General features: G+C 61.0%; 53 protein-coding genes (2 of these 53 cut by a window edge). 16 read left to right on the plus strand and 37 right to left on the minus strand.

Annotated elements, in window-relative coordinates; all coding sequences use genetic code 11:
- The 4 genes in view from ACXAH0_RS18060 to ACXAH0_RS18075 are tightly spaced (each overlapping or abutting the next) and all read right to left on the minus strand, a layout consistent with a single transcriptional unit that may run on beyond the window.
- Positions 1-470 carry the 5' portion of an ABC transporter ATP-binding protein gene (locus ACXAH0_RS18060; RefSeq protein ID WP_475193771.1) on the minus strand. The gene continues 259 nt to the left of window position 1, outside the view, so 470 of the gene's 729 nt are visible here — the first part of the coding sequence; it begins with the start codon at positions 468-470; its stop codon lies beyond the left edge, outside the window.
- Positions 463-1,236 carry an ABC transporter ATP-binding protein gene (locus tag ACXAH0_RS18065; RefSeq protein ID WP_475193778.1) on the minus strand — a complete coding sequence of 258 codons (774 nt, stop codon included), beginning with the start codon at positions 1,234-1,236 and terminating at the stop codon, positions 463-465. The genes ACXAH0_RS18060 and ACXAH0_RS18065 overlap by 8 nt, the downstream gene beginning before the upstream one ends.
- A complete protein-coding gene (locus ACXAH0_RS18070; protein WP_475193782.1) occupies positions 1,229-2,311 on the minus strand; it encodes an aldo/keto reductase in 1,083 nt (360 codons plus the stop codon). Before ACXAH0_RS18070 ends, ACXAH0_RS18065 begins: the two co-directional genes overlap by 8 nt.
- Entirely contained in the window at positions 2,308-2,718 is a 411-nt protein-coding gene (locus ACXAH0_RS18075) for a TIGR04076 family protein (protein WP_475193786.1), read from the minus strand. Before ACXAH0_RS18075 ends, ACXAH0_RS18070 begins: the two co-directional genes overlap by 4 nt.
- Positions 2,719-2,832: 114 nt before the next feature.
- Here ACXAH0_RS18075 and ACXAH0_RS18080 point away from each other — a divergent pair, with 114 nt between their 5' ends.
- Together ACXAH0_RS18080 and ACXAH0_RS18085 are read left to right on the plus strand one after the other, a co-directional pair.
- Positions 2,833-3,483, plus strand: a complete 651-nt coding sequence (locus tag ACXAH0_RS18080) for a GntR family transcriptional regulator (protein WP_475181364.1) — start codon at positions 2,833-2,835, stop codon at positions 3,481-3,483.
- 11 nt (positions 3,484-3,494) lie between these two features.
- Complete coding sequence (locus ACXAH0_RS18085) at positions 3,495-4,964, plus strand: aldo/keto reductase (protein WP_475193789.1); 1,470 nt, start codon at positions 3,495-3,497, stop codon at positions 4,962-4,964.
- A 29-nt stretch (positions 4,965-4,993) separates the two neighbouring features.
- Here ACXAH0_RS18085 and ACXAH0_RS18090 read toward each other — a convergent pair whose 3' ends face one another.
- The 7 genes from ACXAH0_RS18090 to ACXAH0_RS18120 all read right to left on the minus strand — a co-directional run bounded on the left by ACXAH0_RS18090 (position 4,994) and on the right by ACXAH0_RS18120 (position 11,514).
- Positions 4,994-5,755: an ABC transporter ATP-binding protein gene (locus tag ACXAH0_RS18090; RefSeq protein ID WP_475193794.1), complete on the minus strand. Its 762-nt coding sequence runs from the start codon at positions 5,753-5,755 to the stop codon at positions 4,994-4,996.
- On the minus strand, positions 5,749-6,561 hold the full coding sequence (locus ACXAH0_RS18095; RefSeq protein ID WP_475193798.1) for an ATP-binding cassette domain-containing protein: 813 nt from the start codon (positions 6,559-6,561) through the stop codon (positions 5,749-5,751). The genes ACXAH0_RS18090 and ACXAH0_RS18095 overlap by 7 nt, the downstream gene beginning before the upstream one ends.
- The gene (locus ACXAH0_RS18100) at positions 6,555-7,418 is read right to left on the minus strand and encodes an ABC transporter permease (protein ID WP_475193803.1); all 864 of its coding nucleotides are present in this window, start codon (positions 7,416-7,418) and stop codon (positions 6,555-6,557) included. Before ACXAH0_RS18100 ends, ACXAH0_RS18095 begins: the two co-directional genes overlap by 7 nt.
- Positions 7,408-8,349: an ABC transporter permease gene (locus ACXAH0_RS18105; RefSeq protein WP_475181343.1), complete on the minus strand. Its 942-nt coding sequence runs from the start codon at positions 8,347-8,349 to the stop codon at positions 7,408-7,410. Before ACXAH0_RS18105 ends, ACXAH0_RS18100 begins: the two co-directional genes overlap by 11 nt.
- Before the next feature lie 68 nt (positions 8,350-8,417).
- A complete protein-coding gene (locus ACXAH0_RS18110) occupies positions 8,418-9,956 on the minus strand; it encodes an ABC transporter substrate-binding protein (RefSeq protein ID WP_475193804.1) in 1,539 nt (512 codons plus the stop codon).
- A gap of 143 nt (positions 9,957-10,099) precedes the next feature.
- A complete protein-coding gene (locus ACXAH0_RS18115; RefSeq protein ID WP_475193807.1) occupies positions 10,100-10,453 on the minus strand; it encodes a DUF2946 family protein in 354 nt (117 codons plus the stop codon).
- Positions 10,454-10,593: 140 nt separating this feature from the next.
- Positions 10,594-11,514, minus strand: a complete 921-nt coding sequence (locus tag ACXAH0_RS18120) for a substrate-binding periplasmic protein (RefSeq protein ID WP_475193810.1) — start codon at positions 11,512-11,514, stop codon at positions 10,594-10,596.
- 492 nt (positions 11,515-12,006) lie between these two features.
- On the opposite strand from ACXAH0_RS18120, the gene ACXAH0_RS18125 reads away from it, so the two are divergent.
- Positions 12,007-12,876: a GNAT family N-acetyltransferase gene (locus tag ACXAH0_RS18125; RefSeq protein WP_475193813.1), complete on the plus strand. Its 870-nt coding sequence runs from the start codon at positions 12,007-12,009 to the stop codon at positions 12,874-12,876.
- A gap of 292 nt (positions 12,877-13,168) precedes the next feature.
- Here the strand turns inward: ACXAH0_RS18125 and ACXAH0_RS18130 are convergent, their stop codons facing one another.
- On the minus strand, positions 13,169-14,497 hold the full coding sequence (locus tag ACXAH0_RS18130) for an NAD(P)/FAD-dependent oxidoreductase (RefSeq protein WP_475193817.1): 1,329 nt from the start codon (positions 14,495-14,497) through the stop codon (positions 13,169-13,171).
- 18 nt (positions 14,498-14,515) lie between these two features.
- Positions 14,516-15,835: an NAD(P)/FAD-dependent oxidoreductase gene (locus tag ACXAH0_RS18135; RefSeq protein ID WP_475181327.1), complete on the minus strand. Its 1,320-nt coding sequence runs from the start codon at positions 15,833-15,835 to the stop codon at positions 14,516-14,518.
- A gap of 210 nt (positions 15,836-16,045) precedes the next feature.
- Between ACXAH0_RS18135 and ACXAH0_RS18140 the strand changes: the two genes are divergently transcribed.
- Positions 16,046-16,522, plus strand: coding sequence for an Lrp/AsnC family transcriptional regulator (locus tag ACXAH0_RS18140; protein WP_475181605.1), 477 nt, complete (start codon positions 16,046-16,048; stop codon positions 16,520-16,522).
- Between the two features lie 31 nt (positions 16,523-16,553).
- Here ACXAH0_RS18140 and ACXAH0_RS18145 read toward each other — a convergent pair whose 3' ends face one another.
- The 7 genes from ACXAH0_RS18145 to ACXAH0_RS18175 form a co-directional block, all read right to left on the minus strand.
- Positions 16,554-18,191, minus strand: a complete 1,638-nt coding sequence (locus ACXAH0_RS18145) for an ABC transporter ATP-binding protein (protein ID WP_475193822.1) — start codon at positions 18,189-18,191, stop codon at positions 16,554-16,556.
- Positions 18,191-19,039, minus strand: a complete 849-nt coding sequence (locus ACXAH0_RS18150) for an ABC transporter permease (protein WP_475193826.1) — start codon at positions 19,037-19,039, stop codon at positions 18,191-18,193. Before ACXAH0_RS18150 ends, ACXAH0_RS18145 begins: the two co-directional genes overlap by 1 nt.
- Complete coding sequence (locus tag ACXAH0_RS18155; RefSeq protein ID WP_475193828.1) at positions 19,039-19,992, minus strand: ABC transporter permease; 954 nt, start codon at positions 19,990-19,992, stop codon at positions 19,039-19,041. Before ACXAH0_RS18155 ends, ACXAH0_RS18150 begins: the two co-directional genes overlap by 1 nt.
- Positions 19,993-20,132: 140 nt before the next feature.
- Positions 20,133-21,743 carry an ABC transporter substrate-binding protein gene (locus ACXAH0_RS18160; RefSeq protein WP_475193831.1) on the minus strand — a complete coding sequence of 537 codons (1,611 nt, stop codon included), beginning with the start codon at positions 21,741-21,743 and terminating at the stop codon, positions 20,133-20,135.
- A 407-nt stretch (positions 21,744-22,150) separates the two neighbouring features.
- Positions 22,151-23,065: a 2-hydroxyacid dehydrogenase gene (locus tag ACXAH0_RS18165; RefSeq protein ID WP_475193833.1), complete on the minus strand. Its 915-nt coding sequence runs from the start codon at positions 23,063-23,065 to the stop codon at positions 22,151-22,153.
- Positions 23,066-23,068: 3 nt separating this feature from the next.
- On the minus strand, positions 23,069-24,442 hold the full coding sequence (locus ACXAH0_RS18170) for an aminotransferase class III-fold pyridoxal phosphate-dependent enzyme (protein WP_475193837.1): 1,374 nt from the start codon (positions 24,440-24,442) through the stop codon (positions 23,069-23,071).
- A 17-nt stretch (positions 24,443-24,459) separates the two neighbouring features.
- Positions 24,460-25,332: a GNAT family N-acetyltransferase gene (locus ACXAH0_RS18175; RefSeq protein ID WP_475193840.1), complete on the minus strand. Its 873-nt coding sequence runs from the start codon at positions 25,330-25,332 to the stop codon at positions 24,460-24,462.
- Positions 25,333-25,668: 336 nt separating this feature from the next.
- On the opposite strand from ACXAH0_RS18175, the gene ACXAH0_RS18180 reads away from it, so the two are divergent.
- Positions 25,669-26,334: a haloacid dehalogenase type II gene (locus ACXAH0_RS18180; RefSeq protein WP_475193846.1), complete on the plus strand. Its 666-nt coding sequence runs from the start codon at positions 25,669-25,671 to the stop codon at positions 26,332-26,334.
- 21 nt (positions 26,335-26,355) lie between these two features.
- Positions 26,356-27,633: an NAD(P)/FAD-dependent oxidoreductase gene (locus tag ACXAH0_RS18185; RefSeq protein ID WP_475193850.1), complete on the plus strand. Its 1,278-nt coding sequence runs from the start codon at positions 26,356-26,358 to the stop codon at positions 27,631-27,633.
- A gap of 139 nt (positions 27,634-27,772) precedes the next feature.
- Here ACXAH0_RS18185 and ACXAH0_RS18190 read toward each other — a convergent pair whose 3' ends face one another.
- From ACXAH0_RS18190 to ACXAH0_RS18200, 3 genes are read right to left on the minus strand one after another with little or no spacing between them, the layout of a single operon-like run.
- Positions 27,773-29,236 (minus strand): NAD-dependent succinate-semialdehyde dehydrogenase, encoded by a 1,464-nt coding sequence (locus ACXAH0_RS18190; RefSeq protein ID WP_475193853.1) that lies wholly within the window; start codon positions 29,234-29,236, stop codon positions 27,773-27,775.
- Between the two features lie 11 nt (positions 29,237-29,247).
- Complete coding sequence (locus ACXAH0_RS18195; protein ID WP_475181263.1) at positions 29,248-30,282, minus strand: tartrate dehydrogenase; 1,035 nt, start codon at positions 30,280-30,282, stop codon at positions 29,248-29,250.
- 7 nt (positions 30,283-30,289) lie between these two features.
- Complete coding sequence (locus ACXAH0_RS18200; protein WP_475193858.1) at positions 30,290-31,753, minus strand: aldehyde dehydrogenase family protein; 1,464 nt, start codon at positions 31,751-31,753, stop codon at positions 30,290-30,292.
- Between the two features lie 14 nt (positions 31,754-31,767).
- Here ACXAH0_RS18200 and ACXAH0_RS18205 point away from each other — a divergent pair, with 14 nt between their 5' ends.
- Complete coding sequence (locus ACXAH0_RS18205; protein ID WP_475193862.1) at positions 31,768-31,890, plus strand: hypothetical protein; 123 nt, start codon at positions 31,768-31,770, stop codon at positions 31,888-31,890.
- On the opposite strand, the gene ACXAH0_RS18210 is transcribed toward ACXAH0_RS18205, so the two are convergent.
- The 4 genes from ACXAH0_RS18210 to ACXAH0_RS18225 all read right to left on the minus strand — a co-directional run bounded on the left by ACXAH0_RS18210 (position 31,887) and on the right by ACXAH0_RS18225 (position 37,367).
- Positions 31,887-32,753 carry a LysR family transcriptional regulator gene (locus ACXAH0_RS18210; RefSeq protein ID WP_475193866.1) on the minus strand — a complete coding sequence of 289 codons (867 nt, stop codon included), beginning with the start codon at positions 32,751-32,753 and terminating at the stop codon, positions 31,887-31,889. The two genes, ACXAH0_RS18205 and ACXAH0_RS18210, sit on opposite strands and share 4 nt — an antisense overlap.
- A gap of 57 nt (positions 32,754-32,810) precedes the next feature.
- Positions 32,811-34,769, minus strand: a complete 1,959-nt coding sequence (locus ACXAH0_RS18215) for a hydantoinase B/oxoprolinase family protein (RefSeq protein WP_475193871.1) — start codon at positions 34,767-34,769, stop codon at positions 32,811-32,813.
- A 4-nt stretch (positions 34,770-34,773) separates the two neighbouring features.
- The gene (locus tag ACXAH0_RS18220; RefSeq protein WP_475193872.1) at positions 34,774-36,813 is read right to left on the minus strand and encodes a hydantoinase/oxoprolinase family protein; all 2,040 of its coding nucleotides are present in this window, start codon (positions 36,811-36,813) and stop codon (positions 34,774-34,776) included.
- A gap of 83 nt (positions 36,814-36,896) precedes the next feature.
- Positions 36,897-37,367, minus strand: coding sequence for a GNAT family N-acetyltransferase (locus tag ACXAH0_RS18225; protein ID WP_475181231.1), 471 nt, complete (start codon positions 37,365-37,367; stop codon positions 36,897-36,899).
- A gap of 201 nt (positions 37,368-37,568) precedes the next feature.
- Here ACXAH0_RS18225 and argE point away from each other — a divergent pair, with 201 nt between their 5' ends.
- Positions 37,569-38,732: an acetylornithine deacetylase gene (argE, locus tag ACXAH0_RS18230; protein WP_475193875.1), complete on the plus strand. Its 1,164-nt coding sequence runs from the start codon at positions 37,569-37,571 to the stop codon at positions 38,730-38,732.
- 59 nt (positions 38,733-38,791) lie between these two features.
- Here the strand turns inward: argE and ACXAH0_RS18235 are convergent, their stop codons facing one another.
- From ACXAH0_RS18235 to ACXAH0_RS18250, 4 genes are all read right to left on the minus strand, one after another.
- Entirely contained in the window at positions 38,792-39,229 is a 438-nt protein-coding gene (locus ACXAH0_RS18235) for a hypothetical protein (protein WP_475181221.1), read from the minus strand.
- Positions 39,226-41,271, minus strand: coding sequence for a hypothetical protein (locus ACXAH0_RS18240; RefSeq protein ID WP_475193879.1), 2,046 nt, complete (start codon positions 41,269-41,271; stop codon positions 39,226-39,228). Before ACXAH0_RS18240 ends, ACXAH0_RS18235 begins: the two co-directional genes overlap by 4 nt.
- The gene (locus ACXAH0_RS18245; RefSeq protein ID WP_475193882.1) at positions 41,258-42,352 is read right to left on the minus strand and encodes a glycosyltransferase; all 1,095 of its coding nucleotides are present in this window, start codon (positions 42,350-42,352) and stop codon (positions 41,258-41,260) included. The genes ACXAH0_RS18240 and ACXAH0_RS18245 overlap by 14 nt, the downstream gene beginning before the upstream one ends.
- Before the next feature lie 280 nt (positions 42,353-42,632).
- Positions 42,633-42,947, minus strand: a complete 315-nt coding sequence (locus ACXAH0_RS18250) for a hypothetical protein (protein ID WP_475181204.1) — start codon at positions 42,945-42,947, stop codon at positions 42,633-42,635.
- 371 nt (positions 42,948-43,318) lie between these two features.
- Between ACXAH0_RS18250 and ACXAH0_RS18255 the strand changes: the two genes are divergently transcribed.
- Positions 43,319-43,534 carry a hypothetical protein gene (locus ACXAH0_RS18255; protein WP_475181198.1) on the plus strand — a complete coding sequence of 72 codons (216 nt, stop codon included), beginning with the start codon at positions 43,319-43,321 and terminating at the stop codon, positions 43,532-43,534.
- 17 nt (positions 43,535-43,551) lie between these two features.
- Here ACXAH0_RS18255 and ACXAH0_RS18260 read toward each other — a convergent pair whose 3' ends face one another.
- From ACXAH0_RS18260 to pncA, 6 genes are all read right to left on the minus strand, one after another.
- A complete protein-coding gene (locus ACXAH0_RS18260; protein WP_475181192.1) occupies positions 43,552-44,421 on the minus strand; it encodes an ABC transporter permease in 870 nt (289 codons plus the stop codon).
- The gene (locus ACXAH0_RS18265) at positions 44,418-45,464 is read right to left on the minus strand and encodes an ABC transporter permease (RefSeq protein ID WP_475193886.1); all 1,047 of its coding nucleotides are present in this window, start codon (positions 45,462-45,464) and stop codon (positions 44,418-44,420) included. The genes ACXAH0_RS18260 and ACXAH0_RS18265 overlap by 4 nt, the downstream gene beginning before the upstream one ends.
- Positions 45,461-46,264 (minus strand): ABC transporter ATP-binding protein, encoded by an 804-nt coding sequence (locus ACXAH0_RS18270; protein ID WP_475193889.1) that lies wholly within the window; start codon positions 46,262-46,264, stop codon positions 45,461-45,463. The genes ACXAH0_RS18265 and ACXAH0_RS18270 overlap by 4 nt, the downstream gene beginning before the upstream one ends.
- Positions 46,258-47,097, minus strand: a complete 840-nt coding sequence (locus ACXAH0_RS18275) for an ATP-binding cassette domain-containing protein (RefSeq protein ID WP_475193892.1) — start codon at positions 47,095-47,097, stop codon at positions 46,258-46,260. The genes ACXAH0_RS18270 and ACXAH0_RS18275 overlap by 7 nt, the downstream gene beginning before the upstream one ends.
- Positions 47,098-47,107: 10 nt before the next feature.
- Entirely contained in the window at positions 47,108-48,676 is a 1,569-nt protein-coding gene (locus ACXAH0_RS18280; protein ID WP_475193895.1) for an ABC transporter substrate-binding protein, read from the minus strand.
- 196 nt (positions 48,677-48,872) lie between these two features.
- On the minus strand, positions 48,873-49,496 hold the full coding sequence (gene pncA / locus ACXAH0_RS18285) for a bifunctional nicotinamidase/pyrazinamidase (RefSeq protein ID WP_475181164.1): 624 nt from the start codon (positions 49,494-49,496) through the stop codon (positions 48,873-48,875).
- A gap of 162 nt (positions 49,497-49,658) precedes the next feature.
- Between pncA and ACXAH0_RS18290 the strand changes: the two genes are divergently transcribed.
- The 7 genes from ACXAH0_RS18290 to ACXAH0_RS18320 all read left to right on the plus strand — a co-directional run.
- Positions 49,659-50,996, plus strand: coding sequence for an amidohydrolase family protein (locus tag ACXAH0_RS18290; RefSeq protein WP_475193899.1), 1,338 nt, complete (start codon positions 49,659-49,661; stop codon positions 50,994-50,996).
- Between the two features lie 151 nt (positions 50,997-51,147).
- Positions 51,148-51,612 (plus strand): Lrp/AsnC family transcriptional regulator, encoded by a 465-nt coding sequence (locus ACXAH0_RS18295; RefSeq protein ID WP_475181601.1) that lies wholly within the window; start codon positions 51,148-51,150, stop codon positions 51,610-51,612.
- A 243-nt stretch (positions 51,613-51,855) separates the two neighbouring features.
- Positions 51,856-53,154, plus strand: a complete 1,299-nt coding sequence (locus tag ACXAH0_RS18300) for an NAD(P)/FAD-dependent oxidoreductase (protein WP_475193901.1) — start codon at positions 51,856-51,858, stop codon at positions 53,152-53,154.
- A gap of 62 nt (positions 53,155-53,216) precedes the next feature.
- On the plus strand, positions 53,217-54,341 hold the full coding sequence (locus ACXAH0_RS18305) for an ABC transporter substrate-binding protein (RefSeq protein WP_475181149.1): 1,125 nt from the start codon (positions 53,217-53,219) through the stop codon (positions 54,339-54,341).
- Positions 54,342-54,521: 180 nt separating this feature from the next.
- On the plus strand, positions 54,522-55,442 hold the full coding sequence (locus ACXAH0_RS18310; RefSeq protein ID WP_475193904.1) for a branched-chain amino acid ABC transporter permease: 921 nt from the start codon (positions 54,522-54,524) through the stop codon (positions 55,440-55,442).
- Positions 55,435-56,445, plus strand: a complete 1,011-nt coding sequence (locus ACXAH0_RS18315; RefSeq protein ID WP_475181141.1) for a branched-chain amino acid ABC transporter permease — start codon at positions 55,435-55,437, stop codon at positions 56,443-56,445. Before ACXAH0_RS18310 ends, ACXAH0_RS18315 begins: the two co-directional genes overlap by 8 nt.
- Positions 56,446-56,450: 5 nt before the next feature.
- Positions 56,451-56,670: the 5' portion of an ABC transporter ATP-binding protein gene (locus tag ACXAH0_RS18320; protein WP_475181137.1), read on the plus strand. 530 nt of this gene lie beyond the right edge of the window; only the first 220 of its 750 coding nucleotides appear in the window; the start codon lies at positions 56,451-56,453; its stop codon lies beyond the right edge, outside the window.

A 56,670-nucleotide genomic window follows, 5' to 3' on the forward strand; every position in this document is an offset into this window, starting at 1 on the left:
ACTCGGGGCACGGCCGCCAAAGCCATGGCGACGGCCAGAAACTGCCGCTGGCCTCCGGAAAGGGAGCCGGCCTTTTGCACCCGCTTGTCTGCCAGCACCGGGAAGCGCTGGAAAAGCTCTGCCAATCTGGCGGGCGGGTCAGCTTGTCCTTTCAGGGCTAGATCCAGATTTTGCTGGATGGTCAGGGTCCGGAACACATTGTCCGTCTGGGGTACATAGGCAACGCCAACCCCGGTCATCCGGTCCGGCGTCTCCTGCGTGATGTCGCGGCTCTCAATACGGATCGCGCCGCTGCTGACCGGCAGCAGGCCGAAAACGGTCTTGATCAATGTGGATTTGCCCGCCCCGTTCGGCCCGATGATGGCGGTCATCTTGCCCCTTTGCGCGGTCAGGGAAACATCGCTCAAGATGGGAAGATCCGGCACATAGCCTGCCGTGACCCGGTCAATGGTCAGCACGGCGTCAGACATCGGCGGGTGCCCCCAGATAGGCATCCAGCAGCAGTGGATTGGACTGGGCGTCCTTGGCACTGCCTTCAAAGACCACCTTGCCTTCCGCCAGTGCAATCACCGGATCGCAATGGCGCATAACAAAATCCATGTCGTGCTCGATGATCAGGAAGGTTTTGCCGGTCCGGTTCAATTCCTCGATCTTCCCGATCAGGATCTCGGTCAGCGCCGGATTGACGCCGGCCGCCGGTTCATCCAGAAGGATGAGTTTGGGATCGCCCATCAGCACCCGGGCCAGTTCCAGAAGTTTCATCTGGCCCCCGGAAATCTTGCCCGCGGGCTGATCCGCAAGGGGTAGCAGGGTCACGAAATCCAGAACCTCCAGCGCCCGGCGGCGGATCTCCTGTTCCTGGATGCGCATCCGGCCCCGTCCGAACACCGCCCCCCACAGGGTTTCTCCGCTCTGGTTCAAGGGCGCCAGCATGACATTTTCAAGAACGCTCATGCGCTTGAAAGGCCGGGGGATCTGGAACGTGCGGCCCAGCCCTTGCGCGAATCGGCGGTCCGGCGGCAAGGACGAAATATCCGTGCCGAAATAAGCGATCCGGCCGCCGGTTGGCGCCAGATCCCCGGCCAGCACATTGAAAAGCGTTGATTTTCCGGCCCCGTTCGGGCCGATCAGGCCGGTGATCGAGCCTGTCCGAATGCTGAGCGTGACCCCGTCAACCGCCTGGAAGTCTCCGAAAGACCGGCTGATGCCGTCAAGCTGCAGGATCGGTTCAGCCATCAGCGGCCCCCAGTACCTTGTCATCCGGCCGGGTGTTGAGATTGTATTTCATGATCCGGCCATGGCGCCCGGCCCGGTCCCCTTCCAGCCCGAAGACGGGCCCCTGGGGGCCGGGAGCCCGGGCCAGAAGAGCTGCAATCTGGCCCAGGTCCCTGTCATCGAGCTGGAAGCGGAACACCTCAAGGGTCTTCGGCAGATGCCGGGCATAGCGCGCCCCTACAATGGCAGCGGCGACCCGGGGCTGCTGCAGCACCCAGCGGGTTGCAACGGAACTGAGCGTCACGCCGTGGCGCGCGCCGATGTCCTGCAACAGTTCAAGAAGCTCCTGAAAAGCGGACCAGGGACCGAATTCATCAATGATCAGCCGGTATTTCACCAAAGACCGGTTGTCAAAGACAAAGCCCGGGTCCGGCTGGCCGAGCCAGGTTTCTGTCAGGAACCCCCCGGCCAATGTGCCGTAACACAGAAGCTGCAGATCATTTTCCGCACACCAAGGCACCAGGGTGTGCGCCGGGCGCCGGTCGAGCAGGGAATATTGCACCTGGGTCGACACCAGATCGATGCCCGCGTCCAGAAACGGCCTTGTGTCGGCAACATCCCAGTTGGTGACCCCGAGATGGGCGATCTTGCCCGTGTCCTGGCAGCGCTTCAAAGCCTCCATGGCCTTGACAGGCGCGCCGATCCCAGTGTCCCACCAGTAGAATTGCACCAGATGAAGCCGGTCGATGCGCAGCCGCTTCAACGACCGGTCGACAATCGCCTCCACCTCATGATCCTGAAGATCCGCCAGCCTTTCCAGATCCGGCACCAGCTTCGTGTGCACCTGAACCCGGCTGGCAGTCTCTCCTCCGCGCCTGCGGCGCAGATCGGCAATAAAGGTGCCGATCATCTCTTCCACGCCCGTATAAATGTCGGCGCAATCAAAGGCTGTGATGCCAGCATCCACAAAGGCTTCCATGTCGGCAATGGCCGAGGCAGGGTCCACCGGACCATGGTCTCCGGCCAGCTGCCAGCCACCCTTGATGACACGGGAAATTGCATGGCCGGGCCGCAGCTCTGCGGTTTCTGCGCTCATTCGGCCTCATCCTTCTGCCAGTAAGGGGTGCTGCGCGCCCCGGGCAGGCCGGTGGTTTCCGCGTGAGAGAACCAGCGCTTCTTCGTCCGGGTGATTTTGAAGCGGCCGCCGCAATGGGGATCGGGACAGGCGACCTCGGCGTCGGTGGTCATCCAGTCGGCCGGGTGTGTGTCCCGCTGCTTTGCGGGCAAAAGCGGCAGGACCGCCGCAAGCGCATACATGGACACGCGCTGCCCGGCGGAAAACACAAGCGCCTCGCCCTCCACGGCAAAGCTTTCGCCTTCCACATGGCGGCAGACCGGCGTGCGGCCGTCCAGCACGGTCTCGACCTTCAGGTCATATAGCCAGAACCCGTCGTCCGCCCCCGCCGGAGGCGTTCCGGATTTCTCCTCACTGTTGTCAGCCACTGCGCTCCCCGGTTTTTTGTCTTGGCGCCTTGATTGTGATCTGTGATATTTTATACTATGTCTCAAAATTTCAATGTCAAGACAAGAAGCGGACGCCAAACAGAGGGCAGAGCGATGAATGAGCCGAAAATCGCCCCGATAGACCAGTCCAAACTGAGGGAGAGCGTTTACAACGCCTTGAGGGAGGCCTTTACACGCGGCGCCTTTGCACCGGGCGAAACCGTGAGCCTGCGCGCGCTGGCCGACCAGCTCGGCACCTCCATGACCCCTGTGCGCGAAGCCGTGCGCCGCCTGGTGGCGGAAGGTGCGCTGATCGATACGCCCAGCCGGACGCTTGCCGTGCCCGCCTTTGATGCGGAGCGGATGCGCGAACTCAAGAGGGCTCGCCTGGCCCTGGAATGCCTGTTGCTGGATGAGGCCATGGACCATATCGATCCGGCCGGGATCGATGCGCTTGCGGCCATCATCGCCACCCCGCGCGCGAAGGACAGCACACCTGACCTGACCCTGAATTACGCCTTTCACTTCAGCCTCTACAGGCAAGCGCGTTCCAAAGTGATCCTGCCGCTGGTGGAAGCGCTCTGGCTGCAATATGGCGCCTTCCTGAATCTGGTGGTCAAGGAGCAGGCCGCCGTCAGGATGCCAGAACATATTCACCACGAGCAGATCATCGCCGCCCTGCGCGGCAAAGACCGGGCTGCTGCCCAAGAGGCGCTCACCCTCGACATTGAACGCAGCTTCAAGCTGCTGCTTCCTGAAACCTGAAGGACATTTGCATGACCGCCACCCCGCAGCGCCACAGCCTCGCAGACGGTTTGGAGATCAGCCGCGTTCTGACCGGCCTCTGGCAAGTCGCCGACATTGAAAAGGATCGCGGACCGATCGACCCGGACCGGGGCGCCGATCATCTGGAGCCATATCTGAAAGCCGGATTTTCCACCTTCGACATGGCCGACCACTATGGCAGCGCGGAAGTCATCTGCGGCCGTTTGCTGGCTCGGGACGGGCATCCCGCAAAACCGCAGATCTGCACCAAATGGTGCCCGGAACCGGGCCCGATGACGGCGGAAGTGGTCCGGGCCGGTGTCGAGGAGCGCCTCGACCGGCTGGGCACCAGCTGCATCGACCTGCTTCAGTTCCACTGGTGGAGCTTTGAGCATCCGGCCTGGCTGGACGCACTGCACGAACTCAGGAAACTGAGGGATGAAGGCATGATCAAGGCCCTCGGGGTCACCAATTTCGACGCCGCCCATTTGCGCCTGGCGCTTGCCGATGGCATCCCGCTGGTCACCAACCAGGTGTCCTTTTCCATGGTTGACCGGCGCGCCCTTGGGCCCTTGTCGGAGCTGTGCGCGCAACAAGATGTGAAGCTGCTCGCCTATGGCACATTGTGCGGCGGCTTCCTGTCCCAGCGCTGGCTAGGTACGCCGGACCCCAGCGGGATTTCCGACTGGTCGAAAATGAAATACAAGCGCTTCATAGACGCGGCCGGCGGCTGGGACGGTTTCCAGGAAATCCTGCAAGCCGCAGGTACCATTGCCCAGAAGCATGGTGTCTCCCTGGCCAATGTCGCCACCCGCTGGGTGCTGCAACAGCCAGCCGTTGCCGGAGTGATCGTGGGGGCGCGGCTAGGCGAGAGCGAGCATATTGCCGACAACACCAAACTGTTTTCCTTCATGCTGGACGATGAAGACCTGAACCGTCTCGATCGCGCCTTTGCAAGAACGCAGATGGTGCCGGGCGATTGCGGCGATGAATACCGGCGCCCGCCTTTCCTGACCGCATCGGGCGATCTGAGCCACCACCTGGCCGAAATGCCCCGGGCGCATAGCGCGGCCCAGGCACCGCACCGCACCGACGCGCAGCAGGTGCTCACCGGATCGGATTGGGAAGAGATTGCGGGCTATTGCCGGGCGCACCGGATCGGCAACCGGATTCTCGTTTCCGGAACAACCGCCGTGGCCGGCGCGGCGCGGGCCGTTGCACCGGACGATGCGGCCGCCCAGACAACCTTTATTCTCGACAAGATCCTGGCTGCGGTGGCCGCCCTCGGGGGCGCAGCGGAAGATGTGATCCGCACCCGCATCTATATTGTCGATGACGACGATGTCCTGGAGATCTCCCGCGCCCATGGCCGCGTGTTTGCGGATATCAAACCCGCCAACACGCTGGTTGTTGTGGCCGGCCTGATTGGGGATCACCGGGTTGAAATCGAGGCCGAAGCTCTGATCAGAAGCCCGGATTGAAAGCTGCTGGAGGCGGATGACAGTCCGTCTCAGCCCACACCAGGGGCAGCCACTGCCGCCAGCGCCCGCCCTGCTTGTGCCGCATAGGCCCGTGACAGGGGGTGGCTTGCCCTGTCCAGGAAGCGGGCCGTTGGCAGATCTTCCGCTAGACTGCCCGCCTCCAGCACTGCGATACGGTGGCTTAACCGTAGCAGAGGCGCAAGGTCGTGGCTGATGATCAAGACGGCGAGGGCACGGTCCTGCAGGAGTGTTTCCAGAAGCTCCATGGTGGTGACCTGAGTTGCCAGATCAAGCGACGAAAACGGTTCATCCAGAATGAGCACATCCGGCTCTGCCGCAAGGGCGCGGGCCAGCGCAACCCGCTGGCACTGGCCGCCGGACAGCATATGCGGACGCTGGGTCTGCAGCGCGCCCCCGATGCCAAGATCCTGCAACAGCTGCTCCGCCCGCTGCTTGCGCCCGCGTGCCGCCCCGATGCGGAACCCGTTCAGCGTTTCCAGGACCGTGCCCCGGGCACTCAAAAACGGGCTGAGGGCCTGAACCGGATCCTGCCACAGATACTGGATCCGCCGCCGGGCATCACCCTGTCCAGGTGCGATCTTGCGCCCCCCAAGGGCCACCGATCCGCTGTCGGCCCGCTCCAGGCCGACAAGACACCGGGCCAGGGTCGATTTGCCGCTGCCCGAACGGCCGATGAGCCCCATCACGTTGCCCTGGCGCAGCTCCAGATCAATATTCCTCAGGACCACGCTGCCCCGGAACGCCTTGCAAAGCCCGGTGACCGTCAGCATGGCGCCCCCCGCATCCTGCCAGGCCTGTCCAAAACCGCGCTTCCAAATCCCAATTCGCGCGCCGCAGCGGCCAGCGCCTGCCCCTCCTGCGAGACGGCCCGGTCCAACTGATCCAGCGCCAGGGTTTCCACCACCTGCCCTTTGGACAGGACCAGGCTGTCTGCCGCTACCTGGCGGACTGCGCGCAGATCGTGGCTGATATAAAGCAATGCCGCGCCGGTTTCGTCCAGCATGACCTTCAGCGCCTTGAGCACGTCGCGCTCAGTCAGGACATCGAGCCCGGTTGTCGGTTCATCGGCAATCAGAACCTTGGGCCGCAGGATCAGCGCCATGGCGATCAGCACCCGCTGTTTCATGCCGCCGCTAAGCTGATAAGGATAGGTGCGCAGCACATCCTCCGGCAACCGAACCGCCTCCAGGGCCTGACCCACAGGCGCCAGACTGTCCCGGCCCGCCTGCCGGGCGGCCTCCTCCAGCTGGCGGGCAATGCGCAGCCCGGGCGACAGAGCCGTTCCCGGCGACTGGAAAATCTGGAACACCGACTGGCCCCGCACCGCCCGCCACGCTTTTGCGTCAAGCGCCATAATATCACGGCCGTTCAGGAGAACCTGTCCTGACTGGACCTGAAGTGGCGGCCGCAACACGCCGCAAAGTGCCGCAGCCGTCATGGATTTGCCGCTGCCGCTCGCCCCGATCAGGCCCAGGCGTCCGCCCGGCGCCAACTGAAAGCCGATCCGGTCCAGCAGAGCCTGTCCGGCCGATGTCGTGACGGTCAGATCCTTCACCTCAAGAACCGGGGTTACCATTGATAGGGCTCCCGTTTATCCAGAAGATCGCGCAGCCCTTCGCCGATGAGGTTGAACGCCAGGACCGCTAGCGTGACCGCCGCGCCCGGGACCAGCAGCATATGCGGCGCACTGGCAAAAAACGGCCGTGCCTCGTCCAGCATCGCGCCCCACTCGGCCATGGGGGGCTGGGCGCCGATACCCAGAAAGCTCAGGCTTGAAAGGGCCAGCAGCACCGACGCCATTTCCAGCGACACCACAACAACCAGCGGCGGCAGGATCTGCGGCAGTATGTGGCGCAGCACCACCTGCACCCGTGAGGCCCCGCACAACCGGGCTGCTTTCACATAGTCTTTTTCCCGGGCAGACAGAACCAGCGCCCGGACTAGCCGGGCATTGGCTGGCCACCAGGCCGCCGCAACACCGGCCACGGCCGCCTCAAGCGAAGCGCCCATGAAACCGATAACGCCGAGGGTCAAAATGAGTGTGGGAAAGGCCATGATGATATCGGCAAAGCGCATCATCAGCGCATCCACCCGCCCGCCGGAAAGCCCCGCCGCCAGTCCCCAGGGCAGGGCAATGGCAAAGACAATGCCGGTTGCCAGCAGCCCGGCCCCCAGCGACACCGGAATGGCAGCAATGATCCGGGCCAGAACGTCCCGGCCCAAGTGATCTGTTCCCAGAAGATGGATCACGGATGGCGGGGCAAGGCGGGCCAGAAGATCCATTTTTTCAGGCGCTGGCAAGGGCAGAAACGGACCGGCCAGCCAGAGCACAACAAAGGAACAGAGGATCCCGAGCCCGGCCCAGCACCCCGATCGGCCAGCCTTCAAGGAAATCCAGGGCCGCGGCGCGGCAAGGCCTGTGTTACGTGCCATGGGTCAAGGTCCGTTTCACCTGGGGATCGGCCAGAGCCACGGTGATATCTGCCGCCAGACTGGTTAGAAAAAAGACCAGCCCGCCGAGCACCAGATAGGCCTGGATCACCGGAAAATCCCGCTGACCGATGGCCTGCAGCACCAGTTGGCCCAGGCCCGGCCAGCCGAAAATGCTCTCCACAATGACCGCTCCGCCCAACAGAGCGCCGAAACTGCTGGCCCAGGCCGTCGCCAGCGGGCCGATGATCTGCGGGAAGATATGGCGGACAAGAAGTGTGGCCGGAGCCAGACCCTTGGCGATCGCCAGCCGGACATAGTCCTGGCACATCTCCGCAAGAATGCGTTCGCGCACCACCCGGCCAAGGGTTGCCCCGCTGGCAAGGCTCAATGTGAGGGCGGGTAGAATAAGATCCGCCGCGCTGCCTTGGCCCACAAGCCGCCCCCAGCCGAGCCCGAGTACAAAGACATGGATCAGAAGAAGCGCCAGCCAGAAGGAGGGAACCGAGACGAGCAAAATGGTGACGGTCCGCAACACCCCGCCCCAGACCGTCCCGCTACAGACAGCAGCAATGCCAAGCCCGAGGGACAGCGCAATCGCCCCGCCAAGCGCGCTCAAGGACAGCAGCAGGGTCGCCGGCAGGTGCAGGAGGATCTCCGCCATGACCGGCCGCCCCGTGGCAATGGAAGTACCGAAATCAAATTGGACCGCCCGTCCGAGCCAGGCGAGATAGCGCTCGAAAAACGGCTTGTCCAAACCGTATTCAGCTTTCAGGGCGGCAATATCCTCCGGTTTCGGCACCACCCCGAAAGCCCGCAATTCCTGCGTGACCGGATCGCCCGGCGCCAGTGCCACAATGGCAAAGGCCACGAAGGACATGCCGATCAGGGTCGGCAGCGCCGAGGCCAACCGCTTGAGGATGAAAAGGGTCATGACCGCTCCCCCCCTTGTTTCAGCCCCCGGAACCGGCCCCAAAGGTCAGACCTTGGGGCCGCCGGAACTCACTGGGTTGCGATGGCGGTGTTGCCGTAGTCGATCCAGTCGGCATATTCCGACATGGGCACCGTAACGCCCGGCCGCGACAGGGTGAAATTCGGCACCAGAAGGATCGGAATGGTGGACACATGCTCATCCACCACGGAGCGGTAAGCCTCCCGCACCAGGGAAATGACCTCGTCCCGGCTCTTGGCCACCCGAGCCTTGCGGGCCAACTCGTCCACATTGCCGCCCGGTGACGTCACCGCATAGCCCCAGGGGCTCATGGTGGTGAAGACATTATAAAGCAGGTAGGTCGGGTCGGTGTTGTTGTTGGAGGCAAATTCCAGATAAAGGTCCGCTTCGCCCGGCCCGAAATAGGTGTCGTTATAGACGCCGCTATCGCTCACCTCGACAAGATCAATGGCCACGCCGATGGCTGCGAACATCTGTTCCAGCATTTCCGGCATCGGCTTGACGGTGGAGACATTCGGATAGGCGGCGACCAGACGCAGCTTCAGTTTGCGGCCGTCCTTTTCACGTACCCCATCGGCCCCCATGCTCCAGCCGGCCTGGTCCAGCAGGCCGTTCGCCCGCTCCAGATCATAGGTAAATCCCTTGGCATGATCGTCGCCCAGGTCAAACATCCAGCCCGGCAGGATCGTCCTGGCCGGCTTGCCATATCCGCCGTAAAGCACCTCGGCCAGCGTGTCCCGGTCGATGGCATAGGCCAGAGCCTGACGTACCTTCAGATCGCTGCCGATATCATAAGGGGCTTTCCCTTTCATGTTGAACATGAGTGCCGCATAGCGGATCGGGCGGCTTTGGTTCAAGACCACCGAGCCATCCTTCGGCATGGACAGCATCATTTGCGGTGTCACCTCGCCGATGACATCCACCTCCCCGTTCTGCAAGGCCAGAAGGCGGGCATTGTCATCGCTGATGAAACGGAAGGTCATCTTGCCAACGGCCGGTTTCTCGCCCCAATAGTCCGGATTGCGCACAACCGTGATCTGCTGTTTCGGTTCATAGCTTTCCAGAAGATACGGGCCGGTGCCGACCGGGTTTTCCGTATGGGTTTCAGACGGCAGAAACAGCGACGTGCCCCGGTGGGTCATGTTTTCAATGACCAAAGCGGATTCCACTTCGGAGCGGAAGGAGATTGTGTGCATGCCCAGTTTCTGAAAACTATCCTGGTCAAGCTGTAGGAAGTCCGATTTGTTGTGGTCATAGAGCTTGAAAGCGGCAATCGCAGTGTCCGCATTGAACGGTGTGCCGTCGGACCAGACCACTCCCTCCTGAAGCTCCACCGTGTAGACCCCGTCCTTGTACTCCCAGGACTTGAACAGGAGCGGGCCCGGATTGAAATTGGCATCCGGTTTGACGGCGGTTTCGGCAATCTGCGCGGCCGGCCGCCCGGTTGTGAAGGTGAATTTGTCCGGTTTGACGCTGTAGCGGTCGGCTTTGACGGCGATTGTCAACTGGGTTTCGGCCGAGGCGGACGGAAGTGTGGCAAGGCCAAGAGAGGCAGACGCCAGCAGCGCCGCCAGAACGGGTTTGAACATGGAAGGTCCTTGAAAGATCAGGCGAAAGCAAGTCGCTTTTTTATCGGGTTTGCCTTTCGCTGCCAGACATCAGACAGCGCAGCGCAAAAGACAAAACGGTTTAGCCCCATTGGAACGTGGTGCGCGCTCGCAGGAAGGGGCTGTCAGACCGCTAAGGGTGGCGCCCTTGGACCGAGACTGCCGCGGCCCTCATCTGCGGGACTGTGGCTGACAGGGACCGGCGAAGCTTGAGCATCCTGCTCCGGACCATCCGGCTCCGCCAGGGCCTCAGCAACCGGCAGTGCCTGAAGCTGGTTCAGGCACACATCACAGAGCGTACGGAACCCGCCCTGTTGCGGACCGTCGTCCGGGTCCTGAACCTCCACCGTTGACAGCGTTCCGCCCTGGCAGATCACATAGGTGAGCGTCCCGTTTTCCAGCGACAGCACTGCGCCGGGCATCTGAAGGATGCCCGCAAGGAAAACAGCATAGGCCAGTATCAGAGACAGGATGCGCAAAAGGGGAGGCTCTTTAAGTCTGCAAACGCTCAAGACAGGTGAAAACGGTAAAGGTGCGCCATCATTGCAGCCCGTCCCTGTCTGTCAAGACCGAAACGGGCCAAGCCTTGTTGACATGGACTTGCTGCAAAAGACAGGCCTCAGTGCGCGCCGGCTTCAGTCTGCGGCCCAAAGCGCAAGTGTTCTGGCCTGAATTCAGCGGGCTGGTACCAGAGTTCTTTCTGGCCGAAAGGGGTTTGTGGCCCGGTATTTGGATTGGGGATCTTGAAGATGGTCCGGTTGTGCAGCTTCGCCCTGGCGATGTCGTCGGCAAAATGTTTCTGGAAGATCCGGTCAAACGTGCCGTCCGCGATCAGCTCCCGCAAGCCCCGCTCCAGGCGCTCGGCCAAATCGGGACGTTTCGGGGTGACAAAAAGATAGTTGGGGGTCGGAGCATAAAGCGCCAGATGCTGATCGATCACGATATCCGGGTAGGTCCTGGAACTGGCCTCATATTCGTGAAAGATCTCGTCCAGGCCGCGTCCGAAGATACGGAACCGGCCGAGCGCCAGCATCTTCATAAGGTTCGCCCGGTTTTGTGCCGTGACCACCCGAAACCCGGCCTGTTCCAGCGCCGCCGTTGTCGACCATTGGGATCCGGACCCGATGGGCAGGGCCTTCAGGCGCTCCAGACTGTGAATACCCTTCAGAATGGGCAGATCCTGCTTGCGGGTGAAAAAGAGCCGGTATCCCTGCAAGCCCTTGCGCAAGGGAATGCGGATGGGGATCAGCTTTTCTTCCCATTCACGTTTGGTGGCGACGGCAACAAATTCGACATTTTCTCCTGAAATCAGCTCCAGCAGCAAGCGTTCTCGCGAGGCTGGAGCGCCCCCAAGCGTTCGGGGCTTTGCCGCCCCCGGCCCCTCGGTCCGTTTCAGAATCGCGCCGACAAGCTCCTTGATATAGGCGTTGCCACCACCTGCAACCACCGCATCCGCATCTGCCTGCACCGCTCGGGGAGCCCCAATGAGAAGCAGAACAAACACCACCACACGTACAAGACTGCTGTTTACGGTCGACATTGTGGGATAATCGCTCGCTCTTTCAAAACCAACTTCGGACTGTGTCCGCACAACAGGCTGCACTCACCGCGCCCTTTTCAGTCGCAGCCGTGGTCTATACAGTACAAATTCGCGACAAACTATTTCAGATTAGAAAAATCACAATCTTTACTTGTCGTTATGAAATGAAAATACTCTCACTGTTTCTTTTTTAAGACACTTCCCCGATAATGAATACATTAATACTTTCGCCTCGACATAGCGCCCGTTGCTTTCTTCAATAATCGCCGGAACACCTGCGCTGCCAGCATTCTCTGGCTTGACCTGATTGCGCCAGAAAGCCAGAGCCCTTCCGGCGTTGAGCCTCAAACGGGCCGCAAAGGGAAACCGGCTGCGGCAAAAACGGGTTTTAAAGCGTTTTCCGTGACATAGATGCCGCTGGGAGCGGCCGTTTAAGCAGCAAATGCGGCTCTGAGCTGTTAGGCTGGGTCATGACTTGAACGGAGCCCGAGAGTGCAGGACGCAAAAACCAAGCTGCTGGACAGCTATCTGCTGACCCTTTCAGAAATGACGAGAGAGGATCTTCCCAAGCTGCATGAACTCTCCATCGGTGTGAATTGGCCGCACCGCGCCCATGACTGGGCCATGCTGTTCGATCTGGGAGAAGGCTACGTCACCCGGGACCCGATTGAACGCATTCTGGGATCGGCCATGTGGTTTCCCTTTGGCGAGCATATGGCGTCCATCGGGATGGTGATCACATCGCCCCGGCTGCAGGACCATGGCGCCGGACACTGGCTGATGCAGCACATTCTGGCCAGAACCGCACAGCGCAACAAGATCCTCAACGCCACCAAGGCAGCCTACCGGTTGTATCTGTCGCTGGACTTTGTACCGCGCAAGACCGTGTTTCAGCACAATGGCATAGTGCACAGCGTCCCGGATTCAAGCGGCGGCGCCCGCCCTCTGGCAGCGGGTGACACAGCCGCCATCATTGCGTTGGACGCGGCCGCCTATGGTGCCGGGCGCGGCGCGGTGATGGAACAGGTTCTTGCCCGGTCCGAAGGCACTGTTCTGGACATCAATGGCGAGGTCACCGGCTTTGCCCTGCGCCGCCCCTTTGGGCGGGGACATGTGATTGGCCCGGTGGTTGCGGAAAGCGAAGAGGATGCGATCCGCCTGATCCAGCCCCATGTGGCCGCCCTGGAAGGCAAGTTTGCCCGGCTCGACACGCGGGCCGAGGCGGAAGACGGACCTTTGCGCTCGTTCTTGAGTTCTGCCGGCATCGGCCTTTACGACACGGTGACCACCATGACCATGGGCGAACCGCCTGCTCAGGGCCCGGTGACCACCTTTTCCCTGATCAATCAGGCGCTTGGCTGAACGGCTTCGGCACCCAGCCGGTCTTGCCTCATGCCAACCTCACTAGATAGAAACCCATCTGATGGCGCTGGTCCGGCTTGGCCGTCAAGGCGCGTTGCGCAGGACGGCCTGGTTGGCCGTTCAAGCGGCGCAACGCAGTCCGGCGGGCCGGAGCAGGCCACCGAGGCCGTGTTTGAGGACTGTTCAGCTGCGTCCCAGGTTTTGAACGATAAACCATATCGCCCTGCAACCTGCTCCTTGCCGAACAGTCCCCAAACACCGTCAGATCGGTTCCTATCTATTGAGGTTGGTATCAGATCATGCCCATGGAGCCGAGATCCGTGCCGTCGATCATGCGCTCATATCGGAACGGAGCCGGATCGACACACGGTGTATCCCCCCGGATCAGATCGGCCGCCAGTTTTCCCGCCGCCGGGCCGATGCCGAAACCATGGGCGCTGTATCCGGCTGAAACAAACAGGCCCGGTTTAGCCTGAACCGGCGAAATAACCGGGATTGCATCCGGTGTGCAATCGACCATACCGCCCCAGGTGTGATCCACCCCGACCCCGGCCAGCTGCGGATAGACCTGTGCCAGCTCCTGCAGGCCGCGTTTGACTGAGCGGGCATCCGGCTTGGGGTCCAGCACCCGGGTCTCTTCAAAAGGCGAACAGCTGTCCGCCGTCCATGTGCGCATGGCGTCGGGGCCCTTGTAGAAGGATGCGCCCACGGTGACCCTCATTTTCTTCCAGCGCTCCACGAGGGTTGGCCAGAAGGGCCGCCATTGCAGGACACCCATGGGCGCCAGATGCAGGATTGCAAAGCCGCTCAGGCCGATTGTATAGCGGCCATCCGTGCGCCGCCGGATGCTCAGATCCGGCATGGAGACCCCGCCGGACAGGATCTCCGGGCTTGGCACTGTGGCCAGAGACGTGGACTGAATGGAGGCCTGCAGAAACGGCACCCCGTGATGGCGCAGGAACATGCCCGCCCAGGCACCACCGGCCACCAGCACAGACTGGCAGCGGATCAAGCCGTTTTCCGTGACCAGGCCCGACACCTTGCCGCCGCTGAATTCAATCTCCCGGGCGGCGCAATTCTGAAAGAGGAGCGCTCCGGCAGCGCGGGCGGCTGCGGCCAGGACCGGCGTTGCAAGAGCCGGTTCGGCGCGCCCGTCCGTAGGCGAATGAACCCCGCCGAGCCACTGGCCCGTATTGCCCGGTAAAAGGTCTTTCAGTTGCGCGGGCGTGACCAGCCTGCTGTCGAACCCGTAGGATTTGGCCATCTGGCCCCAGCTTTCCCATGCGGCCAGATCGCTTTCCTTGTGGCTGGCATAGACAAGACCGCTGCGGCGGAAGCCGGGATCCGCTCCGGTGTCCTGCGCCAAAGTCTCCCACATTTTCAAAGCCAGGATCGCCAGCGGCAATTCGCGTTCATCCCGGTTCTGCTGACGGCACCAGCCCCAGTTGCGGCAGGATTGTTCTGCGGCAATGAGCCCCTTTTCGACCAGGGCGACGCGGGTCCCGCGCAAGGCAAGCTGCCAGGCGGCCGCCACACCGGCGATCCCGCCGCCGACGACAACCACATCGACAGCCTCCGGCAGCTTGGTGTCGCTGGCAACAGTGGAAAGGGTGGGGATCATGAGAAGGCGTGTCCGGCGCTAAAAGTCTGCGACCTTGCCCCACGAAGACCGGGCAAAGCGGGAGGGATGATAGGGCACCGGATCCACAATCGGCTCGGCCCCGGTGATCAGGTCGGCAACCAGATGCCCGGCCCCGGGACCGATCCCGAACCCATGGCCGCTGAACCCGGCCGCCAGCACAAAACCGGGGATTTCGGTCTCTCCAATGGCCGGAACCCCATCCGGTGTGCTGTCGATATACCCGGCCCAGGATGCCGTGATCCGGCTGGCCTGCAGCGCAGGCAGCAAAGCCTGCCCCCGTTCGAACGTCCTGCGGATCTGGCCCTGATCCGGCGCCGGGTCAAGGATGCGCATCTGCTCCATGGGGGTTGCCTTGTCAAGCGCCCAGCGGGACAGGGTCTCGTGCCCCGCCCTCAAGGCTTGCAGCCCGCCGGGTGCAAGAGACCGGCGGCGCTTCAGGAACATGGGCAGGAAGCTGGAGCCGAACCGGAGCATTTGAAGGGTGGGATCCACCCGTGCATTGCCGGACACAGCCAGGGTGTGGCCGCCATCGCCCCGAGCCGTCAGCGAAACCTCGGTTGTGTGCAGGGCATCGGGAATGCCCTCTGCCGCTGACACGGCCAGGATGGAGGACCGCACGGCCGATTGCGGGAAGCGGATGCCGAGCTGGCGGCAGAAGCTGGAAGCCCAGGCGCCTCCGGCCATCACGGCGGTTCGGGTTTTGATCACACCCTGTTCGGTCACGACGCCAACGACCCGGCCGCCTTCCAGTTCCAGACCGCGCACGGCGCAATTCTGCAAGACGGTTGAGCCGAGTTTTTCAATGCCCTGCGCAATGACCGGGGCTGCGCTTGCCGGATCGGCAATGCCGTCACTGGGCGAGAACACCCCGCCTTTCCAGGCCTTGCCGGTCGCCTTGCCCCGTTCAGCGGCTTCCCTGGCGCTCAAGACATGGGTGGTCACCCCTTCCCCGGCCGCAAAATCGCGCCATTTTGCCCAGGCCTCAAGCTCCGCCTCGTTGTTGGACAGATAAAGAAGACCGCAGCGCTTGAACCCGAGGGCCGGGCCGACGTCTTCAGACAGCCTGTCCCAGAGCGCCAGGCTTTTGGTTGCCATGGGCAGTTCCCGGGCATCCCGGTTCTGCTGGCGGCACCAGCCCCAGTTGCGCGACGACTGTTCCGCGCCGATGCGGCCCTTTTCCGCCAGAACGACCTTCAAGCCCCGTTCGGCCAGAAAATAGGCCGCGCAGACACCTGCAATGCCGCCGCCGATGATCACGGCGTCGGCTTCTTCCGGCAAACTGGACCGGGTTTGAATATGCAGCAGCGGTGCGGGCATTCAGCTCTCCTTTTCCGCCACCTTAGGAGTTTTGAGGTCGGGATGATGCCGGAGATGATCAGAGCGCAGCATTTTCTGTCGCCTTTTTTTGCATCCAGAGCAGAAACACATCTAACAAAAATAATTAATCTTTAAAATACAACACCCTAAGCCAATTTGCCTTATCAAAAGAAAATGCCTAGATTGGCGTACCGGTATTTCGAGGACACCATGAAGCTTGATCGGATCGACATCAGGATCCTGCATGAATTGCAGAAGAACGGCAGGATCACCAATGTGGAACTGGCCGAGCTTGTACACCTGTCGCCCAGCCCCTGTCTGGTGCGGGTGAAAAAGCTGCAAAAAGCAGGCTTCATCACCGGCTATTCCGCCCAGATCGACATTGCCAAACTCGGGCCGACCGTGACCGTCTTTACCGAGGTCACCTTGAAGAACCACCGCAAGATGGATTTCGAACAGTTTCAGCGCGCGGCCGAAAAGGTTGAGGAAATCGTCGAATGCCACCTCATTTCCGGCGGCTATGACTATCTGCTGAAATTTGTCACCGCGAGCATCGGCGATTATCAGCAAATCATGGAACGGCTAATCGACATGGAAATCGGCATCGACAAATATTTCAGCTTCGTGGTGATCAAATCCCCTTTCGTGAAATCCCACCTGCCGCTAAACCGCATTTTTGCAACCTGACCCTTGCGACCCGGCAAGGCCGCTTTCCGGGTCAGGCGACTGAGACCGGAAGGCTGTCGAGCCAGCCCGTATCCAGTTTCGGCACGGAGGCAAACAGCTCCTTGGAATAGGGATGCGCCGCGCCATGAGGCAGATCTTCGGCTGCCAGGACCTCCACCACCGCACCATTATGCATCACCATGACCTGATCGCAGATCGCCTGAACCGTTGACAGGTCGTGGCTGATGAAGATGTAGGAGAGGTCCAGCTCCCGCTGCAGCTCCTTGAGAAGGTCGATCACCGCCGCCGCCACCACCGTGTCGAGGGCGGAGGTGATTTCATCACACAGAACCACTTCGGGATTGGCAGCAAGCGCCCGGGCCAGATTGACACGCTGCTTCTGGCCACCGGACAATTCGCCCGGCAGGCGGTTTCGCAGGCTTTTCGGCAGATGAACCATATCCAGCAATTCATCGACCCGCGCCGAGCGGGCGCTGCCCCGCTGGCCGTGGTAGAAGGTCAGGGGGCGGCCCAGGATCTCCTCGATAGAACAGGACGGGTTGAGCGCCGTATCGGCCAGCTGGAAGACGATCTGCATCCGGCGCAGCTCTTCCTTGCTGCGCTGGCGCGCATTGGGGGAAAGCTCCCGGCGGTCGAGCTGCACATTGCCGGAGACTGGTGGCAGCAGACCGGCAATGCAGCGGGCAAGGGTCGACTTGCCGGACCCGCTTTCGCCGATGACGCCAAGATTGTGCCCCCGGGCGAGCCGCAGGCTGACATCGTTCAGCGCCACCTTGGCCGGCTTGCCGTCCCGGCCAAGCGCGCCATAGCCGGCAATGATGTTTTCCACTTCCACAACAGGATGGCGCTCCTGCGCCGCATCGATTTCCGGGGCCACATAAGCGACCGGATCAAAAGCGGCCAGCAATTCGCGGGTATAGGGGTGCTTGGCCTCATGAAGGATCGACTCCGTCGGCCCCTCTTCTTGGATTTCCCCGTTTTTCAGAACGATGATGCGGTCGGCAATCTGGGCGACAACCGCCAGATCGTGGGAGACATAGACCCCCGACATGCCGCCTTTTTTCATTACATCCTTGAAGGCCCGCAGAACTTCGATCTGAGTGGTCACGTCCAGCGCGGTGGTAGGCTCGTCAAAGATCATCAATTTCGGGTCGCCGATCATTGCCATCGCTGCTGCGAGACGCTGAAGCTGACCGCCGGAAACCTCATGCGGAAACCGGTTGCCAATGGTTTCCGGGCTGGGCAGGGCCAGTGCCCGGAACAGCTCCACAGCCCGTTGCCGCGCCGCCGCCGGAGGCATCAGCTTGTGGATGCGGGCCACCTCCACCACCTGGTCGATCAGCCGCTTGGACGGATTGAAAGCAGCCGCAGCGCTTTGAGGAATATAGGCAACATCCGTGCCGCGCAGCTCCCGGCAGGCCTCTTCGTCCAGCTGCACCAGATCGCGGCCTTCAAACAGGATCTTGCCGCTGGTAATCGCGCAGCCGGAGCGGGTGTAGTTGAGCAGGGTCAGTGCCGTGGTCGTCTTGCCCGATCCGCTTTCCCCGATCAGGGCGACAATCTCGCCCCTGGCAATGGAAAAGCTGATGCCCTTGATGATCTCGATATCCCGGCCGGAATCGGTCCGCGCCCCGACTTTGAGATCCTGCACGTCGATAAGCGGTGTCATCAGTCACTCCGATCCCGAATCTTGACGGGCAGGTTGTCGATCAGAAGGTTGACGCTAATGGTCAGGCTGGCGATGGCAAGGCAGGGGAAGATGACGGCCGGGGCGCCGTAATTCAGTCCCCCCATGCTTTCCTTCACCAAGGCGCCCCAGTCCGCATTTGGCGGTTGAACCCCAAGGCCGAGGAAGGACATGCTGGACAACAGCAGCACGATGAACACGAAACGCATGCCCAGATCCGCCAGAACCGGCCCCAGAATGTTGGGAAAGATCTCCCGCGTGATCAGATAAAAGGTCCGCTCGCCCCGGGCGCGAGCCACCGTGACATAGTCCATGGCGTTGCTGTTGACCGCGAGCGAGCGGGCAAAGCGGTAGCTGCCGGGCGTGTAGATGACCGCCAGAAGCACGATCAGAATGGGAATGGTGGAATCGGTGGCTGCGACAATAACCAGCGCAAACAACTTGGACGGGATCGAGTTGAGCGCATCAAGAAACCGGCTGAGGATCGTGTCGAACCAGCCACCGGTGACCGCAGCAACCATGCCCAGCGTCACCCCGGCGAAGCTTGCCAGCAGGACGGCGGCAGCAGAGATGCCAACCGTATAACGGGCCCCGTGGATCAGCCGGGAAAAGACATCACGTCCCAGATCATCCGAGCCCATCCAGAACTCGGGTGTCATAGGCCCGAAGGGAGAATAGATGAAATCGACAATCTCGCCGGGCTCATAAGGCGCAAAAGCCGGACCGATGATCGCAATCAGGATCCAGAACAGGATGATGCAGGCCGACACAATGCCGACCGTGTTGAACCGGTATCCGGCAAAAGGGGCAAAAAGGCGGGTTACGGTCATTATTTGCGAAGCCTCGGATTGGCCACGATGGCGATCACATCCGCACAGGTAATCAGGAACAGGTAGCCGAAGCAGAAGATCATGGCGCAGCTTTGAATGAGCGGCAGGTCCCGGGTGGCCACTGCATCCACCATCACCTTGGCAATGCCCGGATAGCTGAAGACAGTTTCAACAATGATCGCGCCGCCCAGGAGATAGGACAGGGAGAGCGCCATGGCATTGGCAATCGGGCCGATGGAATTGGGCAAGGCGTGGTGAATGACCATGCGCGCGCGGGAGGCGCCTTTCAAAAGCGCCATTTCCACATAGGGCATCTTCAGCGCCTCGATCACCGCAGCCCGTGTCATGCGGATCATCTGGGCCGAGACAACCACCACCAGCGTCATGACCGGCATGGCATAGGCTTTCAGCTGACCGAAGACACCGGTCGCCTCATCGACAAAAGAAATGGAGGGCAGCCATTTCAGCCAGACGGAGAAGATCAGCATCGCGGTTGCGGCGATCATGAATTCCGTAATGGAAACGACTGATATGATTGAAGAGGTCACGATCCGGTCAATCAGCGAGCCCTGATAGACGGCCGCCATGATGCCCAGGGCCAGGGACAGGGGCACGGCAATGGCGGTGGTCAACCCGGCGAGGCGCAAGGTGTTGGCCAGGCGGGAATCGATCAGCTCCCAGATGTCCATGTTGTTGGCATAGGAGGTGCCGAGATCGCCCTGAAACAGGCCGGTCAGCCACTTCCCATAGCGGATGATGGCCGGATCATTGAGATGCATGGCTTCGCGCAGGCCCGCCACCGCTTCGGGGGTGGCCGCCTGACCCAGAAGTATCTCAACCACGTCGCCGGGCAGCAGCTGCGTTGCACCGAAAACCACCACGGAAACAATGAAGAGCGTGATGACGGCGATGCCAAGCCTTGCCAGAATCAGCCGTGCAATTTGTCCGGTCATGAAGATGCCTTGAAGGAGAGGGGACGCCCGCAGGGCGTGAAGGGCGGCACGGGGAGTTTATATCAATCCGCGCGCCGCAACAGCAACGGGTGCCGGAGCCGGTTTCACCCGGGTCCGGCACCTTTCAGGAACTGTACCTGTTAGCTGTCGAGCCAGACATATTCGGCCATGGCATAGCCCATCTGACCGCCCAGCGGGTTCGGCTTCAGGCCCTTCAGCTTGGTGGACTTGGCGTCGATGTTGGAAATGAAGGCCGGGATTGCGGTGCCCGCTTCATTGGAGATCATGACCTGCATGTCGTCATAGATCGCCTTGCGCTTTTCAAAGTCGAGTTCGCCGCGGGCTTCGATCAGTTTCTTGTCGAAGGAGGCGGACTTGAACTGGCTCTCATTCCAGGGCGCTGCGGAATCATAGAGCAGCGAGAACAGGATATCCGGCGTCGGGCGCGGGTTGATGTTGCCGAAATGAACCGGCGCCTTCAGCCAGTAATTCGACCAGTAACCGTCAGACGGCACACGCTGGATGTCGAATTTCATGCCGATCTTGGAGCCCGCCTGCTGCAGCACGGTCGCCATTTCCACCGAATGGGACGCTGCCGTCGAGGCGACAACCGGAATGGTTTCGCCGAGCACACCAGCCTTTTCGAAGAGGGACTTTGCCTTTTCCGGGTCATATGCGCGCGGCTTCAGATCCGCATTGTAGAAAGCGTTCATCGGCGGGATCGGCTGGTCGTTGGCGATTTCGCCATAGCCGCGCATGACCGCCTTGCGGATCAGTTCCCGGTCCAGAAGGTATTTCACGCCTTCAATGAACCCGGCCTTGTCGCCCGGAGCCATGTCGAGGCGCATGTTCATGTTGGTGTAGTTGCCCGAGGTGGAAACGGAGCTGTCGACACCCTCATTGCCTTCCAGAAGGCGCAGAAGCTGCGGTTTGATGGAGGCAGCCAGATGGATGTCGCCTGACAGAAGCGCATTGACACGGGCCGTGTCGTCCGGGATAGCGAAATATTCGAAGCTTTCCAGCGGCACCGGGCCTTTGAAATAGTCTTCGTTGCGCACGACCACGGATTTGACGCCCGGCTCGAATGTTTCCAGTTTGAACGGGCCGGTGCCGTTGCCTTTGGAGAAATCCGTCGTGCCGTCAGCCACGATCATGAAGTGGTGCATGGCCAAAATGGTCGGCAGATCGGCATTCGGCGAGGCCAGGGTGATCTCGACCGTGGACGGGTCAACGGCCTTGATCCCGGTCATCTGTTTGGCAATGGAATTGACCTTGGAGCCGACGGCTTCGTCCAGATGACGGTTGAGGGAGAAAACAACATCGTCGGCCGTCAGCGTCTTGCCATCATGGAAGGTTACGCTGGACTTGAGCTTGACCGTCCAGGTCTTGGCATCCGGGCTTTCGATGCTTTCGGCAAGCTCCATCTGCGGCTTGCCGCTCTCATCAAGGAATGTCAGACGGTTGTAGAGCGAGCAGCAGCGCACATAGTCGGTCGACAGGGAGGCCTTGGCCGGATCGAGCGTGTCTGCGGTGGACGAGGACCAGCCGGCCGCCTTGAAATGCCCCCCCTTGACCGGCGTCTGCGCCAGCGCGGACGTGGCCCGGCCCAGCATCAGCCCCCCGGCCGCGACCGTCATGCCACCCGCCAGGAACAGGCGCATGATATCCCGCCGGGATGCGCCGGCGCGCAGGGCGCTTTCGACCATCCGGTCGTCAGCCTGAGTCCAGTTGTTGATTTTTTTGTCCGTCATGTTCATTCCCCGTCTTTGTCGGTTCCTGGGCGTTCTGTGTGATTGGCCATTCCGCCCATGCAAACAGCCAGTTTCCGTGTCCGGCCTTGCGCCTTGCCGGGATTTCCCGGACCCTTCAGAACGTCCTCCCGTTCCGTCAGGCAGCGCGGCTGGTCCGGCGTCCGGACCGGGTGGCTTACACCACCCGCAATCGCTTATTCAGCAGGCAAAACCATTTTTTAAGCAGCATTTTATGCTCCTTCATTCGCTGTGTTTCGCCTCGCGATGTACCGCAATCTTGCAGCAATTTTCTCCGATTTCCTGCTGAGTATGAAACCTTAGCCACATTAACGGGTGTCGATTTGAGTTCTGCAACAGCATAAAATGCTGTTCTCAGCACCCCAAAATCCGGTCAACCCCGCGTGGTCTTAGTAGCCCTTGTCCCGGCTGACCAGCCCGGGAATGGGCGTACCTGCACGATGCGCCAGAATGCCGGCAATGACATGATCCGCTGCGTCCAGCGGCCGCGTCTGGCTGGCAATATGGGGTGTGATCACCACCTTTTTGTGCCGCCAGAGCGGATGGCCTGCCGGAAGAGGCTCCGGGTCGGTCACATCCAGCCAGGCCGCCGACAGATGCCCGCCATCCAGAGCCGCCATCAGCGCCTCCTGGTCCAACTGGCGGCCACGCCCTGCCTGCACCAGGGCAGCCCCTTGCGGTAGCGCGCTGAAGAGATCCGCATTCAAGATGCCTGCTGTCTCTTCGGTGAGTGGCAGCAGGCAGATCAAAATGTCCGTACGCGCCAGAAAGGCAGGCTTGTCCGTGAAGATACGCACCCCCGGCACCTCCCGCGGGCTCCGGCTGAGGCCCGCCAGGTCGAATCCGAACGGCCGCAGCGCCTCCAGCGCGGCAAGCCCAAGCTGGCCAAGCCCCATGACCCCCACCCGGCGCGCTGATGCAGGCCGGTTGACGCCCGCCGCCCATTCCTGCCGCTCTCTTTGCGCCAGATAACGGGGCAGATCCCGGTGCAGGCCCAAGGTGGCCAGCGTGATGTATTCGCACATCTGTTCGCGAATGCCCGGCTCCAGCATGCGCACCACATCGACCTGACCGGGAAGGGTCTTGAGGTCGAATTGATCCACCCCGGCGCCGATGGAAAAGATCAGCTTCAGCTTTGGATAGGTCTCAAGCAGGTTCTCCGGCGCCTTCCAGGTCACCAGATATTCCACCTCGGCCGGATCAGGCGCCGTCTCCCGATGGAACGGCACCTCCGGCAGGCTGGCCGCGAAGCGCTTGGCAAAGACCGCGCCCCGCTCCGGCGTCGACTGGAACAGAACCGCCATCAATCAGGCCATCGCCGCTCTGACATCCGGATCTGCCAGCGTCTCGTCCAGCACATTGCGGGTGCGTTCGACAATCTGGTCGATCTCGTCCGCAGTACAACACAGGGGCGGTGCATAGCCGAGCGCGCCATTGGCGAAGGCGCGCACGATCAGGCCGTTGTTCCAGGCTCGGTCAAACACCCGCGTGGCGGCCTGGGCAGACGCCGGAAGCGGGGTCTTGGCGTCCTTGTCGGTAACCATTTCGATGGCCGCCAGCATGCCGCGTCCGCGGACCTCGCCAACCAGCGGATGATCCGACAGCCCGTTGAGGCCCGCCATCAGCCGCTCGCCCATCTTGCGGCCATTGTCCAGAAGGCCGTTTTCATAAAGATCCAGCACTGCCAGGCCAACAGCCGCGCTCACCGGATGGCCGGAATAGGTGTACCCGTGGCCGATGGCCGCCGGACCGGCATAATCGGCCATGGCCTGATACATCCGGTCAGACAGGAAAACCGCCCCCATGGGCACATAGCCGGAGGTGAGCCCCTTGGCCGTGGTGATCATGTCCGGAACAATGTCTTCTTCCGTACTGGCAAAAAGCGGCCCGGTGCGGCCGAAACCGGTGATGACCTCATCGGCAATGAACAGGATATCGAGGCGCGCGCAGGCTTCGCGCATGGCCTTGACCCAACCCTTCGGCGGCACGATGACCCCGCCAGACCCCTGGATCGGCTCAACATAGAACGCGCCGACCCGGTCCGCGCCCAGCTCCGCCACCTTTGCTTCCAGAGCCGCCACGGAGGCCGCAATGATTGCCGGCCCATCCTGGCCAACCGGATTGCGGTAGCTGTAATGGGACGGAATTTTATGCTGCCACTCATAAGGGGCGCCAAAACCCGCATGGAAGGCGGGCAGAGCTGTGAGACCGGCGCCAACCGTGCTGGAGCCGTGATAACCCTGTTCAACGGAAATGAACTGGTCCTTTTCCGGCTTGCCGAGGGCATGCCAGTAAAAACGCACGAAGCGCACGGTGGAATCCACCGCATCCGATCCGCCCAGCGTGAAATAGACGTGGTTCAGGTCGCCCGGCGCATGGTCGGCCAGCCGCGAGGCCAGACGGATGGCCGGTTCCGAGCCAAGCCCGAAATAACCGGTCGCATAGGGAAGATCTTTGAGCTGGCGGGTCGCCGCTTCAATGACGCTGTCCTGGCCATAGCCCGCATTGACACACCAAAGACCGGCAAAACCGTCCAGAAGCTGGCGGCCTTCGGCATCTGTGACCGTCGCACCGTCAGCACCTGTCAGGACGCGCACGCCCGCGTTTTCATGGCCGCGCCAGCTGGCCACGGGATGGATCAGGTGCGCTCTGTCGAGTTCAATCAGGGAATTGGGACGCATGGGAACCTCTTGAAAAATCAGCCGAGCGCCTGGGAGGCGAGAGCGAAGGTCTTGAAATCTGATGGGGCGGCTGCGCTGCCATCAGCCTCTGCAGCCACGGTCTTGCGCATGGAAATGCCACCGCCCGCATAAGCAAGGCCGGCCGCTTCGAGCCAGTCGCCAAGCCCGGTGCCGACGGTGGTGTCGACCCGCAGGAAGGTCCCTGCGCTTTGCTTGATCAACGCCGTCAGAAGCTGCTTCGCTTCTGCATCGGAGCGGGCGATCACCGGCCCGGCCACATTGCCGCGCCCGAAGGCTCGCAGCGCCGACCAGCCAACAATTTTGCCGCCCTCTTTCAGGACCAGCACCTTGCCCACCCGGAACAGGGTGAGCAGAAGCGGCAGACGCTCCATGCCGGTGGCCGCCCCGTCCAGGTCCGTCAGAGCATTGATATCGGTCAGGGCGCCCCAACACAGGCCGGTCTGCGTTGTGCCGTCCCCAATGTCGTCCGCCTCCACAACCGCATTGGGCAGGCCTTGATATTGGGCCACCTCGTCATAGGCTTCAAAGCCGAGCTTCTCATAAAGCGGCAGACCGTCCCGGGTGGCAACCAGACGCCATTCGGAAGGCGTGACCGCCTCCATGGCGGTTTCCATGATCTTCCGGCCCAGGCCCTGCCCGCGCAGCGCCTCATCGACGATCACCATATTGACGGTTGCAACCGGCCCGAACGGCGAGGCAATCGCCGTTGCGGCCACCTTGCCGGCCACGATGCCGACACGCCCCTCAGACAGGGAGAGCACCATGTCCCAGTCCTCTGCCCGATGCGGCCAGCCGGCCGCCCTGGACAGGCGCACTGCTTCTTCAATGTGGTCTTTTTCAAAAGGCGTGAAAACGATGTCCGTTTGCATGGATTTCCAGAGCTCATTGGTCTTGCTTTTGAGAAACGATACGGGGGACAGAAGCGCAGGTGCTGCGGGGTTATTGCCCGCGCTCCGGTGTCATTTGCCGTTCCTGCGCCCGTTAAAGCATGATCTGCGGCATCATGACCGTAGATTTCCCGCAAACTTGGTCAGGTCCAGACAGATCGCGCAATTTGGTGCTGCCAGGACGGGTCCATTCGGTACTTTGTTGTTCACCAGGCTTCAAAAGCAGCAAAGCCCCCTTAGGCTTCTGCGTAGGATCAGGCAAATGGCACCGGTCCCGTCCGGAGCCTTGGCCTTTCGGAACGACAAAGAGACCTGAAAATGACCTTCCGCCCCAAATACATCACCTTCGATTGCTATGGTACGCTGACCAATTTTGATATGGCTGGCGCCGCTCGCCGGGTTTATGGCGAACAGCTTTCCGAAGAAAAGATGCTGACATTCATCAAGAATTTCGCTGCCTACCGGCTGGATGAAATCCTTGGTGCCTGGAAGCCCTACGCGGATGTGGTCGCCAATTCGCTGGAGCGGACCTGCAAGTTGAATGGCGTGGCCTTCCGCGAGGAAGATGCCCGGCAGATCTATGAGGAAGTGCCGACCTGGGGTCCGCATCCCGATGTTCCGGCCGGGCTTGCCAAGGTGGCGGCCGAAATTCCGCTGGTCATTCTGTCCAACGCCATGAACAGCCAGATCCTGTCCAACGTGGAAAAGCTCGGCGCCCCGTTCCATAAAGTGATCACCGCCGAGGAAACCGGCACCTACAAGCCGCAGATGAACGGCTTTGAATATATGCTCGACGCCCTTGGCTGCGGACCGGAAGACATCACCCACGTGTCCTCCTCCTTCCGCTATGACCTGATGACCGCCTATGACCTGGGCATCAAGTCCAAGGTCTGGGTCAACCGGGGCCATGAGCCAGCCAATCCGTTCTATGAATATACCGAAATCAAGGACATTTCCGGGCTTCCGGGTGTGTTCGGCCTTTAGGCCGGGTCTGGAGCTTTTGCGATGAAATTCGCCTCCTATTGGCATGAGACAGCGCCCCGTTTTGCCGGGGCAAGCCAGGCAGACCCGACCGGCTGCTATGATGTTGCCGTGATTGGGGCCGGGTTCACCGGCCTCGGCGCGGCGCGCAAACTGGCCGAAACCGGGCGCCGGGTGATTGTCCTGGAAGCCGAGACCGCCGGGTTCGGCGCGTCCGGGCGCAATGGTGGCCATTTGAACAACGGCATCGCCCACGGATTCGCCGATGCGGTCAACACATTCGGCATGGACAAGGCCCTTCAGGTGTACCGGGCTTTCGACCAGGGCATTGAAACCATCGAGCGCCTGATCAGCGATGAGAAGATCGACTGCGACTTCCGCCGCTCCGGCAAGCTGAAGCTGGCCTCCAAGGCAAGCCACTATGAAGCGATTGCCCGCAATTGCGAGCTGATCACCCGCGCGGCCGATCCGGATGCGGTGATGATCCCGCGTGAGGAGCTCCAGCGCGAAATCGGCTCCAGGACGTTTCACGGCGCCATGCTCCAGCCCAAAAGCGCCATGATGCATATGGGCAAATTTGTTGCCGGACTGGCGGAAGCCACCGCCCGCAAGGGGGTGGATATTCTGGAAAAGGCTCCGGTCACCGCCTGCAAGCGCTCTGCTGACGGCTGGGAACTGGCAACGCCGCGGGGACCGGTCCAGGCCAAACAGGTGCTTCTGGCAACCGGCGCTTATACGCCTTCCTTCTTTTCCTATATCCGGCGCCGCATCATCGCGGTCGGCAGCTTTCTGGTCGCCACGCGGCCGCTGACAGAAGCAGAAGTCAAAGACGTGATGCCGGGCAACCGGACCTGCGTGACTTCGCTCAATGTGGGCAACTACTTCCGTCTGTCGCCGGACAACCGGCTCATTTTCGGCGGCCGGGCACGGTTTTCCGCCACTTCAGACCAGACATCGGACGCCAAGAGCGGTGCGATCCTGGCCGAAAGCCTGGCGGCGATCTTCCCCCAGCTCAACGGGATCGAGCTGGACTATTGCTGGGGTGGGCTGGTCGACATGACCAAGGACCGTTTCCCCCGCGCCGGGGAACAGGACGGGATGCATTACGCGCTCGGCTATTCCGGCCACGGCGCGCAGATCGCCACCCATATGGGCGAGATCATGGCCGATCTCATGAGCGGCAAGACCAACCGGAACCCCTGGGATGGCCTGCCCTGGCCCGCTGTGCCCGGCCATTTTGGCAAACCCTGGTTCCTGCCTCTTGTCGGCGCTTACTTCAAAGTCAAAGACCGGCTCAGCTGAATTACCCCCTCTCCCAATGGGAGAGGGGGGCTGCCTCAGAGCGTGTTACATTCATCCGGTTTCACATTGCTTTGCCTTTCGCGCTGAAATCTCTGATGTCAGGCCGCGAAAGACAAATCCGGTGAACCCGATTTGCTGTCTAAAGCCCGCCCATATGGAAGGCTTTTGTTTCCAGATATTCCTCTATGCCCGTGCGGGCGCCTTCGCGGCCGAGGCCGGATTGTTTGACACCGCCAAACGGGGATACCGTGGTGGAAACGGCGCCGGTGTTGAGGCCAACCATGCCGAATTCCAGCGCCTCACCCACCCGCCAGGCCCGATCGATGGAGCTTGTATAGAAATAGGCCGCCAGACCGAAGGGAGTCGCATTGGCAGTCTCAATGGCCTGCTCTTCCGTCTCGAACCGGAACAGCGGAGCCACCGGGCCGAAGGTTTCCTCACTGGCAAGCTGCATGGAGGTGTCGCACCCGGCCAGCACGGTCGGCGCCGCATATTGCCCATCCGGCACATCCGCCTGTCCGGCTATCCGCGCGCCCTTGGCCAACGCATCCTCGATATGGCGGTTGATCTTGCCGATGGCTGCCTCGTTGATCATCGGACCAATCTCCACGCCGTCCTGACCCGGCCCGACCTTCATGGCCGCCACTTTGGCGGCCAAAGCCTCCGTGAACCGGTCAAAGACCCCGGCCTGAACCAGAATCCGGTTGGAACAGACACAGGTCTGACCGCCATTGCGGAATTTGGAGGCGATCGCCCCGTCGACGGCAGCATCGATATCGGCATCGTCAAAAACGATGAACGGCGCGTTGCCGCCCAGCTCCAGACTGAGCCGCTTCACCGTCGGCGCGCATTGTTCCATCAGGAGCGAGCCGACGCGGGTAGAGCCTGTGAAGGAGAGTTTTCGCACAACCTCGCTGGCGGTGAGCGTGGCACCGATCTCCTGAGGCAGACCGGTGACAATGTTGATCACCCCCGCTGGGAGGCCCGCCCGCTCCGCCAGAACGCCGAGCGCCAGCGCGGAATAAGGCGTCAGGTCGGAGGGCTTGATCACCACTGTGCAGCCCGCCGCCAGCGCCGGGCCGACCTTGCGGGTGATCATGGCATTGGGGAAGTTCCACGGCGTGATGATGGCCGACACACCGACCGGTTCTTTCAGCGTCAGAATGCGCCGGTCACGACCCGGAGCCGGAATGAGCGCCCCGTCGATCCGCCGCGCTTCTTCGGCAAACCATTTGACGAAGGACGCGCCATAGCCGATTTCGCCCCGCGCTTCGCCAAGCGGTTTGCCCTGTTCCAGGGTAAGCAGCAGAGCCAGATCGTCCGCATGCGCCTCCATCAGGTCAAACCAGCGCTCCAGAAGCCTGGCCCGGTCCTCATGACTGGTCTTGCGCCAGCTCTGAAAGGCCGTGTTGGCAGCGTCAATCGCCGCTTGCGTGTCCGCAGCCGAGCAATCCGGCACCGTGCCGAGCGTGGCGCCTGTCGCCGGGTCGTGAACATCAATCGTTTTGCCGCTGGAGGCTGTGACCCAGGTTCCGCCGATGAGAGCAGCCTGTTTGAAAAGCGCCTGATCCTTCAGATCAGCAACCGTTTTGGGAGATGTCATGTGAGAATATCCTAGTCCAATGCCGCCAGAACGGCGTTGGTGATCGCGTCGGTCTTGTCCTGGCCCGGCACGGTGCCGATGCCCTTGGCGGTCGTGGTTTCCATGGCGGCCATCACCCTGGCTGCCGCCTCCGCTTCACCCAGGTGATCCAGCATCATGGCCGCCGACCAGATCGCGGCCAGGGGATTGGCGATGCCGAGATGGGCGATATCGGGCGCCGACCCGTGGACCGGTTCGAACATGGACGGCGCCGTCCGCTCCGGATTGATGTTGGCGGATGCCGCAAAGCCGAGCCCGCCCTGAATGGCGGCCCCCAGATCGGTCAGAATGTCGCCGAACAGGTTGGAGGCCACGATCACGTCCAGGCTTTCCGGCGCCATCACCATGCGCGCGGCGAGGGCATCGATATGATACTGGCTCACTTCGACATCGGGATAGTCGCGGGCCAACTCCTGGGTGACTTCGTCCCAGAACACCATGGAATATTTCTGGGCGTTGGACTTGGTCACCGAGGCCAGGCGGCCGGACCGCTTTTGCGCCTGTTCAAAGGCGAAGCGCAAAATGCGCTCAACGCCGGTCCGGGTGAAGATCGAGGTTTCGACCGCCACTTCAGAGCCCGTGCCCTGATGGACCCGCCCTCCGGCGCCGGAATATTCGCCTTCCGTGTTTTCGCGAATGCACAGAATGTCGAAGCCGCTTTTGCGCAGCGGGCCGTCCACCCCGGCCAGAAGCTTGTGCGGCCGGATATTGGCAAATTGCACAAAGCTCTTGCGGATCGGCAGAAGCAGGCCGTGCAGGGAGACGGAATCGGGCACTTTTTCCGGCCAGCCGACCGCGCCCAGAAACACCGCATCAAAGCCGCGCAGGGTTTCAATGCCATCTTCCGGCATCATCCGGCCCGTCTCCAGATAATAGTCGCAGGACCAGGGGAAGGTTTCGGTCGCCACCTTGCCGGGCAACACCTTGTTCACCACGGCCATGGCGGCATCGGTCACCGGTCCACCAATGCCATCGCCCGGAATGAGCGCAATACGATGTTTGGTCATGTGTATCTCACAAATCGATCAGAACTGTTTTTGACTGGCGGTTGGCCTTATAGGCCTCCTTGCCGAGATCCTTGCCGATGCCCGAGGCCTTGTAGCCGCCGGTAGGCAGAATATGGTCTCGCGAGCGCCCATAGCGGTTGACCCAGACCGTACCTGCCTGAACCGCCTTCATGGCCTTCAGCGCCCGGGAAAGATCCTTTGAATAGATCCCCGCGCACAGACCGTAGACGGGATGATCCGCCAGATCCATGGCTTCCTCCTCCTCCTTAAAGGTCTGCAGGGTCAGAACCGGGCCGAAGATTTCTTCACGCACTGCCGTATTCTGTGAGGTGACACCGGTCAGAAGGGTCGGCTCGTAGAAATAGCCCGGATCGTCAAAGGCTTTGGCGCCGAACAGCACCTCGGCCCCTTCCGCTTTGGCGCTTGCCAGCATCTGGTCCATGCGCTCCATCTGCCGTTTGGAGATGATCGGCGAATAGCTGGTGGCCGCGTCCCAGGCCGGTCCCGGTCTCTGGCCCGCCATGCGTTTGGACAGGGCGTCCACAAGCGCCTCTGCACAGCTGTCATGGACGATGACACGGCTGCCGGCCACGCAGGCCTGGCCGGCATTGAACAGGATAGAGCGGGCGATATTGTCCGCCGCCAACTCCAGATCCGCGTCCTGAAACACGATCTGCGGGCTCTTGCCGCCCAGTTCCAGCGTCATAGGTTTCATGCCGGTGCGGGCAATGTTTTCCATAATTGCCTGTCCGGCCCGGGTGGAACCGGTAAAGCTGAGCTTGGCAATGTCAGGATGGCCGGTGATCGCATTGCCCGTGGCCGGCCCATCTCCAAGAACCACATTGAGAAGACCGGCGGGAAGCCCCGCCTGAACCGCCAGTTCGGCCAGGCGCAGGCTGGTGAATGGGGTCATTTCAGAGGGTTTCAGCACCACCGCATTGCCCGCGGCCAGGGCAGGCCCAAGCTTCCAGCCCGCCATCGAGATCGGAAAATTCCAGGGTGTGATTGCACCGACAACCCCATAAGGTTCGGTCACAGTCATGCCCAGATGCCCGTCAGCGGTCGGCACCACCTCCCCGCCTTCCTTGTCGGCCAATTCTGCAAAGAAGCGGATCTGTTCGGCAGTCACGGCAATGTCGCCCTGAATCAGCTGGCTGATCAGGCGGGTGGAGGGCACGGTTTCGAGCTGCGCAAGATGCTCTGCATCCGCTTCGATCAGATCCGCCCAGCGCAGCAGGACCTGGGTGCGTGCGCGCGGACGCAGAGCGCCCCAGCCGCTGGTTTTGAGAGCGGCCTTTGCGGCTGCCACCGCCCGGTCGACGGTCCCGGCATCGGCTATCGGGCAGCCCGCAAATTCCTGGCCATCTGACGGGCGGAACATTGCGATGGACGGTGGCGCATCGACATAGGCACCATCGATATAGTGCGCGGACCGGAACTCGGGCAGGGTGGGGTCAAAGGACAGGGACATGGAGCTCTCCGAAAGTGTCCGGCGACTTTACCGGCGATGGGGCGCGGGATTTCCTGTTCCGCCGCTCTGAAGCAGATCAAAGCGCTGTTTGCACCAAGATGGACGACATTCTGTGCGGCGGGAGGGGCCACACCTAGAGCTGCGCGGACAAAGCGGTCAAAAACGGATCAACCAGACGCGGCCTGGGGCGGGCGCTGTCCAGGGAGACGACCAGCGGCATGCTGCACTCAGGTTCGAAGGGAAGCGCCACGAGACCCTCCGGACAAGGCGACAGCCCGTCCACCAGCCCGACGCCGAGACCCTGGGCCACAAGCGGGACAGCGGCGACTGAAGACGTCACCTGGATCGAAACCGTCCGGGTGAAGTCCCGGGCGCGGAACGCCTCATCCAGTGCGGCCCCGGCTTCCGCATGACTGCCATAGGAAATCAGGGGCCGACCGGCGAGATCCTCCGGGAAGACAGTACTTTTGGTGATCAAACCATCATCAGCCCGGACAAGAACCTTGAGCGGAACCTGCGTGAGTGTTTGTGTGCGCACGGTCGGGCTGAGGATCGGCGAGAGGGTCAGGCCGATGTCGATGGCGCCGGAGCGAAGCGCTTCCGCGATTTCCCGCGCCGGAAATCCATGCAGATGGATGAGCACCTCCGGGTGGTCCTTGCGGAAGATCTCAAGGGCCCCGGGCAGAACCGATTGGACAACCGGCAGCGCAGCGCCCAGGCGCAGCAGCCCCGCCTTGCGCTCCCCGACCCGGCGCGCCAGATCCTTCAGCACTTCCAGTTCCCGGAACACCCTGTCCGCATCGTCGATCAGCAGAAACGCTTCGGCTGTGGGGATCAGCCGCCCCCCCACACGTTCAAACAGAAGATAGCCCAACTGGTCTTCCAGATGGTGCAGCACCTTGGAAATGGCGGGCTGGGACACGCCAAGTAAATTGGCTGCGGCTGTGAGTGAGCCTTCCCGCATGACACTTCGGAAGACTTCCAGTTGGCGGGCATTCATAAAGAAACCGGGACCACAGAATTTGCCGCCCGGCAACCACCTGCATCGGTTCGCTTATCAAAGCCCATGTCTGGTCCTCACCTCCTCAAAGATCATTGCCATGTCCTCCCTTGCCGGCAGCGCGCCACCATGCGCTGCCACAGCCTTGAACACTTCCTGTTTCAAAAAGAACCGCCAGCCGACAGGCTGCCCCGCCAGAAACTCTGTCAGCAAGGCATAGCGATCTTCGCTCCAGACCGTTTCAAAGGCCTCACGTTCCGCTGAAAAACTATAGATTTCCGAGGATCTGGCAGCGCCCGCCCTGAGCCGGGCGGTGGCGTCCAGATCGATCTCCTGCCCCTTGAGGACAACGCCATAGTCCCGTTCAACGGCTGCCGGAGTGACGCTTCCGCGGCTAAGATCCTTGCGCACCTTGTCGAGCGGGCGGTCAAAGGGGTGGCCAAATCCACCAGCTCCCGGCCCAACCACTCGGATCACATCCCCTGGATCCAGCCTGACCAGATCCGCATTGCCAAGTTCTTCTTCGTGATCCGTGCCCGGATTGCGCAGGAATGTTGAGACCACCGGCCGCCCGGCGCCCTGCAGGCCCCAGGAGGCCATGACCGAGCGGTTCCGGTTCCGGGCGGTCACGACCGTGCCAGGGGAAAAGACCTGAAATTCCATCACGGCGGAGAGCCCGCCGCGCCAGGTGCCCGGCCCGCCCGTATCCGCCTGAAGGCCGTAGCGCAGGAAACGGATCGGGACTTCCGCTTCGGTGATTTCCAAAGGCGTGTTGCGCAGGAACCCGGTCGTACCGCCGGCCCCGTCGCTGCCATCCCCGTCCGGCATGGCGCCGCCGCCGCCACCCACTGGGCCGATGGACGCCATCACCGGGCGGCCATCCTGAGCGGCCGTCTTGACGTTCAAGATCGCATTGCCACCGGGAGCTGCCACGGGAATCTTGTCCGGTACAGCCTGGGCAAAGGCGCCGATGGTCACGATCTGGGTCATGGCGCAGGTCAGGGAGCGCATGCCGATGGCCGCGCCCGGTGCGGAATTGACGATGGAGCCTTCCGGCAGCACTGCCCGCGCAGGCCGGAGCGTGCCCGCATTCAGCCAGAGGCCCGGCGCCAGCGTTGCCAGCACATAGGTCAGGCCGACCATAACGAGGGGATGCCGCTCCCGCCCGCCGGTGGGCATGTTGAGGGACGAGGCCAGCTGCGGATCGCTGCCGGTGTAATCCAACTCCACCGTTTCGCCCTCGATTCGGACGTTAAGGGCAATGCGTGCGGGCAGGCCGCCGGGACTGTCTTCATCGGCAAAATCAGCGAAAAAATACGCGCCGTCCGGAATGGCCGCGATCGCGGCCCGGGCCTGCGCCTCAGCGTGGTCCAGAATCGCCTCGGCCCCCTGCAGAAACGGCTGAAGGCCAAAGCGCCCGATGATCTCCGACATCTTGCGCTCGCCAATATTGACCGAGGCGATCTGGGCGGAAAGATCTCCGAGATTTTGCTCCGGCAGGCGCACATTCGCGCGGATGAGATCAGCCACAAAGGGGTTTTCCCGGCCCGCATCCATCAGTTTCACCGGCGGGATGCGCAGGCCTTCCTGGGCAATTTCCGTGAGACTGCGGGAAAGGCTGGCCGGAACTGCGCCGCCAACATCCGTATTGTGGATGTGCCCAACCACAAAACAGGCCAGTTCCCCCTCATGGAAGACCGGCTTCCAGATGTGAATGTCCGGCGTGTGGGTGGCCACGTGACCGGCTTCCGGGTCGTTGGTGATGCAGATATCACCTTCACGATAGCTGTCAAAATGCCGGAGCAGTGGCCCATAGTCGATGCCGGAATACCAGGGCGCACCGAAATGGCGGGGATTGGCAAAGGCCAGCCCTTCGCGGGTGACGATCTGGCAGGAAAAATCCTCGGTTTCCTTGATGAAGGCGGAATGAGCGGTGCGCATCAGGGTGTGGGCCATGGCATCTGCGGCCGCGCCACAGAAATTGGCCAGAACTTGCAGCGTGCGTGCGTGGGTCATCGCCTCAGGCCTTCCGCGTCAGAATGAGATTGCCGAAGTCATCAGCCCGGAGTGCGAAATCAGGCGGGACAACCGTTGTCGTATCGTCCTGTGTGACGATGACCGGGCCTGCGAGACAATGGCCGGGCGCCAGATCCGCACGCCTGTAAACCGGCACTTCGGCCGGTGCTCCGCCAAAAAACGCTGTCACCTGTCCGGCCGCCACCGGGTCTGCCTGCGCCGGAGCCGGTTTGGGCATCACCGGTTTGCTGGAAGCGCCTGTGACCACAAGCCGGAGATTGACGATCTGGACGGGCGCCGATCTGTCCGCATGCCCAAAAAGCCGTTCATGCTCGCTATGAAAAGCGGCGGCGATGGCGGCTAGATCGCCCGTGCCGACAGCCCTTTCCGGCAGGCCGGTCTCAATCTCGTAGGACTGGCCCCGGTAGCGCATATCGGCGCTGACGGTGAGCTGGGCCGGGCCCTCAAACCCATGCGCCTTGAGCCAGGCCAAGCCATCCCGTTTCATGTCGTCAAGGGGGACCGCAAGGCTCAAGATCGTGTCCGGCGTCAGATCCAGAAACAGCGTCCTGATGAAATCATTGCGCAGGTCCGCCACCAGTCCGCCAAGGGCGGAGACCACGCCCGGAGCCGGGGGTACCAGCACACCGGCCACATCCAGCTCCCGCGCCAGAAAGCAGGCCAGCATCGGCCCGGCGCCGCCAAAGGCCAGCAGATGATAGGTGCGCGGATCTATCCCGAAACGGGAGATCAACCCTTGTGTTTCCGCATACATGGCCGAGGTGGCGATCTCCAAGATGCTGGCCGCCACCGCCTCCGCAGGCGCATCCAGGGTCTGCGCGAGGGGCGTGATGGCCTGCCGGGCCGCCATGTGATCCACCGTGACCGCACCATAGCCAAGATCCCCATGGCCGATCAGGTTCTGGACCGCCATGGCATCGGTGATGGTCGGCAGATCCCCGCCGCGCCCGTAACAGGCAGGACCGGGTGTGGAGCCAGCACTTTGCGGACCGACTTTCAAGATGCCCAGATCATCCACCCAGGCCACCGAGCCGCCGCCCTGGCCGACCGAGCTGACCGCAACAGAGGGAATATGGACCGGGAAATCGCCGACCAGCTCGCCGGTGCCGTGCTGCGCCCGGCCCTTTTGCAGGACCGCTACATCCGCCGACGTGCCGCCAATATCAAGGGTCAGGACATTCTCATAGGAACAGGCTTCGGCAATATGGCCCGCGCCGATCACACCGGAGGCCGTTCCGGAGAGCAGCATCTGAACCGATTCCGCCCGCGCCTGCTCCAGCCCCATGACCCCGCCATTGGATTTGGTGATCATGGCAGGCACCTGAACGCCCAGATCCTTGAGGGTGGCCTCGAACCGGTCTAGGTAGTGGGCCACGCGCGGGCGCACATATGCCGACATGGTGGCCGTCAGCGTGCGCTCATATTCGCGAATCACCGGCCAGGTGCCAGAGGAGGTTGTGACCGGCAAGTCCGGGGCAAGTGCATTCAAAAGGCGGGCCACCGCAGCCTCATTCGCCGCGTTGCGGTAGGAATGCAGGAAAGCAATCACGATGCCGTCCGCACCGGCCGCCAGAGCCTTTTCCAAAGCCGCTGCAACATCGTCCCGCGTGGGGGCCTGATCGATGGTGCCATCGGCCAGCACCCGCTCGCCAATGCCAAAGACACAGTCGCGGGCGATCAGCGGATCTGGCCGTTTGGAATAAAGGTTATGGATTTCAGGAATTTTAAGCCGGGCGATTTCCAGAACGTCTTCAAAATTCCGGGTTGTGAACAGGGCAAGTTTGGGTCCGTTGCGCTGGATGACCGTGTTGATGCCGACTGTTGTCCCGTGGGTGAACCGGGAAACCACCTGCGGCTCAAGGCGCCCCTCCTCCTTCAAGCGGGTCAGCGCCGCCTTGATTTCTTCCCCCGGCGCGTCCGGACGCGAAAAGACCTTTAGGGTGGCCAGCTGACCAGTGTCTTCATTCAGAACGGCGAAATCCGTAAACGACCCGCCGACATCGACCCCGATGCGATACGTCATGCCCGTCTCCTTTTAGACAAGCAGAATGGGGCGAAGAGCGGCAACGCTCCAATCGCAATTGTTCTGCACTTCATAACCATTCGTTATGAGGTGTCCTGTTGTTTCGGAACGCTCATATACCATTCGGGATGCGGCACCGGCCTGTAACCGGCTTTTTCATACACCCCGTGCGCATCCCGTGTGGCCAGCATCCAGGTGCCGACCGTCGCGAGACCCGGATGGGCACGGATCTGGCCCGCCATCCATCCGGCGAGGCCCCGGCCGCGGTGGGCGGGCAGCACAAAGACATCGCGCAGATAGGCAAAGACAGCGCAATCGGTGACCAGCCGCGCAAACCCGGCCATGGCACCATCTGCCGTATAAACGCCCATGACCAGCGATCCGTCCAGCGCCCTTTGCAGCGTGTCGTCGGAAAGGCCATCGCTCCAATAGGCATCTTGGCTCAAGAACGCCGAGACGACGGCAAAATCGATCCGGCTCCCGTCGGTCGACAGTTCATAACCATCCTCCCGGCTCCAGGTCTGGGTCTGAAGGGACAAGAGCGGATTGGACAAAAGAGGAGCCCCCTGGCTGCAAGAGTGAAGTCATCAGCAAGCATGAAGCAGATGCACCGCGCCTGACGCTGGACTTCGGCCTTTGTGCGGCATTATCTCTTCAACACCATGCTGTTTTCAGCACGACCTTTTTAGGCTTTTTCTTAAGCTGCGGATATCTTCCGGACACCGTCCGCTTTCAAACTGCAGGAACCCTCTGCCTTGACCTCTCCCCAAGACCTGACCGTGCGACAAATCCTCAGCCAGCTTGTTGCCATTGCCGAGCTTCCCGGCACGCCCAATCACAAGATGGTGGACTGGGTCCGCACCTATCTGGCCTCCCATGGAGTTGAGGCCCAGGTGTTTCCGGGGCCGGACGGGAACCGCAGCAATCTCTTTGCGACCATCGGGCCACGTGATGTGCCGGGCTATATCCTCTCCGGGCATATGGATGTTGTGCCCGTTGCGGGACAGGAGTGGACCGCCGACCCGTTCACCCTGACGGATCTGGGGGGAAAGCTGACGGCCAGGGGCACCAGCGACATGAAGGGGTTTCTGGCCTGTGTTCTGGCCATGGTCCCGCGCTTCAAGGCAGCGGATCTGGCGCGGCCCGTTCATATCGCCTTTTCCTATGACGAGGAAATCGGCTGCAAGGGCGTGCCGCATCTGATTGCCCGTCTGCCGGACCTGTGCGCCCCGCCCCGTCTCTGCCTTGTGGGCGAGCCCTCCGACCTGAAACCGGTTCTCGCCCACAAGGGAAAGCAGGCGCTTGAACTGGTGTTCGAGGGCCGTGCCGCCCACAGCTCCAACCCCGCGCTTGGCGAAAACGCCCTTTACCCGGCGGCCGAAATGATGCTGTTTTTGCGGGATCTGGCCGTAGAGCTGCAAAAAGACGGTCCTTTTGACGAGACCTTCTCGCCCCCGTGCCCGACGGTGGTGGCCGGTGTCGTAAGGGGAGGCAATGCGGTCAACATCATTGCGGAAACCTGCAAGCTCCAGCTGGAAGTGCGCTCCGTGCCCGGCCATGCACCGCAGGACATCACGCGCCTGATTCTGGAGAAACTGGCCGGGATAAAGGCGCAGGCCGAAGCCGAAGACCGGCCGCTCAGGGTCTCTCACAAGGAGCTTTCAAGCTACCCCGCCCTGGCACCGGCTGACGATCCGGCCCTGATCGGCCTGGTCGAGGCCTGGTCGGGCCAAAAGGCCATCCGCGCGGTCAGCTACGGCACGGAAGCCGGTCTGTTTCAGACCGCCGGCATCCCGGCAATCATCTGCGGCCCCGGCTCAATCACCCGCGCCCACCGGCCCGATGAATATATCCTCCAGACCGAACTGGACGCCTGCCTTCAGATGATGGAAAAGATGACCGCAGATCTGGCTGCCTGACATCGGAGACTTCAACGCAAAAGACAAAACGGTTGGGAACCAATTGAACGCGACACGCCCTAAAAGACGATTTCGATATCCCATAGTCTTGTCAGTTGCTCTTTCAGGATGTCGGTTTCAGTACCGGCGATGCGCTCGGTTCGAAAACCATAAGCCTCAAACCCGCATACGTCTTCACTTGTAAAAACGATCACATCGCAGGTCTTTTCAATTGCGAAGGCAGCAAGGCGCGCGGCCAGGGCCGGGCCTCTCTCGGGCTGGGCGTCGATCGAAACAGCCACAGTTATGCGCTGGCCCGGCGCCTTGTGCCGGGGCGGGACCGCCGTGGTTTCGGGCACAAGAACCTTACCGCGTTCCGTTGCGGCCGCAGGGTCAAACCTTTCCAGAACCGGATCGAGATCAAGCACATCAGCGGTGGTGCAGCGTGTCATGACCGAACACCAGTGCTGCGCCTCCTCGGATGCCGCGAACATCTCGTCAGTCATCAGGCTGTTCATGAGCAGACCTCTTCAATCAATTTTGCTGCAGCTTCAGCCCCTGCTTCCGGCAAGGTGACCTGAGCAAGGGCCTCCCGGATCTCCTGCGCACGCCCATCCAGAAACGCGTCGATCCTGCCGGTCAGCTTCAGCGGTTCCCAAGGCTCCACGAGATCGGCGAGGCCGCGTTCGGCCGCCGCAGTCCCCCGCGCCCGCTGGTCGTCCATATAAGGGGCCATTTGCGGAACGAAGATCGTCGGCACCCCGCCATAGATCACCTCATGAAAGCTGTTATAGCCGACGGCAGAAATGAAGACATCCGCCGCCTGCATGAGTGCGCTCGCATGAAATGTCCGCACAACACGTGTGTTTGGATGATTGAACCACCCGGGATCCACGATGCTCGTCGGGTAGACAACAACAAGATTGAGGACATGCTTTTTTGCCGCAAGGTGTGCCGAAACCGCCATGATCTGTGCGCGTCTGTCCGCGGCAACGCCGCCTCCCAGCATGGTCACGACCAGCTTTTCAAACGGGCGGCCGAAGCTGTTGGCGAGATCTGTGCGCAGGGCGTTCTTGTCTGCTTGCGACAGGTTGATTGTCTGCACAATCGGGCCAACGGGATGCGCGCGTTCACAGTGCATCAGCGGCGCATTCAGCTCCTCAAAGGCCTCGCTCGGAACAACGACCCGCTCAAAAATCTTTTGCCGATCGAGCATGGCAAGGTTGTTCTGCGTGTTTTGCCACAATCCGCGCCGGATCCAGACGGATGGCAGATTTTTACCCAAAACGGCATTCATCACGCTTGGAAAAACAAATCCGCCGTCAAATACAAACCCGCCCGCCCCGGCTGCGAACGGGGAAAGCCTCAGAGAATTGACGAGATCATTTCCGTCATTCTGCTTTCCCAGCCGCCGGGCGACCAGCGGCGTGCAGTCAAAACCCGCCCGGGTGAGCAGACCGATGCAGGACGGAAAGGCCGCAAATTTTGCTCTTTCCGGCTGCTGAAACGCCTTGGCGACAACCATGCAGCGTTTGGCATGGCCGAGGCCGACACCATTGGTCGGCATGAAGGCCACATGCCTTTCCCGGTTGCCAACCGACCCGGAATTGACAAGCAGGGAGGATTTCGGCACCAGTTCACGAAGTTCGGGAGGCAGTTGAAAACGGACCCTGTCAGCGTCAAATCTCTCGCTCGCCGTGATCTCTGCATAGGCAGGAATGATGTCCTGCCGCAACCAGTTGGCCAGAAGCTCAGGGTGTGCAGGCCCGGGAAGAACGGCATTCGCGATCGTGTGCCAGGATTGGTCCTTTGTGGCGTCGATCACGACACAATTCGAACACAGAAGATTGGCGGCCAGCGCCTGAAACCGGGGCCACACGCGGGGTTTTCCGCAAAACACCGCTATGTCAATTTGTGCGGCAAGTACGTGCGGTGGAATTTCATTGTAGTGCCAGACCGGAGTGGTGTAGCCAAGAGTGTCATGCCACGCCCTCTTATCTTTGCCGGAGGTGAGCACGGCCAGTTCAAAACGGCGCTCCCGGCTCATGCCAAGAAACGCCGCGCATTGCTCTTGTGTTTCTCCAGGCGGGTTGACGATGGCCACCCTGAGCCTGGATCTGCCGCGTCTTTTGACAGGTGCGCCGAAGGTCGGAATACCGTGCCCGAGCACACCCAGAACCGGCTGAATGTCCGGCGTGTCCGGCTCCTGCCCAAGGGCGTAGCTGATCCGGGCGACGGCGTTTAGCCGGGCCTGCTCGCTTGAAAAATGGCCATAAGCGATCACAGCACCGGGCGGGTTCAGTCCCAATTTCCTCAACCGTTGCGCTGCCGCATCATCAAGGCTCTGCGCCTCCAGTACAATCAGACGATCATTTGGCCCCGGAACGCTGTTCTTGAGGAACGGCGCTATTTCATAGGCAAGTGCAGGATCCAGATCACCGGCGGAAAACGATTGCTCTGCCAGCGCAACCGGAAGGCCCGCCGCTTTCGACTGGTTCAGAAAGACGGCAAGACTATCGAGTGTCTCGCTTTTGAGCGTTCCTGTTTCAATGTACAGCATGATTTGTTTCCAAAATCAGGTGACTGGCGATGCAATCTCTTTCAATCCGGCATCTGTGACGTTCCCGGAAAGCTGCGGCAGAAAAAGCTTTGAGCTGTGTCTGACCCGCTTTGGCCTGTTCGACATAGGCCGCAGGATGGGCGATGAAACCGGCAATCAGCGCATTCACCTCATCCGGCCGGGCGCCCAGCGCACCAGCGCCAAAGGTCGATGCGGTGACGGGATCCGTGATAACCACCTTTCCAGCTGCCATAGCCTCGGCCAGGACCCTTCCAAAACTCTCCCGCCACAGGGGATTGGTGAAATAGACGAAAAAGTCGATCGTTGACAGAAACTGGTCGACCGGTTCCGAACCGAAGGGGAGACACTGCCAGTGGCTTGGGCGGTTCTGCTCCTTCAGAAGATCATCTGCTCCGAGCAGCCGGACAGAAACGGCATCTGCCGGATAGATCCGCTCGAGCGTCTCAAGACCGGTGAATTTTTCGATGCCCGGACGTGAGTGGCGTCCGCGCCGGTCCTGCGGCGCAGGAACGGGAGGCAAAAAGTCGAATTCACAGATATTGGTCCAGTCGACCGGATCGATCCTCCAGCCGCCAAAAGCCGGGTTCCGGGCGAACCATTCCGCAACCGTCTTGCGGTTGTTGGAAGAGATCGGGGCGACAGTTCTGATTCGCGCAAGGACCGATTGATCCAGAAGACGCAAACAATGAGAAACGTCAAACCCCTCCAGCCCAAGACCTCCTTGCGGAGCCGGTCTCAGGAAGTTTTCGTGGCACACAACATAGAACTTGTCGCAATTCATGCGGCACCGCATCTCTTGATCGAATTTCAGGCCCGAAGGGTTGTGAAAGACGATCACGTCGCTGGACATTGTGTCCCCGGCCCAGAAAAGCGGGGTTCCGGTCTCAAGGCAGGCCCGCTCAATTTTGGGATGAACGGCATCCCCCTTGAACATGCGTGTTTCCAAGCAGGCAACTGAGAGATCGCAGTCCGGGGCGAGCGCATAAATCTCCTGTGCGACCGCAGTGGAGGTTCCCCCAGGAAAACGCGGATCGAGCACGAGAGTCGTTCGAGAAAGCACCTGCGGCAAACTCCTCTTAGTTTAGACAAGCGTTCTGCAGCCCCGCAGCGCATGCGGGCCTTGCAAAGGTCCCGGTTTCGTTCTGATGGGCCCTGTCCGTTCCTGGCCAAATCACTCTGCGGCGTGCCGGGAAGGAGAAGCGGCTGTCGCCCTGACCTCAGCGTCTGCAAAAGCCGCCCTTCAACAGCGCCCCGAAGCAATTGCTTTGATCCCCGGGACGCCAGTTCTCTTCAGACCTCACTGCAAAGCGGCCGGTACGGAGCCTGCTTGAGGAATTCGATCAGTAAATGCTTGAATCGTTTTTGCTTTGTGCAGCAACGTCAGACAGCTCCCTGGGAACGCCAACGCCAAAGAAGCGCTCCACAACGTTGGGCGGATCTTTTGCGAAATCAGTCAAGGATTTCCCAAGGGGTGTCTCATCCAGCACCTGTGGGTTTTTCGAAATGAAGGACATCAATGCAGTCACATTGTTGTCGCTTACCAGCGCCCGGATCTCGGACAATTTGTCTTGCTGGATCGCGCTGGCGTCGTTTGGAAGAAGCCCAACGCCCGTGCCGAGGGCCAGAATCAGGGAGAGTTTTTGCAGTGGCGGCATCGCACACCTCATCCTTTGCTTTCGGATACAAATTCCCAATATTCAGCGTTCGAGTGACCCTGCCTCCACCCGATCACCCTGACAAACCTGAATAGTGTAAACCTGTTTTTCGTATAGAAATATACAGAAAAACTCCTTCGAGCCCCTCTGCATAACTCCTTTCATTACCCTTCACCAAATTCATGTCAAGTAATTGCTCTTAAATTTTTTATGAAAAACTATAAAAATCATCGATTACACTATAAATTTAATTAAAGGAGCCCTGAATTTTCATAAATTAGAAGCCTTTCAACTCACCTTTCTGATCGAAGAATTTTTTGTCTCAAATAAAAATAACTGACGTAAGCCGGGGCCCTTCTGGAGGCACTAAAATGGAGAAAGTGTCAGGCGGCCGCGACGTCTTTCAGAAAAGCTTCGATTTTCCGGCGCAGCTCGGACGTTATCTGGGCGGTTTTGCCGGAGCTTGTATTCCCAACCTGAACTCACAAGAGCCTATTGGATGGTTGTTTCAGGTTCACCAACAAGGAAAGACGCGCAGGTCGGCCTGGCTGCCGGGCAAGCGCCGTGACACAGCCCGGCGGGCCTGAAAAAGCCGCCGGCCCGCTCAGGCGCGCCGCTGAAGACGGTCCCGCAGCAAGTCACCAGCCAGGTTGATGGCAAGCACCGTTATCAAGATGGCCAGACCGGGAAAGATCATCAGGTGTGGCGCGGTCTGCATATAGGGTTTGCCATCTAGCAGCATAGCCCCCCATTCGGCTTCCGGGGGCTGAATACCGAAACCAAGGAAACTGAGCCCGGAAATTGCCAGGATGGTTCGGGACCAGGAACTGGTCCACAGAACCAGAACGCTGAGGCGCAGATTCGGCAGGATATGCCGCCACAGGATCAGCCAGGACGGCAGCCGGTTGAGCCGGGCCTGAATCACGAAATCCTTCTGGGCCAGGGACAGGGCCAGGGTCCGGCTGAGACGGGCAAATTTCATCCAGCTGACCAACACCAGCGCCAGCACCAGATTGCCGGTGCCCGGCCCCAGAACACCGGTAATGGCAATTGCGGCCACCAGCTCTGGGAAGGCAAAGAAACTGTCGGTCATACGCATCAGCAGCGGGTCCGCCCAGCGGCCCGCATACCCGGCAGTCAGGCCGATCACAGTTCCGATCAAAACGCCAGCGGCCGACACGGCCAAGGCCAGTCCAATGGACCAGAGCCCTCCATACAATATCCGCGTTGCAATGTCCCGGCCCAGCTGATCCGTGCCGAACCAATGGGTGGCACTGGGCGGGGACAGCCGGGACAGAAAGTCCGCCTCGGTCGGATCATAGGGTGTGAACAGAAATCCGCAGACCATAGCAAACCCAAGCCCGCCGAGGACCACGGCCAGCTTGAGAGCAAGCCGGTCCTTTTGCCGTGCAGGCGCGGCCTCGGCCCCGGCACGGTTTTGCAGGTCCGCGCTTTCAAGAGACACGCCGGTCATGACTTCTCTCCTGTGCCCGCAGGTACAGTCTCCTGCGCGGCGGGGGCTTTTCCGGCCTTTGCGGCCTTAACCGGCCCGCTTTTGCGCGGGTCCAGCCAGTCCTGCAGCAGTTCGATCAGGCTGTTGATCGTCACGTAGCTGACGGCGGACAGCATCACCAGAAAGAGAACCACCGGATAGTCGCGGCTCATGACGGAACTGACCAGCAGCGAGCCGATTCCGCCCCGGGCAAAAATCACCTCTACAATCACAGCGCCCTCCAGCAGATAGGCTAGATCAATGCCGATCATGGTGATGGCGGGCACGAAGGCGTGGCGCAGGACGTGGCGCCAGAAGATTTCCATTTCCCCGACACCACGCAGACGCAGCGCTTCCAGGAAGGGCGAGGCTTTCGCCTCCAGAAGGAAACTCCGGAACAGCCGGGTTTGCGACGTCGTGATCCAGACCGCCAGCGTGGTGGCCGGCAGCACCAGATGGGCGAGCGTTCCGGTGCCAAAGGCCGGCAGCCAGTTGAGCCAGGCAGCAAAGACCAGAATGAGCATCAGGCCGAGCCAATAGGGCGGCATTGCCGCACCGACGGAGGAAACCGCAACAGCCGCCCGGTCGAACACGCTGCCGGGGCGCCAGTAACAGACCAGGCTGAGGGCAAAGGCCAGCGGCAGACCGATTGCCAGCGCGGAACAGGTCAGCGCCAGGGTTTCCAGAAGATTGCCCGCGACAATCTCCAAAACCCGTTCGCGCGAGATCAGGGATTGGCCAAAATCCCCTTTCAAATAGCCGGACAGCCAATGGCCATACTGGCTCAGAAACGGCGCATCCAGGGCAAATTCCTGGCGGATGGCCTCTACCACTTCCGGCGGTGCATCCCCTTCGCCCATATAACGTGCATGGGCAATTGCCCGCGCCTTATCCCCGGGGGAAATGTAATAGAGGGTGAAGGTCAGAAAACTGACCCCGAGGATCACGGCCAAAAGTCCGGCCGCCTTTTTGGCAAGAAGAGAGGCCATGCTGGCCGAGACAGGGCGTGGGCGGGAGTTGATCATTGGGCTGCTGCGTGGGCCGTTTGCAGGACGGCCGTATCGGACAGGCCACCAAGAATATGAGCGGCTTCAATCAGGTCGGCGCCATAGGCGCTGGCCGGGGCCCGGAAGAAGGCGTCCGCCGGCTGATACGCTTCCACCTGCCCGTTGCGCAGGAGCAGAATGTCGTCGGCATAGGCCTGCGCAAATCCAAGGTCATGGGTGACTACGATATAACTGAGCCCCAGGGCGGTGCGGATGCGCTCCATGGTGCGGCCAATCTGCTTCTGGACGACCGCATCCAAGGCGCTCAACGGCTCGTCGAACAGGATCAGCCGGGGTCGGGCAATCAGGGCACGGGCAATACAGACCCGCTGCGCCTGGCCGAGAGACAGCTGATCCGGATAGCGGCTGGCCATCTCCGGGGCCAGTTCCACCTCTTCCAAAGCCTGTGCCAGTGCCGCGCGCCGTGCCGCGCCGTCCAACTCACTCAGATAAAGGCTTTCCAGAATGGCCTCGCCAACCTTCTGAGACGGATTGAGCGCGGCCAGCGGGTTCTGCATCACCCATTTGGTATTGGGCAGGCCGAGCCTGCGCGGGCCCGGTTCCAGGCGCACAAGGCCCGCGTCGTCCGCCGTCAGGCGGTGCTCGACGCTGCCCCGGTCAAAGGGCATCAACCCTTGCAACGCCTTCAAAAGCGTGGTTTTGCCCGAGCCGCTTTCCCCGACGATGCACAGCCTTTTCCCCCGCTGAAGGGTGAAGCTGACATCCGTCAGCAAAACGGCGTGTCCGGCCGAAACCCCAAGGGAGCTCACTTTCAGCACGCAGGCACCTCCGCGCCAAAATGGGAACCAGTGTGCATCTGCCCGTGCCGGACGCCCCCTTGCGGTAGAGATTCGCTCTGCCAAAAACGGTTTGCCACCAGCAGACGGCCGGTCTCAGATTGCGGATTGGCCAAAAGTGTGCCGGTCGGGCTGAATTCGCTGACCCGCCCATTCGCCATGACCGCTGTCCGGCCGGCGAATTTTGCTGCCAGGGCCAGATCGTGGGTGACCACCAGAACGGAAATCCCATGGGCATCCGCATAGGCCATGACCTCTTGGATGGCCCGCGCGGCTATGATGGGATCCAGCGCCGACGTCGGCTCGTCCAGAACCAGAACCTTGGGCCTGGACAGAAGGGCAAAGGCAATCAGCAGCCGTTGCTGCATGCCCTGACTCCAGTGATGTGGATAGCGCTTGCCGAACCCGTTCAACTTGAGCGCCTCCAGAACGGCCTGACCGTCTTTGCCGGCTTTCGCGTTCTGCACCCGAACCCGCCCGCAGGCGCAGCGCACGGCCTGCGACCACTGCCAGCCCAGCGGCCTGAGCGGATCGAGCCCGGCTTGGGGGTTCTGGGGCACGAAGGCAAAGCCGCCGCGCCGCAGATTGATCCGCCGGCGAGCAGTCATGTCGTGGCTCTGGCCGTCAAAGGTCAGGCGTCCCGAGACGGGCCGCGCCGGACGGTAAAGCCCCAAAAGGCAGCGCAGAAGTGTTGACTTTCCCGCCCCCGAACCGCCAACCACGGCAACACATTCCCCCTGGTCTATGTCCAGACCGACGTCGTGCAGAATGGTCTGCCCGCCAATCGCGGCGGACAGTCCTTCAACTGACAGCAAACAGGTGCCCTTACTGCTCAATATCCAGGTCCACCGTTGCCATATAGGTTTCTGCGGGGTGGATCCTGAAGCCCTTGACCTTACCGTTGCCGACCGCAACCTGGGTCTTGTGGAACAGCGGGATCAGCGGCAGGTCTTCGTTGATAATTGCCTGGATCCGATCATAGAACGGTTTGCGAACCTCATCATCGAAGTTGGACCGGCCCTTGTCCAAAAGGGCGTCCAGTTCCTCGTTGGAATAGCCGGACACATTGTAGCTGGCCCCGGTGCGCGTCAGCGTGCTGGGGAAATAGTCCGGATCGCCCTGTGGTGCGGTGCCCCAGGCCTGCAGGTGCATCTGGATCTCACCAGCCTTAAGCGCGTCATTGTTCGCTGAGAACTCACCCATTGAAATCTCTGCGCCGATCCCAATGCGTTTCAGAAGCGCCTGAGAGATTTCAAGCGTCGGGCGCAGCGCGGCACGGCCTTCATAGGAGCGCAACTTGAGGTTCAGGTTCTTGCCACCCAGTTCGCGGATGCCGTCGCCATCCGTATCCTTGATGCCCGCTTCGTCCAGAATAGCCATGGCCTTGTCCGGATCATAGGGCAGGGACAGGGATGTGTCGTACCAGGCGCTCATGCTGGCCGGGAAGATTCCATTGGCCGGCGTGCCGCCGACCCCCGCCAAAGCCGCATCAACGATCAGTTGGCGGTCCAGCCCCAGGGAGATGGCCTGGCGCAGAGCCTTGTTGGCCAGCGGACCGTCTGCCGTGCGCAGCTGGTAGAAAAACAGACGCGCCGTTTCAGCGGAAAAGAGCTGGCCTTCGCCCTTCTTTTTCAAAGCCGCAAAGTCCTGTTCGGGAAAGTTGGTCACCAGATCCACATCATTGGCCTGAAGCGCAAGCGCCGCCACAGACGCATCCGGAATAACGCTGATCAAAAGGCTATCAAGCTTGGGAGTCCCGCCCCAGTAACCGGCATAGGCGCGCGTTTCGTAGGACTTTTCCGTTTCTGCGGACACAAACATGAACGGGCCAGTACCGATGATCGGCATCTCTTCCGTGCCATCTTTCATTACGGCCGCGGAAGGCTCGGTCAAGGACCACAGGAAAGCGGAGTTCGGCTTTCTGGTCTTGAAGACCAAGGTGTGCTCATCCACCACCTCGATGCTTTCCAGATCCAACAGCTTCATCAGGCGGGGATTGTGCCCCGGATGACCTTCTTCGCCGAGCGTTTCAAAGGATGCTTTCACACTTTCGGCCGTCATCGGACTGCCGTCATGGAACGTCACGCCGTCCCGGAGCGTCAACGTCCACTCGGTCGGCGACAGGTTTGCATAGGCCACGGCAAGGCGCGGGATCATTTCCATGTTGTAATTGAGGCCAACAAGCGTTTCAGACACACCGGCCCGGTTGCTGAGCCAGCCGTTCTGGCGCGCCCGCGGATCGGGCGCGGAGCTTTTCGGGCCATAGGGCATGGCCACGTGCAGAACCTTTTCGGCAGCAAGGGCGGTCTGTCCGGCCGGGGCGGTCAGTGCGGCGGCGAACAAACCGGCTCCGGCAAGGGACAGGGCGGCGGTTTTCAAAAGGCGCTTTGACAATTCAAACTCCATTTCGGGGGTCGTCTTCAGACTGGGGAAACCCGGATCGAAACGGCGTTATGATATAACGCCTCCTATTTTGCAATGGCTGAAATCCTCTTTGGATTCATTCTAAAAAGCTTGTAATTCAGCCGTTTTAACGCCCCAATTTCCAGCTCTGCGCAGAGGCACGCAGACCTGCCCGCCAAAATACCCGTTAAAGATCTGCGCTGTGCACCGTGACGACACCTGCCTCCGCCATGGTCTTTTTGGCAGCCGCCAAAGATCCGTCCATATCAATGCCCCGGCAGACATCTTCGATCAAAAAGGTCTTGAAACCGTGCCCGCAAGCGTCAACAGCAGAAAAGGCCACACAGAAATCGGTAGCCAGCCCCGCCAGGAACACCCGCTCAAAGCCGCGTTCCTTCAGATAGCCCGCCAGACCGGTCGGCGTTTTCTTGTCATTTTCATAAAAGGCGGAATAGGAATCCACCCCCGGCCGGAAGCCCTTGCGGATAATTAGCTCAGCCCCGGTGATGTCCAGACCGGCATGAAACTCTGCCCCCTGGCTGCCCTGAACACAATGGTCGGGCCACAGGGTCTGCGGTCCATAGTCCAGCGGGATCTGGGAGAAGGGATCGTGGCCCGGATGCGAGCTTGCAAAAGAGGAGTGGCCCGCCGGATGCCAGTCCTGGGTCAAAATACAATGGGCGAATTTTTGGGACAGCCCGTTGATTGGCCCGATAATGGCATCGCCCCCCGCGACCGCAAGCGCGCCTCCCGGGCAGAAGTCATTCTGCACATCAATGATAACAAACGCATCCGTGTCATTGTTGATCATGGATCTGCCTTTTCTTTTGCGCTCCGGCGCGGTGCCTGCCTATATATTCACCCTGACAATTTAACAGGCGGCCCGCAATTGCCAAGCAGAATTGCGGATGTCAATCCTGATCCGGCGAGGCCCATCCGACCCGGCCAGCCCCTTACGACGCAGAAAGCTTTCATGACCGGCTCCCCGACACAAGAGAACAGCACTACCCTTATTGCGGATCTGTTTCATGCCCCCGAACGCGGGCATGTGACGTTCCGCCCGCACGCGGCGATCACCTTTGACGGAAACGGCACGATTTTGGAGATTGGCGAGGCGGAGACGGGCCCCGAAGATGCCGTCCGCCTGCCGAAAGGCACATATCTTCTGCCCGGGCTTGTGGATCTGCATGTGCATGCCCCCCAGTATCCCCAGCTCGGCTCGGCCCTGGATGAGCCCCTGGAAGACTGGCTCCAGACCTACACGTTCCCGCTCGAAGCCCGGTATGAAGATGAAGACTTCGCCCGGGAGGTCTATGGCATGCTGATCGACCATATGCTGCGCTGCGGCACCACATCGGCCGTTCATTTCGGAACGGTGCATCTGCCTGCCACGCAAGCGCTGGCGCAGATCTGTCTGGACAAGGGGCAGCGGGCGCTGGTGGGCAAGGTGGCCATGGACCACCAGGACACCTGTCCGGAATACTATCGGGATACCTCGGCCGAAAGCGCCGTCTCCGGCACCCATAGCCTGATCACCTACATCCGCAACCTGCCGGGCAATGACACCGGACTGGTGCAGCCCATCATTACCCCGCGCTTCGTGCCATCCTGCACCGATGACTGCCTGCGCGGACTGGGGCAGCTGGCCGCACAAACCGGCGTGACGGTTCAGACCCACGTTTCGGAAAGCGACTGGGAGCACGGTTTCGTGGCAGAGCGCATGGGCATGAGTGATGCCGAAACCCTTGATCATTTCGGCTTGCTGCGCGAGCACACCCTTCTGGCCCATGCCAATTTTCTGTCGGATCAGGATATGAGCCTGGTCCGGGAACGGGGCGGCGGCATTGCCCATTGCCCCTGGTCCAATGCCTATTTTGCCGGCGCCGTGTTTCCCTTGCGGGCCGCGCTGGAACGCGGGCTGCGAGCCGGGCTCGGCACCGATATTTCCGGCGGACCGATCGGCACGGTCTGGGAAGCGGCCCGCATGAGCATTGCCGCCTCCCGCATGCTGGAAACCGGCGTGGATCCGCGCAAACCGGCCTGCGAACGCGGGGCGGGCCCGGCGCGGATTGATGTGGCGACCGCTTTTCATCTGGCCACGCGCGGCGGCGCCCTGGCGGCCGGGCTGGAAACCGGCGCCTTTGAGCCGGGGCTCAAATTCGACGCCATTGCGGTCAACCCCGCGGCCCCTCTTGGCCAGATTGCAGCCCATAGGGACGACACGCCCGACAGGCTTTTGGAAAAAATACTCTATGGCGCCACCAAGGCCAATATCGAGCAGGTCTGGACGGACGGGATCAGACGCGTGTGATCAGGCCAGCCTGATTTGGCGCGCGGCCATATTGCAGCGCGAAAGATCCTGACCGGTTTGCCTAGAAGATTTATGCTCCCTTGCCAGCTTGAGGCGAAATATTTAGCATGAAAATGCTAAATATTATCAATACTTGGAATGAACGATGCTTATTGATGAGTTTGATCGAAAGATACTATCCATACTCCAAGATGATGCTAGTCTTTCCGTAGCTCAAATTTCTGAACATGTAGGTTTATCGTCAACACCTTGCTGGCGCAGACTTCAGAAACTTGAGCGCGAAGGGTATATCGATGGACGTGTTACGCTTTTAAATCAGGAAAAGGTTGGTCTTGACCTAACGGTCTTTGTAATGATCCGAACCAACCAGCATAATACTTCCTGGCTTGAGAAATTTAACAGCGTCGTCGCTCAGTTCCCGGAGATCGTGGAAGTCAACCGTCTGGCAGGAGAGTACGACTACATCCTGAAAGTCATCACCAGGAACAACTCTTCCTATGACGCCTTCTACAAGAAATTTATCAATCTGATCGAGCTGAACGATGTCACCTCTTGCTTCTCCATGGAACAGATCAAGCGCAGCACAAAGCTGCCCCTTGACGCTGGCGCCATGTGAAGCTGGCCGGTCAGCAGCGCTCCCCCGCACATACTTCCCGTTTGTCAGCCGCCACAAGACACCCCGCTTGTCTCCCCCCAACGTGAGCAAATGCCTGCGCAGAGTGAGATCTGATGGGCAGGAAATTTGCGTCAGCCAATTGATTGGCCACGCCGGAGCTTTTATGGAAAGAGCGTCCCCGCCATGCCCATCGTTCGATGGCAAGCCCCCCTTGAAGCAGACCTAGAGAGTGGAGCCAGAGGCATGTTGTCCGGCCGCCAGATATCGACCTCCCTTTGGGCCAGCACCGCGCCGGACCGGCAGGTGACCAGCCCCCTGACCGGGGACCTTCAGACCGATATTGCCGTCATCGGCGGCGGATTTTCCGGCCTGTCCACGGCCCTTCATCTGGCCCGGCGCGGCGAGACCGTCACCCTTTTGGAGGCAGGCACGGTCGGGAGTGGCGGGTCCGGGCGCAACAACGGTCAGGTCATCCCGACCCTGACAGCTGCTGAACCGGATGCCATAGAGGACCGGTTTGGAGAGGCCGGAGAACGGTTCGTTGCCCTTGTGCGTGACAGTGCCAGCACCTTGTTCGACCTGATCCGCGCCGAGAATATTCAGTGCGAAGCGGAACAGACCGGCTGGTATCAGCCGGCCCACCGGGAGAGCCGGCTGGCGCTCAGCGAGGCTCGGGTTGAGGCCTGGTCCAAACGCGGCACCCCCTGCCGGCTTGTCGGCCGGGACGAGTCGGAACGGCTGTTGGGCAGCCGCTTGTGGCATGGCGGCCTTTACAATCCGACCGGCGGACATATCAATCCACTGGCCCTGGCGCGGGGCCTTGCGGTTGTTTGTGAACAGCAGGGTGTTCAGATTCACGAGGGCACGCCTGTCTTCAGCCTCCAGCGGAGCGGCAGCATGTGGCAACTGAAAACGCCTCATGGCACGCTGACGGCCCGGGCCGTGATGCTGGCCAGCAATGCCTATACCGGGCTCAAAGCCCCAAATCTGGCCCCCGGCCTGGCCCGCTCACTCGTGCCGGTTCTTTCCTGGCAGATGGCGACCGCGCCCTTGAGCGATTCCCAGCGGGCCAAGGTCGTGCCCGGCCGGGAAGCCGTGTCGGACACACACGGGGATCTGCGCTTCTTCCGCTTTGACCAAGGAAACCGTTTGGTCACAGGCGGAGCGCTCGCCCTTGGCTTCAACGGGCCGGAGCGGCTGAAGACGCTTGCGGGCAAACGGCTCCGGGAAGCGTTTCCGGTTCTGGGAACCCCAAAATTCGATTTCGTCTGGAACGGTTACATCGGCATGACCGAAACCCGGTTTCCATTTCTTTCCCGACTTGGACCGGACCTTTGGACCTGGGCGGGCTGCAACGGGCGCGGCGTGGCCTTGTCCATCTCGCTTGGGCGCGAATTTGCGGCCGCCCTGTGCGGCAAGCCCGAAAATGAGCTGGCCCTGCCCTTCAGCGCTCCGAAGCCGATTGCGTTCCATGGCCTTGTCAAACGCTTCGCCCCTTCGATTATGCTGCCCTATTACCGGTGGCGTGACAGGCGGGACTGACCAGAGCCCCGTTTCACCCAGAAAATAAAACAACCTTTCCAGACCTTAAGGAGACCTCTGTCATGATTGTCACACGCAGAACCTATCTTGGACTGATTGGCGCGGCGGCCTGCCTGCTGGGCGCCCGTGTCAGCGCGCTGGCAGATGATGCCATCTATGTGGGCTATCAGTTGCCACTCACCGGCAACACGGCCCAGTACGGCCAGGACTTCAAGACAGCGGCCGACATCGCGCTGAAGGACTTCAATGCCTCCGGCAAGTTGCCCGTGCCGGTGAAGATCATTTACGAAGACTCCCGCTCCGACGCAAAGGAAGGCGTTGCAATCGCCCGCAAGTTCTCCGACGATGACCGGATTGTCGCAGTCATCGGCGATTTCACCTCCACCGTCTCCATGGCGGCGGCCCAGGTTTACAAGCGCGAAGGCGTGACGCAGCTGAGTCAGACTGCCTCCCACCCCGATTATGCCAAGATTTCCAAATGGCAGTTCCGCAACATCACCACCCAGGCCCAGGAAGGGGTTTTCAACGCCGACTGGATGAATGACCAGGGGTTTAAGAAAATCGCGGTGATTGCCGAACAAACCGACTGGGGCCAGTCCGTCGTCAAGGATTTTTCCAAAAAGGTCGCCGAAAACGGCGGTGAAGTCGTCTTTACCGAATATTTCAACCGGGGCCTGCCGGATTTCCGCTCTATCATCACCAAGATCGAACGGGCCAAACCGGATGCCATCTATACCGGCTTCTTTTATGAGGACGCTGCCCAGTTCCTGAAACAGATGAAACAGCTGGGAGCCAACATTCCGGTGCATTCCACCTCGGCCGCCTATAACCAGAAGCTGCTCGAACTGGCGGGGCCAGCAGCCGAGGACCTTTATCTGACAGCCACGTTCCTGCCGAACAGCGATGCGGACAACGTCAAAAAATTCGTTGCCGAATGGAAAGCAGCGCGCGACGGAGCCGAGCCCGGCCAGTTTCCGGCCCAGGCCTATGATGCGGTGAACATCATGCTGGCGGCCGTCACCCGGGCCTATCCGGATGTCAACCGCGCCCATGTGCGTGACGAACTTGCCGCAACCAAGGACTTCCCGGGCGTGACCGGCGTCACCTCCTTCGACAGCAATGGGGAAGCGCAAAAGCAGCTGACCAAAGCCATGGTCAAAGACGGCGCCTTCGTGCCAGTCAAATAAATCAAGACCCGGCTCCGCGCCCGCCAGACGGCACGGGCGCGGAGTTCCAGGCCGCCGGCCAAGCGCGTCCCCATGGGCCGCCTGACCCCTGGACCTGATACTGGACGCCCGATACTGGGCATCTGACCCCGGCGGGCTGGTCCCGGCTTGTGTCCGCCGAAACTCTCAACTCCAAGGGCAATGCGCGTGCTTGATCCTTATTATCTTCAGCAGCTGACAATCGGCATCTCGCTCGGCATGGTCTATGCCCTGATGGCGATCGGTTTCACCCTCATATTCGGCGTCCTCAATGTGGTGAACTTCGCCCACGGGGAAGTCTACACAATCGGTGCTTTTGCGGGCATCCTGGCGATCGCCGCCTTCGGACCGCCCTTTATGATCATCGTCTTCATCGTTCTGGCGGTTGGCGCTTGTGCAGGCTATAGCCTGGAACGGATCGCGTTCCGGCCCTTCCGCCGGTTTTCCGACGAAGCGTCCCTGAAGTCCCGTGCCATGCGCGAGGCCACGTTGATGTCCTCCCTGGCCATGTCGATCATTGCGCGCGAAGGGATGGAACTGGTGTTCGGATCCGAATTCCAGACCATCAATATCAGCTATCTCATCAACCAGCCGATCCGCCTGGGGCCGGTCACCATCGTCAATGGCGACATTATCATCTTCGTGGTCTCCGCCCTGATGCTGGCCGGGCTCCAATACCTTCTCAAATACAGCGCCATCGGCCTGTCGATCCGCGCGGTGTCAAACAACCCGCTCGGCGCGAAATATGTGGGCATCAACACGGACCGCACCATTGTGCTGACCTTTGTCATCGGCTCGATGATGGGGGCTCTGGCCGGTATTCTGGTCGGCCTCTATTATGGTGCCGTGTTCCCGTCCATGGGCTTCATTCCCGGCATCAAGGCCTTTGTCGCCATGGTCATGGGCGGCCTCAGTTCCATTCCCGGCGCCGTAATTTCCGCCCTGATCCTGGGGATTGCCGAGAGCATCTCGACCACCTTCATGTCCTCCGTCTGGTCGGACATGGTCGCCTATCTGTTCCTGATCATCACGCTGGTGTTTTTCCCTCAGGGCCTCTTCGGGGCAAGGAGGGAACGTGTCTAAGGAACGTCTTCACACGGCCGGTTTGAAACTTGCCCTTCTGCTCCTTCTTTTTGCGGCCTTGCCCGCCCTACTTGCCTATCTCGACCAGGGCTATCTCTATCAGATCGCAACCCTGGCGCTGATTTTCTCTCTGCTTGCCGTCTCCCTGCAGCTTGTGACCGGGATTGCGGGTCTCCTGCATCTGGGCCATGCGGCCTTTTACGGGGTCGGCGCCTATATTGCCGCGCTGGCGGGAGCCGAATACGGCATCGGCTTTACCATCGGCCTGCCCCTGGCCGGGATCGGCGCGGCCCTGATTGCCCTTGTGGTCGCCCTGCCGACCATGCGGCTGGTCAGCATCTATTTCGCCGTTGCCACGCTCGGGATCGGCCAGATGATCTATCTGGTGCTTCAGAACTGGGTGGCCGTGACCAAAGGCCCGAACGGTGTGATCCTGTTTTCCGGCATTGACCTGTTCGGCTTTGAAATCAACAGCGAGATCGGGACCTATTTTGTGGTGGCCTGTGTGGTTGCCGTGTCCATCTGGGTGCTGCACCGGCTGAGCCATTCTTATTATGGCAACGCCCTTCGCAGCCTGCGCGAAGATGATCAATGCGCCGACGCCATGGGTATCGACACCGTCCGCCTCCGGATCGAAGCCTTCATGATCTCGTCCTTTTTCGCCGGAATCGCCGGTGCTCTATGGGCCTATACAACGGGCTATATCTCACCGGTCGATTTCGACTTCTCCGAGTCGATCCTGATCCTGGCCATGGTGGTGGTCGGCGGCCTCGGCAGCATTCCCGGTGCCATTATCGGCGCCCTCCTGCTGATCCTTCTGCCGGAAATCCTGCGGCCGGTTGGCGACATCCGCAATATCATCGTTGGGGTCGTGCTGTTCTGCTCAATCCTGTTCCTGCCCAAAGGCCTGTTCGGGGAAGTGCCGGCGCTGAACTTCATCCGCCGCCAGATGAATGGCGCATGGCAGAACCCTCATGACAAACAGAAGGTGGGCTGGAAATGACGGCCATGCTTGACGTCGACACCGTTTCCCGCCAGTTCGGCGGCCTGATGGCCGTGGACAGTGTCACCACTTCTGTGGGCGAAGGCGAACTGATTGGCTTGATCGGCCCCAATGGCGCGGGCAAGACCACCCTCTTCAATCTGATCTCCGGCTTCACGCCGGTCTCCTCAGGCGAAATCCGCTACAGGGGAGCCAGGATCAGCGGCCTGAAACCGTCTGCCATAG

The sequence above is a fragment of the Roseibium sp. AWQ4_290 genome, assembly GCF_056160985.1.

Excerpts from the sequence above, each read along its gene's own strand:
- ACXAH0_RS18065 (WP_475193778.1), bottom strand. The coding sequence starts at position 1,236 with ATGGCTGAACCGATCCTGCAGCTTGACGGCATCAGCCGGTCTTTCGGA.
- ACXAH0_RS18070 (WP_475193782.1), bottom strand. The coding sequence starts at position 2,311 with ATGAGCGCAGAAACCGCAGAGCTGCGGCCCGGCCATGCAATTTCCCGT.
- ACXAH0_RS18080 (WP_475181364.1), top strand. The coding sequence starts at position 2,833 with ATGAATGAGCCGAAAATCGCCCCGATAGACCAGTCCAAACTGAGGGAG.
- ACXAH0_RS18085 (WP_475193789.1), top strand. The coding sequence starts at position 3,495 with ATGACCGCCACCCCGCAGCGCCACAGCCTCGCAGACGGTTTGGAGATC.
- ACXAH0_RS18090 (WP_475193794.1), bottom strand. The coding sequence starts at position 5,755 with ATGCTGACGGTCACCGGGCTTTGCAAGGCGTTCCGGGGCAGCGTGGTC.
- ACXAH0_RS18095 (WP_475193798.1), bottom strand. The coding sequence starts at position 6,561 with ATGGTAACCCCGGTTCTTGAGGTGAAGGATCTGACCGTCACGACATCG.
- ACXAH0_RS18100 (WP_475193803.1), bottom strand. The coding sequence starts at position 7,418 with ATGGCACGTAACACAGGCCTTGCCGCGCCGCGGCCCTGGATTTCCTTG.
- ACXAH0_RS18105 (WP_475181343.1), bottom strand. The coding sequence starts at position 8,349 with ATGACCCTTTTCATCCTCAAGCGGTTGGCCTCGGCGCTGCCGACCCTG.
- ACXAH0_RS18110 (WP_475193804.1), bottom strand. The coding sequence starts at position 9,956 with ATGTTCAAACCCGTTCTGGCGGCGCTGCTGGCGTCTGCCTCTCTTGGC.
- ACXAH0_RS18120 (WP_475193810.1), bottom strand. The coding sequence starts at position 11,514 with ATGTCGACCGTAAACAGCAGTCTTGTACGTGTGGTGGTGTTTGTTCTG.
- ACXAH0_RS18130 (WP_475193817.1), bottom strand. The coding sequence starts at position 14,497 with ATGATCCCCACCCTTTCCACTGTTGCCAGCGACACCAAGCTGCCGGAG.
- ACXAH0_RS18135 (WP_475181327.1), bottom strand. The coding sequence starts at position 15,835 with ATGCCCGCACCGCTGCTGCATATTCAAACCCGGTCCAGTTTGCCGGAA.
- ACXAH0_RS18140 (WP_475181605.1), top strand. The coding sequence starts at position 16,046 with ATGAAGCTTGATCGGATCGACATCAGGATCCTGCATGAATTGCAGAAG.
- ACXAH0_RS18145 (WP_475193822.1), bottom strand. The coding sequence starts at position 18,191 with ATGACACCGCTTATCGACGTGCAGGATCTCAAAGTCGGGGCGCGGACC.
- ACXAH0_RS18150 (WP_475193826.1), bottom strand. The coding sequence starts at position 19,039 with ATGACCGTAACCCGCCTTTTTGCCCCTTTTGCCGGATACCGGTTCAAC.
- ACXAH0_RS18155 (WP_475193828.1), bottom strand. The coding sequence starts at position 19,992 with ATGACCGGACAAATTGCACGGCTGATTCTGGCAAGGCTTGGCATCGCC.
- ACXAH0_RS18160 (WP_475193831.1), bottom strand. The coding sequence starts at position 21,743 with ATGACGGACAAAAAAATCAACAACTGGACTCAGGCTGACGACCGGATG.
- ACXAH0_RS18165 (WP_475193833.1), bottom strand. The coding sequence starts at position 23,065 with ATGGCGGTTCTGTTCCAGTCGACGCCGGAGCGGGGCGCGGTCTTTGCC.
- ACXAH0_RS18170 (WP_475193837.1), bottom strand. The coding sequence starts at position 24,442 with ATGCGTCCCAATTCCCTGATTGAACTCGACAGAGCGCACCTGATCCAT.
- ACXAH0_RS18175 (WP_475193840.1), bottom strand. The coding sequence starts at position 25,332 with ATGCAAACGGACATCGTTTTCACGCCTTTTGAAAAAGACCACATTGAA.
- ACXAH0_RS18180 (WP_475193846.1), top strand. The coding sequence starts at position 25,669 with ATGACCTTCCGCCCCAAATACATCACCTTCGATTGCTATGGTACGCTG.
- ACXAH0_RS18185 (WP_475193850.1), top strand. The coding sequence starts at position 26,356 with ATGAAATTCGCCTCCTATTGGCATGAGACAGCGCCCCGTTTTGCCGGG.
- ACXAH0_RS18190 (WP_475193853.1), bottom strand. The coding sequence starts at position 29,236 with ATGACATCTCCCAAAACGGTTGCTGATCTGAAGGATCAGGCGCTTTTC.
- ACXAH0_RS18195 (WP_475181263.1), bottom strand. The coding sequence starts at position 30,282 with ATGACCAAACATCGTATTGCGCTCATTCCGGGCGATGGCATTGGTGGA.
- ACXAH0_RS18200 (WP_475193858.1), bottom strand. The coding sequence starts at position 31,753 with ATGTCCCTGTCCTTTGACCCCACCCTGCCCGAGTTCCGGTCCGCGCAC.
- ACXAH0_RS18210 (WP_475193866.1), bottom strand. The coding sequence starts at position 32,753 with ATGAATGCCCGCCAACTGGAAGTCTTCCGAAGTGTCATGCGGGAAGGC.
- ACXAH0_RS18215 (WP_475193871.1), bottom strand. The coding sequence starts at position 34,769 with ATGACCCACGCACGCACGCTGCAAGTTCTGGCCAATTTCTGTGGCGCG.
- ACXAH0_RS18220 (WP_475193872.1), bottom strand. The coding sequence starts at position 36,813 with ATGACGTATCGCATCGGGGTCGATGTCGGCGGGTCGTTTACGGATTTC.
- ACXAH0_RS18235 (WP_475181221.1), bottom strand. The coding sequence starts at position 39,229 with ATGAACAGCCTGATGACTGACGAGATGTTCGCGGCATCCGAGGAGGCG.
- ACXAH0_RS18240 (WP_475193879.1), bottom strand. The coding sequence starts at position 41,271 with ATGCTGTACATTGAAACAGGAACGCTCAAAAGCGAGACACTCGATAGT.
- ACXAH0_RS18250 (WP_475181204.1), bottom strand. The coding sequence starts at position 42,947 with ATGCCGCCACTGCAAAAACTCTCCCTGATTCTGGCCCTCGGCACGGGC.
- ACXAH0_RS18255 (WP_475181198.1), top strand. The coding sequence starts at position 43,319 with ATGGAGAAAGTGTCAGGCGGCCGCGACGTCTTTCAGAAAAGCTTCGAT.
- ACXAH0_RS18260 (WP_475181192.1), bottom strand. The coding sequence starts at position 44,421 with ATGACCGGCGTGTCTCTTGAAAGCGCGGACCTGCAAAACCGTGCCGGG.
- ACXAH0_RS18265 (WP_475193886.1), bottom strand. The coding sequence starts at position 45,464 with ATGATCAACTCCCGCCCACGCCCTGTCTCGGCCAGCATGGCCTCTCTT.
- pncA (WP_475181164.1), bottom strand. The coding sequence starts at position 49,496 with ATGATCAACAATGACACGGATGCGTTTGTTATCATTGATGTGCAGAAT.
- ACXAH0_RS18290 (WP_475193899.1), top strand. The coding sequence starts at position 49,659 with ATGACCGGCTCCCCGACACAAGAGAACAGCACTACCCTTATTGCGGAT.
- ACXAH0_RS18300 (WP_475193901.1), top strand. The coding sequence starts at position 51,856 with ATGTTGTCCGGCCGCCAGATATCGACCTCCCTTTGGGCCAGCACCGCG.
- ACXAH0_RS18305 (WP_475181149.1), top strand. The coding sequence starts at position 53,217 with ATGATTGTCACACGCAGAACCTATCTTGGACTGATTGGCGCGGCGGCC.
- ACXAH0_RS18310 (WP_475193904.1), top strand. The coding sequence starts at position 54,522 with ATGCGCGTGCTTGATCCTTATTATCTTCAGCAGCTGACAATCGGCATC.